General features: G+C 63.9%; 51 protein-coding genes (2 of these 51 cut by a window edge). 13 read left to right on the forward strand and 38 right to left on the reverse strand.

Annotation, left to right across the window (positions count from 1 at the left end):
- The 11 genes from SO180_RS14420 to SO180_RS14470 form a co-directional block, all read right to left on the reverse strand.
- Positions 1–383: the beginning of a DMT family transporter gene (locus SO180_RS14420; protein WP_449379542.1), read on the reverse strand. Its footprint begins 559 nt before the window's first position; the window shows 383 of its 942 coding nt (coding positions 1–383); the start codon lies at positions 381–383; the stop codon falls past the left edge of the window.
- A gap of 187 nt (positions 384–570) precedes the next feature.
- Positions 571–1,410 (reverse strand): aldo/keto reductase, encoded by an 840-nt coding sequence (locus SO180_RS14425; protein ID WP_449379491.1) that lies wholly within the window; start codon positions 1,408–1,410, stop codon positions 571–573.
- Positions 1,411–1,519: 109 nt separating this feature from the next.
- The gene (locus SO180_RS14430; RefSeq protein WP_449379492.1) at positions 1,520–3,352 is read right to left on the reverse strand and encodes a heavy metal translocating P-type ATPase; all 1,833 of its coding nucleotides are present in this window, start codon (positions 3,350–3,352) and stop codon (positions 1,520–1,522) included.
- A gap of 263 nt (positions 3,353–3,615) precedes the next feature.
- Positions 3,616–6,321 carry a molybdopterin-dependent oxidoreductase gene (locus SO180_RS14435; protein WP_449379493.1) on the reverse strand — a complete coding sequence of 902 codons (2,706 nt, stop codon included), beginning with the start codon at positions 6,319–6,321 and terminating at the stop codon, positions 3,616–3,618.
- Positions 6,322–6,335: 14 nt separating this feature from the next.
- A complete protein-coding gene (locus SO180_RS14440; RefSeq protein WP_449379494.1) occupies positions 6,336–7,553 on the reverse strand; it encodes an NAD(P)/FAD-dependent oxidoreductase in 1,218 nt (405 codons plus the stop codon).
- 9 nt (positions 7,554–7,562) lie between these two features.
- Positions 7,563–7,991, reverse strand: coding sequence for a globin family protein (locus tag SO180_RS14445; RefSeq protein WP_449379495.1), 429 nt, complete (start codon positions 7,989–7,991; stop codon positions 7,563–7,565).
- A gap of 204 nt (positions 7,992–8,195) precedes the next feature.
- On the reverse strand, positions 8,196–9,599 hold the full coding sequence (locus SO180_RS14450; RefSeq protein WP_449379496.1) for an MFS transporter: 1,404 nt from the start codon (positions 9,597–9,599) through the stop codon (positions 8,196–8,198).
- A gap of 339 nt (positions 9,600–9,938) precedes the next feature.
- Positions 9,939–10,733: an ABC transporter ATP-binding protein gene (locus tag SO180_RS14455; RefSeq protein ID WP_449379497.1), complete on the reverse strand. Its 795-nt coding sequence runs from the start codon at positions 10,731–10,733 to the stop codon at positions 9,939–9,941.
- 13 nt (positions 10,734–10,746) lie between these two features.
- Positions 10,747–11,646 carry a nitrate ABC transporter permease gene (ntrB, locus tag SO180_RS14460; protein WP_449379498.1) on the reverse strand — a complete coding sequence of 300 codons (900 nt, stop codon included), beginning with the start codon at positions 11,644–11,646 and terminating at the stop codon, positions 10,747–10,749.
- Between the two features lie 59 nt (positions 11,647–11,705).
- On the reverse strand, positions 11,706–13,022 hold the full coding sequence (locus tag SO180_RS14465; protein ID WP_449379499.1) for a CmpA/NrtA family ABC transporter substrate-binding protein: 1,317 nt from the start codon (positions 13,020–13,022) through the stop codon (positions 11,706–11,708).
- Positions 13,023–13,367: 345 nt separating this feature from the next.
- Complete coding sequence (locus tag SO180_RS14470; protein ID WP_449379500.1) at positions 13,368–14,285, reverse strand: intradiol ring-cleavage dioxygenase; 918 nt, start codon at positions 14,283–14,285, stop codon at positions 13,368–13,370.
- A gap of 162 nt (positions 14,286–14,447) precedes the next feature.
- Here SO180_RS14470 and SO180_RS14475 point away from each other — a divergent pair, with 162 nt between their 5' ends.
- Positions 14,448–15,722, forward strand: a complete 1,275-nt coding sequence (locus SO180_RS14475; RefSeq protein WP_449379501.1) for a serine hydrolase domain-containing protein — start codon at positions 14,448–14,450, stop codon at positions 15,720–15,722.
- Between the two features lie 27 nt (positions 15,723–15,749).
- Here the strand turns inward: SO180_RS14475 and SO180_RS14480 are convergent, their stop codons facing one another.
- Together SO180_RS14480 and SO180_RS14485 are read right to left on the reverse strand one after the other, a co-directional pair.
- Positions 15,750–17,492, reverse strand: a complete 1,743-nt coding sequence (locus tag SO180_RS14480) for a SulP family inorganic anion transporter (RefSeq protein ID WP_449379502.1) — start codon at positions 17,490–17,492, stop codon at positions 15,750–15,752.
- A 356-nt stretch (positions 17,493–17,848) separates the two neighbouring features.
- The gene (locus tag SO180_RS14485) at positions 17,849–18,082 is read right to left on the reverse strand and encodes a hypothetical protein (RefSeq protein ID WP_449379503.1); all 234 of its coding nucleotides are present in this window, start codon (positions 18,080–18,082) and stop codon (positions 17,849–17,851) included.
- A 327-nt stretch (positions 18,083–18,409) separates the two neighbouring features.
- Between SO180_RS14485 and SO180_RS14490 the strand changes: the two genes are divergently transcribed.
- Positions 18,410–19,867, forward strand: a complete 1,458-nt coding sequence (locus SO180_RS14490) for a sensor histidine kinase (RefSeq protein ID WP_449379543.1) — start codon at positions 18,410–18,412, stop codon at positions 19,865–19,867.
- A gap of 59 nt (positions 19,868–19,926) precedes the next feature.
- Here SO180_RS14490 and SO180_RS14495 read toward each other — a convergent pair whose 3' ends face one another.
- Positions 19,927–20,658 (reverse strand): cytochrome c biogenesis CcdA family protein, encoded by a 732-nt coding sequence (locus tag SO180_RS14495; protein WP_449379504.1) that lies wholly within the window; start codon positions 20,656–20,658, stop codon positions 19,927–19,929.
- Positions 20,659–20,864: 206 nt separating this feature from the next.
- Positions 20,865–21,101, reverse strand: coding sequence for a hypothetical protein (locus tag SO180_RS14500; RefSeq protein WP_449379544.1), 237 nt, complete (start codon positions 21,099–21,101; stop codon positions 20,865–20,867).
- Positions 21,102–21,623: 522 nt separating this feature from the next.
- Between SO180_RS14500 and SO180_RS14505 the strand changes: the two genes are divergently transcribed.
- The 5 genes from SO180_RS14505 to SO180_RS14525 all read left to right on the forward strand — a co-directional run bounded on the left by SO180_RS14505 (position 21,624) and on the right by SO180_RS14525 (position 26,588).
- The gene (locus tag SO180_RS14505) at positions 21,624–22,667 is read left to right on the forward strand and encodes a LysR family transcriptional regulator (protein WP_449379505.1); all 1,044 of its coding nucleotides are present in this window, start codon (positions 21,624–21,626) and stop codon (positions 22,665–22,667) included.
- 29 nt (positions 22,668–22,696) lie between these two features.
- Positions 22,697–23,068, forward strand: coding sequence for a helix-turn-helix domain-containing protein (locus SO180_RS14510; RefSeq protein WP_020608151.1), 372 nt, complete (start codon positions 22,697–22,699; stop codon positions 23,066–23,068).
- Between the two features lie 374 nt (positions 23,069–23,442).
- Positions 23,443–24,798: a L,D-transpeptidase family protein gene (locus SO180_RS14515; RefSeq protein ID WP_449379506.1), complete on the forward strand. Its 1,356-nt coding sequence runs from the start codon at positions 23,443–23,445 to the stop codon at positions 24,796–24,798.
- A gap of 241 nt (positions 24,799–25,039) precedes the next feature.
- Positions 25,040–25,858 (forward strand): enoyl-CoA hydratase, encoded by an 819-nt coding sequence (locus tag SO180_RS14520; protein ID WP_449379507.1) that lies wholly within the window; start codon positions 25,040–25,042, stop codon positions 25,856–25,858.
- 454 nt (positions 25,859–26,312) lie between these two features.
- Entirely contained in the window at positions 26,313–26,588 is a 276-nt protein-coding gene (locus SO180_RS14525; protein WP_449379508.1) for a hypothetical protein, read from the forward strand.
- A gap of 126 nt (positions 26,589–26,714) precedes the next feature.
- Here SO180_RS14525 and SO180_RS14530 read toward each other — a convergent pair whose 3' ends face one another.
- Positions 26,715–26,849: a hypothetical protein gene (locus tag SO180_RS14530; RefSeq protein ID WP_449379509.1), complete on the reverse strand. Its 135-nt coding sequence runs from the start codon at positions 26,847–26,849 to the stop codon at positions 26,715–26,717.
- 325 nt (positions 26,850–27,174) lie between these two features.
- On the opposite strand from SO180_RS14530, the gene SO180_RS14535 reads away from it, so the two are divergent.
- Entirely contained in the window at positions 27,175–28,368 is a 1,194-nt protein-coding gene (locus SO180_RS14535) for an aspartate kinase (protein WP_449379510.1), read from the forward strand.
- 533 nt (positions 28,369–28,901) lie between these two features.
- On the opposite strand, the gene SO180_RS14540 is transcribed toward SO180_RS14535, so the two are convergent.
- From SO180_RS14540 to SO180_RS14575, 8 genes are all read right to left on the reverse strand, one after another.
- Positions 28,902–29,981, reverse strand: coding sequence for an isocitrate/isopropylmalate dehydrogenase family protein (locus SO180_RS14540; RefSeq protein WP_449379511.1), 1,080 nt, complete (start codon positions 29,979–29,981; stop codon positions 28,902–28,904).
- A gap of 128 nt (positions 29,982–30,109) precedes the next feature.
- Positions 30,110–31,177 (reverse strand): alcohol dehydrogenase, encoded by a 1,068-nt coding sequence (locus SO180_RS14545; RefSeq protein WP_449379512.1) that lies wholly within the window; start codon positions 31,175–31,177, stop codon positions 30,110–30,112.
- An 81-nt stretch (positions 31,178–31,258) separates the two neighbouring features.
- A complete protein-coding gene (locus SO180_RS14550) occupies positions 31,259–32,239 on the reverse strand; it encodes an ABC transporter ATP-binding protein (protein ID WP_449379513.1) in 981 nt (326 codons plus the stop codon).
- Positions 32,236–33,228 carry an ABC transporter ATP-binding protein gene (locus SO180_RS14555; RefSeq protein ID WP_449379514.1) on the reverse strand — a complete coding sequence of 331 codons (993 nt, stop codon included), beginning with the start codon at positions 33,226–33,228 and terminating at the stop codon, positions 32,236–32,238. Before SO180_RS14555 ends, SO180_RS14550 begins: the two co-directional genes overlap by 4 nt.
- Positions 33,225–34,097 (reverse strand): ABC transporter permease, encoded by an 873-nt coding sequence (locus tag SO180_RS14560; RefSeq protein ID WP_449379515.1) that lies wholly within the window; start codon positions 34,095–34,097, stop codon positions 33,225–33,227. The genes SO180_RS14555 and SO180_RS14560 overlap by 4 nt, the downstream gene beginning before the upstream one ends.
- Positions 34,084–35,034 (reverse strand): ABC transporter permease, encoded by a 951-nt coding sequence (locus tag SO180_RS14565; protein WP_449379516.1) that lies wholly within the window; start codon positions 35,032–35,034, stop codon positions 34,084–34,086. The genes SO180_RS14560 and SO180_RS14565 overlap by 14 nt, the downstream gene beginning before the upstream one ends.
- Positions 35,035–35,040: 6 nt before the next feature.
- The gene (locus SO180_RS14570) at positions 35,041–36,585 is read right to left on the reverse strand and encodes an ABC transporter substrate-binding protein (RefSeq protein ID WP_449379517.1); all 1,545 of its coding nucleotides are present in this window, start codon (positions 36,583–36,585) and stop codon (positions 35,041–35,043) included.
- 169 nt (positions 36,586–36,754) lie between these two features.
- Positions 36,755–37,900: a CaiB/BaiF CoA transferase family protein gene (locus SO180_RS14575; protein ID WP_449379518.1), complete on the reverse strand. Its 1,146-nt coding sequence runs from the start codon at positions 37,898–37,900 to the stop codon at positions 36,755–36,757.
- Between the two features lie 185 nt (positions 37,901–38,085).
- Between SO180_RS14575 and glgA the strand changes: the two genes are divergently transcribed.
- Positions 38,086–39,501: a glycogen synthase GlgA gene (glgA, locus tag SO180_RS14580; RefSeq protein ID WP_449379519.1), complete on the forward strand. Its 1,416-nt coding sequence runs from the start codon at positions 38,086–38,088 to the stop codon at positions 39,499–39,501.
- A gap of 7 nt (positions 39,502–39,508) precedes the next feature.
- Here glgA and SO180_RS14585 read toward each other — a convergent pair whose 3' ends face one another.
- The 11 genes from SO180_RS14585 to SO180_RS14635 form a co-directional block, all read right to left on the reverse strand.
- Entirely contained in the window at positions 39,509–40,447 is a 939-nt protein-coding gene (locus tag SO180_RS14585; RefSeq protein WP_449379520.1) for an oxygenase MpaB family protein, read from the reverse strand.
- Between the two features lie 170 nt (positions 40,448–40,617).
- Positions 40,618–40,800 carry a cbb3-type cytochrome oxidase assembly protein CcoS gene (ccoS, locus tag SO180_RS14590; protein WP_449379521.1) on the reverse strand — a complete coding sequence of 61 codons (183 nt, stop codon included), beginning with the start codon at positions 40,798–40,800 and terminating at the stop codon, positions 40,618–40,620.
- Positions 40,788–42,992, reverse strand: a complete 2,205-nt coding sequence (locus SO180_RS14595) for a cation-translocating P-type ATPase (RefSeq protein ID WP_449379522.1) — start codon at positions 42,990–42,992, stop codon at positions 40,788–40,790. The genes ccoS and SO180_RS14595 overlap by 13 nt, the downstream gene beginning before the upstream one ends.
- An 11-nt stretch (positions 42,993–43,003) precedes the next feature.
- On the reverse strand, positions 43,004–43,498 hold the full coding sequence (locus tag SO180_RS14600) for a FixH family protein (RefSeq protein WP_449379523.1): 495 nt from the start codon (positions 43,496–43,498) through the stop codon (positions 43,004–43,006).
- 21 nt (positions 43,499–43,519) lie between these two features.
- Entirely contained in the window at positions 43,520–44,986 is a 1,467-nt protein-coding gene (gene ccoG, locus SO180_RS14605) for a cytochrome c oxidase accessory protein CcoG (protein WP_449379524.1), read from the reverse strand.
- Positions 44,987–45,098: 112 nt separating this feature from the next.
- Complete coding sequence (gene ccoP / locus SO180_RS14610) at positions 45,099–45,971, reverse strand: cytochrome-c oxidase, cbb3-type subunit III (RefSeq protein ID WP_449379525.1); 873 nt, start codon at positions 45,969–45,971, stop codon at positions 45,099–45,101.
- Positions 45,972–45,977: 6 nt separating this feature from the next.
- Positions 45,978–46,142, reverse strand: coding sequence for a cbb3-type cytochrome oxidase subunit 3 (locus SO180_RS14615; RefSeq protein ID WP_449379526.1), 165 nt, complete (start codon positions 46,140–46,142; stop codon positions 45,978–45,980).
- A 13-nt stretch (positions 46,143–46,155) separates the two neighbouring features.
- A complete protein-coding gene (gene ccoO / locus SO180_RS14620; protein WP_449379527.1) occupies positions 46,156–46,890 on the reverse strand; it encodes a cytochrome-c oxidase, cbb3-type subunit II in 735 nt (244 codons plus the stop codon).
- 11 nt (positions 46,891–46,901) lie between these two features.
- Positions 46,902–48,551 carry a cytochrome-c oxidase, cbb3-type subunit I gene (gene ccoN / locus SO180_RS14625; protein WP_449379528.1) on the reverse strand — a complete coding sequence of 550 codons (1,650 nt, stop codon included), beginning with the start codon at positions 48,549–48,551 and terminating at the stop codon, positions 46,902–46,904.
- A 215-nt stretch (positions 48,552–48,766) separates the two neighbouring features.
- On the reverse strand, positions 48,767–49,192 hold the full coding sequence (locus tag SO180_RS14630; protein WP_449379529.1) for a CBS domain-containing protein: 426 nt from the start codon (positions 49,190–49,192) through the stop codon (positions 48,767–48,769).
- A 33-nt stretch (positions 49,193–49,225) separates the two neighbouring features.
- Positions 49,226–50,059: a universal stress protein gene (locus SO180_RS14635; RefSeq protein ID WP_449379530.1), complete on the reverse strand. Its 834-nt coding sequence runs from the start codon at positions 50,057–50,059 to the stop codon at positions 49,226–49,228.
- A gap of 215 nt (positions 50,060–50,274) precedes the next feature.
- On the opposite strand from SO180_RS14635, the gene fixL reads away from it, so the two are divergent.
- The 4 genes from fixL to SO180_RS14655 all read left to right on the forward strand — a co-directional run bounded on the left by fixL (position 50,275) and on the right by SO180_RS14655 (position 53,699).
- Positions 50,275–51,789 (forward strand): sensor protein FixL, encoded by a 1,515-nt coding sequence (gene fixL, locus SO180_RS14640; protein WP_449379531.1) that lies wholly within the window; start codon positions 50,275–50,277, stop codon positions 51,787–51,789.
- A gap of 3 nt (positions 51,790–51,792) precedes the next feature.
- On the forward strand, positions 51,793–52,410 hold the full coding sequence (gene fixJ / locus SO180_RS14645) for a response regulator FixJ (RefSeq protein WP_449379532.1): 618 nt from the start codon (positions 51,793–51,795) through the stop codon (positions 52,408–52,410).
- A gap of 59 nt (positions 52,411–52,469) precedes the next feature.
- Entirely contained in the window at positions 52,470–52,892 is a 423-nt protein-coding gene (locus SO180_RS14650) for a response regulator (RefSeq protein ID WP_449379533.1), read from the forward strand.
- Positions 52,893–53,009: 117 nt separating this feature from the next.
- Positions 53,010–53,699 carry a helix-turn-helix domain-containing protein gene (locus SO180_RS14655; RefSeq protein WP_449379545.1) on the forward strand — a complete coding sequence of 230 codons (690 nt, stop codon included), beginning with the start codon at positions 53,010–53,012 and terminating at the stop codon, positions 53,697–53,699.
- A 67-nt stretch (positions 53,700–53,766) separates the two neighbouring features.
- On the opposite strand, the gene SO180_RS14660 is transcribed toward SO180_RS14655, so the two are convergent.
- The 3 genes from SO180_RS14660 to SO180_RS14670 all read right to left on the reverse strand — a co-directional run.
- Positions 53,767–55,056, reverse strand: coding sequence for an MFS transporter (locus tag SO180_RS14660; protein ID WP_449379534.1), 1,290 nt, complete (start codon positions 55,054–55,056; stop codon positions 53,767–53,769).
- Positions 55,057–55,079: 23 nt separating this feature from the next.
- Positions 55,080–55,592, reverse strand: a complete 513-nt coding sequence (locus tag SO180_RS14665) for a PRC-barrel domain-containing protein (RefSeq protein WP_449379535.1) — start codon at positions 55,590–55,592, stop codon at positions 55,080–55,082.
- A gap of 125 nt (positions 55,593–55,717) precedes the next feature.
- Positions 55,718–57,671 carry the 3' portion of an amylo-alpha-1,6-glucosidase gene (locus tag SO180_RS14670; protein WP_449379536.1) on the reverse strand. Its footprint extends 251 nt past the window's final position, so 1,954 of the gene's 2,205 nt are visible here — the last part of the coding sequence; its start codon lies off the right edge, out of view; its stop codon occupies positions 55,718–55,720.

The following is a 57,671-nucleotide window of genomic DNA, read 5'->3' on the forward strand; positions in this document are numbered from 1 at the left end:
ATCGAGAGCGCCGTGACGAACAGTGGCGAGACGAAGCCGGTGGCGGAGGCCTCCGCGATCGGGAGGAAACGCAGGCCGGTAATGAAGAACAGTGACGAGCCGAGCAGCGCCGCACCGCGCATCAACTGAAGGCCGAGCCGCTCGGTACGCATCGCATAGAGCGGCGAGGCCGGCAGCATCACCGGCGTGAACATCAGTGCGAAGGTCAGGAAGCGGATCCAGGTGATCTCGATCGACGGCAGGCTCGTCGAAAGATATTTCGCGGTGACGTCTGAGCAGCCGAGAAATACGGTCGACAACAGGACCAGCGCAATGCCCTTGAAGGGATGGTCGACGCGCGCGGGTGCGCGGCGTGCGGCCTGCTTCCTTTCTGGCACAGGCACGGAAATACTGTCGAGCCTTGCGGCTGCGGCTGGCGGCGGGGTCACGGCTGGAACTCGGGAAATGCGAATCGTATGAACCTATAAAAACGCCAATTGCGCGTGGTTCACAACGCCCGAAAACAGGATGCCGATATGCACTGGTGGGCACGTGCGTAAACGCTCCATTAACAAGGGGCGCTTTCTTGCATTACAGCATCGGCAGGCTGCGTGGCTTGCTGCCGCGCGGAAACGCCGCATCCAGCGCGGTAACATCGTCCATGGTCAACACGAGATCGCCGCTCGCCGCATTTTCGCCAGCATGCTCGGCGGATGACGCCTTCGGGATCGCGAACACCGTAGTTGCACGGGTGAGAAAGCTGAGCGCCACCTGACGCGGCGTCGCGCTGTGCGCCTCTGCGATGCGCGCGAGCACCGCACCTCCCTTGCTCGTCGCTGCGGGAAAATCGTCATGGCCGAATGGCGAATAGGCCACCACCGCAACACCGTGCCGCTCGCACCACGGGATCACCGCGTGCTCGATTGCACGCTCCTTGAGATGGTACAGCACCTGATTGCAGGCGATCTTGCCTTCGCCGGCAACGTCGAGGATGTCGTCGAGATCGTCGGCGTCGAAGTTGGACACGCCCCAGGATTTGATCTTGCCAGCCTTCACCAGCTCCTCGAAGGCAGCAACAGTGTCCTCCAGCGCATAGGAGCCACGCCAGTGCAGCAAATAGCAGTCGAGCCGATCCGTCTTCAGCCGCTTGAGCGAGCGCTCGCAAGCGGTGATGGTGCCGCGGCGCGAGGCGTTGCTCGGCAACACCTTCGAGACCAGGAAAACCTCGTCCCTGCGGCCAGCGATCGCATCGGCAATCACGAGTTCCGCCTCGCCGTACATCTCGGCGGTGTCGATATGCGTCATCCCTAGATCAAGCCCGCGCTGAAGCGCGGCAATCGCGCGCTTGCGGTCGCCATGATCGAGATACCAGGTGCCCTGTCCGATGACGGAGACGCTGGCGCCGGTGTGGCCGAAGGGTTTTGTGTTCATGTATTTCTCCACGGGCGAGATCTGAGTGCTTTCTCTCGCCGCGTGACAGCATAGGCGACAATGTTCGAAGCGTCGATTGGCCCGCGCCTCCGTCGGAGACGAGCATAGCTCACCGGTCGCGCAGCACGCGCAGCGCATTCAGGATCACGGCGACGTCGATCACCTCCTGCAGGATCGCGCCCTCGACTGGCGTCAGGTAGCCGAAGGCAGCCGCGATCATGCCGAGCGTCGACAGGCCGATGCCGGCAATAACGCTCTGAAGCGCGATGAAACGTGCGCGGCGCGCGATCTCGATCGCGGGCACGATGCGGTCGAGCGTGTCGACCAGCAGCACGGCGTCGGCTGCTTCCGCCGACGCGGCGGCACCCGTCGCACCCATGGCGACGCCGACATCGGCGGCCGCGAGTGCCGGGGCGTCGTTGACGCCATCGCCCACCATCATCACCGGACCGGCTTTGCGCTCTGACAGCACCACCATGACTTTTTGGTCCGGCGTCAGCTCGGCGCGAACCGCATCGAGGCCGAGACCGGCCGTGATGGCCTCGGCTACGTCGCGGCGGTCGCCGGTCGCGAGCACGATGCGTTCAACGCCGAGGCGCCGCACCTTGGCAAGGAGCTCGTCGATGCCGGCGCGCAGCTCGTCGGCGAGCACGATCCGTCCGGCAAGCCGGCCGTCAAGCGCCAGCCACACGGCGACCGCTCCCGGCGCTGTCAACGCGGGCTCAGTCGTGCCCTGGATCGGATCCGGCAGTTGCGATCGCACATAGCGACGACCGCCGACGGCGACGAAGCTGCCCTGCACGCGTCCCTTGACGCCTTCGCCGGGCGTCTCCGCGACATCGGCCGGAATCGACAGTGGAAGCCCGCGGCGCTGCGCCTCGGCCACCAGCGCCTGCGCGATGACATGCTTGGAGGCCTGATCGAGCGATGCGGCGATCCGCAGCACGTCATCCTCACGAAATGCTTCCGCGGCATGGACTGCAACCACCCTCGCCTTGCCATCGGTGAGCGTGCCGGTCTTGTCGACCACGAGGACGCGGATGCGAGCCATCGTCTCGAGCGCCTTGCCGCCCTTGATCAAGATGCCGTAATGGGCCGCGCGCGACAGGCCAGCGACGATGGCAACCGGCACCGCGAGGATCAGCGGGCAGGGCGTCGCCACCACCAGCACCGCCACCATGCGGATCGGATCCTGCGTCCAGGCCCAGGCCGCACCCGCGATCGTGAGCGTTGCGACCAAAAACACGATCGCATAGCGATCGGCGAGCCTCGCCATCGGCGCCCTGGCGCGCTGCGCCGCCTCGACCAGGCGGACGATACCCGGATAGGTGCTTTGCGCCGCCGGACGGGTGGCGATGATGTCGAAGGCTTCGCCGGCATTGGTGGCTCCGCTCATCACCGCTTCGCCGTCCCTGCACTGGACCGGCAGCGATTCCCCCGTCAGCGCAGACTGGTCGAGCACGGCGAGCGGGCTTGCGAGCGTGCCGTCGACCGGCACGATCTCGCCCTGGCGGATCAGCAGACGGTCGCCTGTCGCGACGAGCTCGACGTCGATCTCCTCGAGCCGATGGTCGCGATGACGCATCGCCTTGCGCGGGGCGCGCGCGAGCAGCGCCGTCATCTCGCGCCGCGCTTGGCCCTCGGCAAAGTCCTCGAGGTGTTGCCCGCCGGCATACATCAGCGCGACCACGGCGGCCGCAAGCTCCTCACCGACCACCAGCGCCGACGTCATCGAAAGTGCAGCCACGATATCGAGCCCGACATCGCCGCGCCACAGGCTCCGCACGATCTCGACCAGGAGCGCAAGCAATACCGGCAGCGTCGCAATCGCCCAGACCAGATCAACCCACGCCGAAGCGCCGGATGCGCGCAGCACAAAGCCGAGCACGAGTCCCGCGGCGGGAAAGCCGATCAGGAAGGGCCGAATGGGAACGTCGGACACGGAAAAAACGCCGGGCGAGTTGCGCGGCAGTGATGATGACAGCGAGTGCGCGAAGAGGCGATGATTTAGATCAACCCCACACTGTCATGCCCCGCGCAGGCGGGGCATCAACTATGCCGCGGCCTATCGATTTGTCTCGGACGTCTCGGAGTGCTGGATCGCCCGATCCCGTCTCCGCCAAGGCTTCGACGAGGCTCGCGGACTCGGCTCGCCGAAGCTTCAGCGAAGGCGGCAAGCCGGGCGATGATGCAGGAAGTGTGGCGCTAGCCCGCCGCGCCGGCGAACTTTGCCTCCTTCGCAGCCCCGCCCGTCTCCGCAATCAGCCGCTTGAGCTCGGGAATGCAGGAGCCGCAATTGGTGCCGGCCTTGAGTTTTGCGCCGATCTCGGCCGCGCTGCGCGCGCCGGCGGCGATGGTGTCACAGATGGTGGCGCGGCCGACGCCGAAGCAGGCGCAGACCACGGGACCGGTCGAGGCGACACCTTCGGTCGATTTGCCCGAGAGCAACATGCGGCGCTGTTCGTCACTGACACTGCCTGCCGCGAACAGGCTCTTCACCACCTCCCAATCGCCGGCATCATGGGCAGGGCCAATGAACAGGCAGGCCTCGATGCGATCGCCGACGAAAGACGCCGCGCGGTAGACGCCGCCGCCGAAATCGCGGTACTCGGCAATATCCTCGCCTCCAATATCGTGCAGCCAGATCGGCCAGCGGGACAGATCCGCATTGTCGGCGAAGAGATAGCCGTAGCCACCGCCGATCGCGACACGCGCCCACCACAGATGCGGCGGCAGCGCGAGTGCTTTTCGCGACAGAACAAAGCCGCGGAAGACGTATTCGTACGGCGCTATCGCGGCCGGGGTTGCCTTGGCTTCCGGCTGCCCCGAGAACGGATCGTTGAACGACTGCACCAGCGCGCCGATGCGGCCATGCGAGGCGTTCATCGCGCTCCAGTGGATCGGCGCGAACAGCGTGCCGCGCTGCTGGCGCTCGCTGACCACGACTTTGAGGATGCACTGCCCGTAATCGGTGGTGACGCGGGCAAAGCTGTCGTCGGTGACGCCGTATTTGCCGGCATCATCAGGATGAATCTCGACGAACGGCTCTGGCAGATGCGCCCCGAGCCGCTGGCTGAGGCCGGTACGGGTCATGGTGTGCCACTGGTCGCGGATGCGACCCGTGTTCAGCCGCAGTGGTCGCGCCGCATTGGTCTCGCTGCGCAGCGCCGGTACCTCCGGCGCAACGAAACGGCCCTTGCCGTCATTGGTGAAGAAGCCGCCGCCCGCAAAGAAGCGCGCGCCAGGTCCCTCCTGCCCCTCGCGCGCCGGCCATTGCAGCGGCACCAGCGCATCATAGGCCTCGTCGGATACCGATTGCAGCGCGCCGATGTCGAAATCCCGGCTGCCATTGTTCTCGAACGCCGAGAGCGCGGCATGCTCGCGGAAGATCTCGGCGGCCGATTTGTAGTTGAAGCCCGCACTGAAGCCGAGGCGCTTTGCGACCTCGCTCAGAATCCACCAGTCCGGCCGCGCCTCGCCCGGCGCCGGCAGGAACGAACGCTGCCGCGAGATACGGCGCTCGGAATTTGTCACCGTGCCCGACTTCTCGCCCCATGCGAGCGCGGGCAACAGCACATGCGGCCCCGCCTCCACCGTGTCGTTGGAAAGCACGTTCTCCGAGACCACGAACAGCTCGAGCTTCTTCAGCGCATCGCGCACGAGATCGGCATCCGGCAGCGACACCGCCGGATTGGTGCCCATCACCCACAGCGCCTTGACCTCGCCGCGGTTGATCGCCTCGAACAACTGCACCGCCTTGAGCCCCTCGTGGGTGGCGATGCGCGGCGCCTTCCAGAACCGCCGCACGCGGTCGATCTCGGGCGGAGTGAACATCATGTGCGCGGCGAGCTGGTTGGCGAGCCCACCGACCTCGCGGCCACCCATCGCATTGGGTTGTCCCGTGAGCGAGAACGGCGAAGCCCCTGGCTTGCCGATGCGGCCCGTGGCGAGATGGCAATTGAGGATGGCGTTGACCTTGTCGGTGCCCTGCGCCGACTGGTTGACGCCCTGCGAGTACAGCGTGACGACACGCTCGGTCTCGCGGAACATCGCATAGAACGCCGCGACGTCCTGCTCCGACAGTCCGGTCGCGAGCGCCGTCGCGGTCACGCTGCCGGCGATGCTGCGCGCACGGGCGAGCGCATCGTCGAAGCCCGACGTGTTGTTCGCGATGTAGTCCTTGTCGAGAGCGCCGTTGTCTGCGAGATGGACGAACAGGCCGGAGAACAGCGCGGTGTCGGTGCCTGGCTTCACGCCCAGGAACAGGTCTATGTCGCTTGCAGTATCGGTGCGGCGCGGATCGATCACGATGATGCGAGCGCCGCGCTCCTCCTTGTTCCTGCGCATGCGCTGGAACAGGATCGGATGGCACCAGGCCGCGTTGGAGCCGACCAGCACGAGCAAGTCAGCCTGGTCGAGATCCTCGTAGCAGCCGGGCACGGTGTCGGCGCCGAAGGCACGGCGATGGCCGGCGACCGAGGACGACATGCAGAGCCGCGAATTGGTGTCGACATTCGCCGTGCCGACGAACCCCTTCATCAGCTTGTTGGCGACGTAGTAGTCCTCCGTCAGCAACTGGCCCGAGAGATAGAAAGCGACAGCATCCGCGCCGTCACGCGCCACGATATGCTGCATGCGATGGGCGACATGGTCGAGCGCGTCGCTCCAGGCGACACGCTCCATCACGCCTTTGCAGCGGATCATCGGATAGAGCAGACGTCCCTCGAGTCCGACGGTCTCGCCGAGCGCCGAGCCCTTGGAGCAGAGCCGGCCGAAATTGGCGGGATGCTCGGGGTCGCCGGCGATCGCAGCGCCACCATTGCCGTCGGGCGTCGCCAGCACGCCGCAGCCGACGCCGCAATAGGGACAGGTCGTTCTGGTGGCGCGGAGCGTCGGATCGATCGCAGTCATTCAGGCGACATCCATCAAGCGGCTTTGGGCGGAAGCGCGAGTGCGCGGCCGAACATCATGTCGGTACGGATCGCGGCGACCTTCTCGCGATTGCGGATCAGTTCGAGATACCAGAGCGCGTCCACGGTATCGCCGATCAGCACGGCGCCGGTGAGTCTGCCGTCGGCGATGACCAGCTTCTTGTAGGTGCCGCGCCTGCGATCGGAGAGCACGAGGCTCTCGCTGCCCTCGCCGCCGACGAAATCGCCGGCCGAGAACACGCTGACGCCTGATACTTTCAGATTGGTCGAGACCACGCTGCCCTGATAGGTGGCACTCTTGCCGGCAAGATGCCGCGCCAGCACGCGTGCCTGCTCATAGGCCGGCTCGACCAGCCCGTAAGCCGTGCCGCGATGCTCGGCGCATTCACCGAGCGCGAAGATGTCGGACTCGCTGGTCTGGAGGCAATCGTTCACGACGATGCCGCGGTTGACGGCAAGCCCTGCCTCCTTCGCGATCGCGACGTTCGGCCGGATGCCCGCCGCAACGATCGCGGCATCGGCTTCGATGCGGCTGCCGTCGGCAAGCTCGACGGCCTCGACGTGGCCGTCGCCATGAATGCATTTGGTGCTCGCATTCAGAACGACATTGATGCCCTTGCGCTCGACCAGCGTCTTGAGCAACTCGGCCGCAGGCAGATCGAGCTGGCGCTCCATCAGGCGATCCATGAGATGCAGCAGCGTCACCGGTGCGCCGGCTTTCGCAAGACCATAGGCAGCTTCCAGTCCGAGCAAGCCGCCACCGACCACGACGACGCGCTTCTTGGCTGCTGCGAGCGTCAAGAGCAGATCGACGTCGCGGCTGTCGCGAAAAGTGTGGACGCCCGTGAGGTCGGCGCCCGGCACGTTCAACCGCAGCGGCGTCGAGCCGGTGGCGAGGACGAGCTTGGAATATTCCATGCTCTCCTCGCCCGCGATCTTCAGCTCGCGACGACCGACATCGATCTCGGTGACGCGATAGCCGTAGCGGACGGTCACGCCGCGCTGGCGCCACCAGTCGGCGGGCCTGAGCTCGATCTCGTGGGAGCCGGTCTCGCCCGCAAGCACGGACGAGAGCAGCACGCGGTTGTAGGCGAGCCGCGGCTCTTCGCCGATCACAGCGACTGCGTAACGGCCGAGCGCGGTCTTGGCGAGTTCATCGACCAGACGCGCGGCGGCCATACCGTTACCGACGATGACGAGTGGCTCACTCACTTTGCTCTCCTATTCTGCGGCCTGCGGCCGCGCGCCATAGGCCTCGGAAATCATGAAGTTCGACAGCACGCCGTAGGCCGCGGTCCAGGCGGCGGCGACATCTGGCGTCCAGGCGTCGCCCAGCCCCTTCGCCAGCGTCCACAACAGGGTCGAGCCCACGACCGGGTAATGTTCGGGCTTCGCGCCGTAAGCGACGTGACGTTGCGCCAGCGCGGATGCGGCCGGCAGGATCGAGTCGAGATTGGTCAGACCGTTCACGACGACGGCAAGCGTCGCCATCAGCTTCTTGCGCTGTTCGGTCATGTCAGCAGGAAACATCGCCTTCACCGATGGCGCGACCTCGAACAGGCGGTCGTAGAACAACATCGCAGCCGCGTCCGAAATCGGAGCGACCTTGGCGAAGCTCTGCTGGACGAGGTTGATCTGTTCGGGCGTCATCGTTGGTCTCCTTGCTGGTTTGAAGTCTGCCTTTGTCCGCGCCCTTGCGGATAAGGTTCATGGGTCAAACTCTCCGGCAAAGCTTCTCCCCGCGTACGGGGAGAAGCGAGATTCGTACCAAGTCTCTATCTCTTGAGCATGATCTTCGCGGAAAAACCGCTGCACACTTTGCGCTAACGCGGCCCTCCGGGTCCGGATCATGCTCTACACGCGCGCTTCGGCGAGGCTCGCCGCGCCTTCGGCCTGCGGGCCGCGACGCAGGTAGAACCACCAGGTCAGCCCGAGGCAGGAGGCGTAGAAGACAAGGTAGATCGCCAGCGCGAGCTGCGGCCCGCCAGTCAGCGCGATCGACTTGCCAAAACCGGTCGGGATCAGATAGCCGCCGACAGCGCCGATCGCGCCGATGAAGCCAACCGCCGCGCCGCTCTCGATGCTTGCCGTCTTCAGCGCCAGCGCGCGCGCTGCATCGCCCTTGCCGCGCACCTTGAACAGATTTTCCTCACGGAAGATCGAGGGGATCATCCGGTAGGTCGAGCCGTTGCCGATGCCCGTCGTGACGAACAGGATCAGGAACATCGCCAGGAAACCGATGAAGTCCTTCTGGCCAACGAAATAGAGGACGCCGATCGTGGCGGCCGCCATCGCGATGAAGTTCCAGAAGGTGATGATGGAGCCGCCGACCTTGTCGGCAAGCCACCCGCCGAGAGGCCGCGACAGCGAGCCGACCAACGGACCCAGGAAGGCGATCGCGATCGTGATTTGCGGGAACTGGGTCTTGATCAGCAGCGGAAACGCTGCCGAGTAGCCGATGAAGGAGCCGAAGGTCCCGATATAGAGGTAGGCCATGATCCAGGTGTGCTTGCGCTTGACGATCGCGAGCTGGTTCTTCACCGACGACTTGGCCGAGGCCAGGTTGTTCATGAAGAACACAGCGCCGAATACGGCGATCGCGATCGGCAGCACCCACATCAACCCGGCGTTCTGCAGGAAGATGCCGTCGACGGGCGTCGCCTGGAACAGGTTGATGACACCGAGCGTCATCAGGATGGGCGTCAGGAGCTGCACGCTGGAGACGCCGATATTGCCGCCGGCAGCGTTGAGACCGAGCGCGGATCCCTTCATCCGGTCTGGGAAGAAGAAAGAGATGTTGGTCATGCTGGAGGCGAAATTGCCGCCGCCGAGGCCTGCGGTCGACGCGACGAGCAGCATCAGCCAGAACGGCGTGTCGGGCTGGCTCACGAAATAAGCGAGCGACAGCGTCGGGATGAATAGGATCGCCGCGCTGAAGATGGTCCAGTTGCGGCCGCCAAAGGTCGTGACCGCAAAGGTGTAGGGGAAGCGCATCAAGGCGCCGATCAGGCCCGGCACGGCGACAAGCTGGAAGAGCTGGTCGGTCGTGAAGTGGAAGCCTGCCTGCGGCAGCTTGGTGGTGACGATGCTCCAGATCAGCCAGACCGAGAAGCCGATATGCTCGGCCACGATCGACCAGATCAGGTTGCGTCGCGCGATAGTCTTGCCAGTCGCATTCCAGAACGCCTCGTCCTCGGGGCGCCAGTCTGAAATCCAGGTCGGACTTGAAGCCGGATTTCCATTCGGATTCGTCGTCATTGATAATCCCTTCTAGGCTCACCGCTGCGTCGTTGCAGGCTTAGCCTCCAGGCATGGAGGCACGCTCCGAGGCTTCTCCCCGGTGGCGAGTTCACGATGCTGATTGATGATGTTGAGGGACGTCGTCGTTGGCGTCGCAAAATGACATTTCAAATTCCATGCCAACTGCGCGCGACCGGGAAATACAGGGATTTCAGTGACTTATTTGAACGGTCCGAAATTTTCGTAGGACTTTTTCGCACGCATATTTTGCGATTCGCTCAATCCTTGTGCGGCGCACAAGGATTGAGCGGGGTGTCGATTATTTAGGCGCGGCACATCCTCGCGTTAACCACCCGTCTACGCGGCTTCGACGAAGCGATGACGCTCGTAGAGGAATTCGAGCACGCGCTGGCGGCACTTCAAGTAAGCGGCATTCGACGCAAGCTCGAGCCGCTTGCGGGGACGGGAGAGCGGCACATCCAGCACTTCGCCGATGCGCGCACTCGGCCCGTTGGTCATCATCACGATGCGGTCGGACAACAGCACGGCCTCGTCGACGTCGTGGGTGATCATCAGAATGGTGTTGCCGAGCTTCTGGTGCAGCGCCATCACCGAGTCCTGCAAATGGGCCCGGGTCAGCGCGTCGAGCGCGCCGAAGGGTTCGTCGAGCAGAAGTACCTTCGGCTCCATCGCGAGCGCGCGGGCAATGCCGACGCGCTGCTTCATGCCACCTGAGATTTCCGACGGACGCTTGTCCTTGGCATGGGCCATCTGCACGAGGTTGAGATTGTGCATCACCCAGGCCTCGCGCTCGGCCCGCGTCTTGGTTCTGGCAAATACCTTGTCGACGCCAAGCTTGACGTTCTCGAACACGGTCAGCCAGGGCAGCAGACTGTGGTTCTGGAACACTACGGCGCGATCGGGGCCGGGCGAGTTGACCTCGCGGTTCTCAAGCAGCACGCCGCCCGTCGAGGCGCCCGTCAGACCTGCTACGATATTGAGCAGGGTCGACTTGCCGCAGCCGGAGTGGCCGATGATCGAGACGTATTCGCCCTTCTCGATGGTGAGGTTGATGTCCTTCAGCACCTCGGTCGTGGCCGCACCGCGGGTAAAGATCTTGTCGATGTGATCGAGCTTCAGATAGGCGGTCATGTGCCCCTCTCCTTCAGTTCTGCGCGGTGCCGTGGGTGACGAACCTGCCGAGGCCCGCGATCAGGCGATCGAGCACGAAGCCGATGATGCCGACATAGAACAGCGCCAGGATGATCTCGCTGATATGCGAGGAGTTCCAGGCGTCCCAGATGAAGAAGCCGACGCCGACGCCGCCGATCAGCATCTCGGCCGCGACGATGGCGAGCCAGGAGAGACCGATGCCGATGCGCAGGCCGGTGAAGATGTAGGGCGCGGCCGCCGGGATCATGATCTTGCCGAAGAACTCCAGCGGATTGAGCTGCACGACGGCCGCGACGTTGCGGTAGTCCTGCGGAATGTTGCGGATGCCGACAGCGGTGTTGATGATGATCGGCCATACCGAGGTGATGAAGATGACGAAGATCGCCGAAGGCTGGCCGTCGCGGAAGGCAGCGAGCGAAAGCGGCAGCCAAGCCAGCGGCGGGATGGTGCGAAGGACCTGGAACAGTGGGTCGAGCCCGCGCATCGCCCAGACCGATTGCCCGACGAGCGTGCCGAGCGCGATTCCGACGATGGCCGCGATCGAATAGCCATAGGCGACGCGCTGGAGACTGGCGGAGAGATGCCAGAACAGGCCCTTGTCGATGCCGCCATGATCGAAGAACGGATCGAGGATCAGCTCCTTCGTATCCTTGAACACTCTTGACGGTGGTGGCAGCGTCGAGCCGGCGCGGCGGCAGATGAGCTCCCAGACAAGCATCAACAGCGCCAGCACGACGAGCGGCGGGATAACGCGGACCGCAGTCTCCTTTGCCATCCGCGCATACGTCTCGGCCAGCGGCGGTCGCTTCGGTGTCATCGCGACGACCGGCGCGGTGGCGCCAGCGGAAGGCGCAACACCTTCAGCGCCGATCTTCTTCACAGGCATGTTCATCGAAATTCTTCTCCGGCTGCAATGACAATGCGGCCGCCCATGGGCGGCCGCGGGACCTATCAGACTTCGACGCGCTTGATCGCGAGCGACTTCAGATAGGCAGCCGGGTTTTCGGGATCGAACACCTTGCCGTCGAAGAAGGTCTCCTTACCGCGCGAGGCGGAAGCCGGGATGTCGGAACTGGCCACGCCGAGCGTCTTGGCCGCGTCTTTCCAGAGGTCCTCGCGGTTGACCTTGGCGATCAGCGCCTTGGTGTCGAAGCCAGGCTCGTACTTGCCCCAGCGGATATCCTCGGTAAGGAACCACAGATCGTGGCTCTGGAACGGATAGGAGGCATTGTCCTTCCAGAAGCGCATCTGCTGCGGCGAGTTCTCGACGATGCGGCCGGTGCCGTAGTCGAACTTGCCCTTCATGCGGTCGGTGACGTCCTCGACCGGGCAATTGATCCATTGGCGCTTGGCGCAGATCGTCGCTGCTTCCTCGCGGTTCTCGGCCTTTTCCGCCCATTGCTGGGCTTCCATCACCGCCATCAGCAGCGCTTTCGTCGCTCTCGGATATTTGTCGACGAAGGCCGCGCGCATGCCGAACGACTTTTCGGGATGCTTGTCCCAGAGTTCGCCGGTGGTGATCGCGGTGTAGCCGATCTCCTGATGGATGAGCTGGAGATTCCAGGGCTCGCAAACGCAGAAGCTATCCATGGTACCGACTTTCATGTTGGCGACCATCTGCGGGGGCGGCACGACGATGGTTTCGATGTCCTTGTCGGGATCGATGCCGCCGGCGGCGAGCCAATAGCGGATCCAGAGGTCATGCGTGCCGCCGGGGAAGGTCATCGCGGCCTTCACGGCCTTGCCCGAGGCCTTCTTCTTATCCAGCGCGACCTTGAACGGCGCAGTGTCGATTCCAACCTTGATGTCGGCATATTCCTTGGCGACCGAGATGCACTGACCATTCAGATTGAGCCGTGCCAGGATGTACATCGGCGTCGGCTGATTGTTCTGCGTCACCTTGCCGGCGGAGATCAGATACGGCATCGGAGTGAGAATGTGCGCGCCGTCGATGCCGTTGCCTTCGGAGCCGAGCACCAGGTTGTCACGCGTCGTGCCCCAGGAGGCCTGCTTCTGCACCTCGACGTCGGGCATGCCGTATTTGGCGAAGATGCCTTTCTCCTTGGCAACGAACAGCGGGGTCGCATCAGTCAGCGCGATGAAGCCGAGCTTGGCGCCTTTGACCTCGGGACCTGCATCTTGCGCGAACGCACCGGCAGGGAAATTCAGCTTGGCGGCGGCGAGAAGTGCGGCGGTGCTGCCGGTCGCCTTCAACAATTGACGGCGGCTGAGGCCGCTGTCGGAGGGGCGGCGGATGCGCTTGGTCATAGGTCGTGTCGTCCTTTGCGTCGTTGCAGAAGTGGTGCGTCAGTGCACACGAGCCCGTCGTCCGGTGGCGCCGCCATTGACGCATGCGAACGCATGGCGGGAGGGACCCCCGTCTGGTGGCGTCGGCAAATTCGGATGAATAGTCTCGCGGGACGGCATCAATGGCGTCGGCACTAACTATTCAAGCTTTATGCCAAGCCAGATGCGGCGAATCTTATTTATAAATCAGCATGTTAAAGGGCCGGAACAGATTGTCGCAGCCCGCTGTTCCGCACGCGGAATTTGCGACCTGCCCGGTTTTTGCGCGCCGCATATAAACTAGGCAGGCTCTGGATGAGGCCGTTCTCAAGCGTGCTCCGCGGCCTTCACCCCGAGCGGCTTGGGAGCCAGACCGTCGCCCGGCTTGAGGTGGAATTCATAAGTCATCAGGTGCCAGGGCCCGGCCGCCTTACCGCCATCGGGCATGGCCGGATCGGTGCGCTTCTCGACCTTGGCGATCAACTCGTCCTTGACCCCAAACACCACGTCGGAGTCGAGATATTTGTCGCCACCAATGAAGACGTGAGTGATCAGGGGCTCATAGCCCTTCGCATTAACGAGGAAGTGGACGTGCGCGGGACGCATCGGGTGGCGGTTGGTCTGAACGATCATCTCGCCCACAGGGCCGTCGGTCGGGATCGGATAGCTGCAGGGCAGAATGGTGCGGAAGAAGAAGCGGCCCTCGGAATCGGTGATGAAGCGCGCCCGCGCCGAGGCGCCGATCTCATCGTAGTTCGGCTTCTGGGAATCGTAGAAGCCGTCGTCGTCGGCGTGCCAGACGTCGACCGGAACGTTTGCAAGCGGCTTGCCGCTGAGATCCGTGACACGGCTCCGCACGAACATCTTCTCGCCGGTCAGGTTATGCGGCGAGATGTCGGTGCCGTGCGCGGCCACCTTGTGTTCGCCGACATAGAAGGGACCGAGCACGGTCGTCTCTGTGGCGCCGTCGCGGTCGCGGTGGTTCACCGCATCGACCAGCATGGAGACACCGAGCACGTCGGAAAGCAGGATGAACTCCTGGCGGGTATCTGTGCACTTCTGGCCGGTGCGGGTCAGGAAGTCGATCGCATAGTCCCATTCCTCGAAGGTGAGGCCGGTCTTGCTCACGTAATCGTGCAGCGACTTCACCAATTCCTGGAGCAGGAACCTTGCACGCGGATTGGGCGTGTTGTCGAAGCTCTTGATGACGGCCTCGGTAAGCTCGGTCTCGTTGAACTGGGTCATTTCTCTTTCCCGCTGTCCGATTTTCTCGTTGTTTGGCCTGACGGCGTTCCGCTGCGAAGCCTACACCAGCCGGGCATGCGGCGTTAAGCGCGACCGGCTTGGAATGGGGTCCTCATTTCGGCTATCACCTCCTCACAAGAACACTCCGGAGGAACATTCCCGATGCTCGCCCCTACCCCTGCCTCGCCCGAATCCGTCGGCATGTCCCAGGCCGCGCTCGACCGCGTCGATGCGCATCTGAAGAACCGGTATATCGATGCCGGCCGCTTCCCGGGAACGCAGCTCCTGGTCTATCGCCGCGGCAAGATCGCCCACCGCTCGGTGCTGGGCCTCGCCGACATCGAGCGCGAAGTGCCGGTCAAGGACGACACCATCTACCGCATCTATTCCATGACCAAGCCGCTCACCAGCGTCGCCTTCATGATGCTGGTCGAGGAAGGCCTCGTCGCGATCGACGAACCCGTCGCCAAATTCATTCCGGAGTGGAAGGACCTCGGCGTGTTCGTCGCCGGCACGAACCCTGCGTTCCTGACCCGGCCGCCGTCACGACCAATGCAGATCGTCGACCTCCTGCGGCACACCTCGGGCCTGACCTACGGCTTCCAGCAGCGCTCCAATGTCGATGCGGCCTATCGCGAGCAGAAGATCGGCGAGGTCGAGAAGGCCGGCACGCTGCAGACCATGATCGAGGGGCTGACCAAGATCCCGCTGGAGTTCTCGCCTGGAGACGCCTGGAACTACTCCGTCTCCACCGACGTGATCGGCTATCTCATTGGCAAGATCTCTGGTGTTCCCTTCGAGCAATTCCTGAAACAGCGCATCCTCGACCCGCTCGGCATGACCGACACCGATTTCCACGTGCCCGCCTCCAAAGCGCATCGCTTCGCAGCCTGCTATTCCGCCGATCCGCAGGGCGGCATGACCTTCCATGCCGGCCAGCGCCGCCAGGGCCTGACCCTCCAGGACGACCCGATGACGAGCTCGTTCCTGGCGCCGCCAGATTTCATCTCCGGCGGCGGCGGTCTGTGCTCAACCGTTGCCGACTATCTCACGTTCTGCCGCGCGCTGCTCAATGGCGGCGAACTCGGCGGTGTCAGATTGATCGGGCCGAAGACGCTGGCGCTCATGACGACCAACCACATTCCGGGCGGCCGCACTCTACCCGACGTTTCCCGCTCGCTGTTCTCTGAGGCGACCTACAATGGCATCGGCTTCGGCCTCGGCTTCGCCGTGACCATGCGGCCGGCAGAGACGCTGATCGCCGGCAGTTCCGGCGAGTACAATTGGGGCGGCGCTGCGACGACCTCGTTCTGGATCGATCCGGCCGAGGAGCTGATCACGATCTTCATGACGCAGGTGCTGCCGTCGAGCGCCTACCCGATCCGGCGTGAGCTGCGTAGCATGGTCTATGCCGCGATCACCGAGAGCAATCTATAAGCCCACCACGGGACGGGCCTCGACGCTTCAACGCGGAGGCCCGTTCGTGCCAACCTCGGCCTGGTCCTCCCAGTCGTCCCACGCCACATCATTGATCTCGAGATAACGAGAAACGGCAACTCCGATCGTTGGAAAGAAGTATTTCTCGCCTAGCTGCGCGAACAAGCCAAATCGCTTCAGCTTGTCCTTCACGGGGTCCTTGAGCTCGGCAAAGCACAGCTCAATCCCCTGCGCGTGCAGCGCTTCATCGAGTTCAGCGACCACATCGCAGGCCGTGACGTCGACGCTCGTGACCGGCTCTGCCGCAACCACCAGCCAGCGCACGGGCGTCGGCGATGTTGCTACGGCATCCCGAATGCGTTCCTTGAAGAATTCGGCGTTGGCAAAGAACAGAGGCGCGTCCCACCGAAACAGGACCAGCCCTGGGATTCGGCGTGCATCCGGATATCTTGTGATGTCGTGATAGCCTTTGACGCCGTGGGCGCGACCCAATACGGCGGAATGCGGGCGCCAACCGTCCCAGAGGAACTCGGCGATGGCGATGGCGATTGCCAGCCCTATTCCTGGAATCACTCCGAGCACTGCAACACCGACAAAGCAGACGATCGCCAACCAGAACTCCCACCGCTGAATGCGATAGATTCGTTTCAGGTCGGCGACCTCGATCAAGCCGATCGCCGAGGTGATGACCACGGCAGCCAATGCAGCGCTCGGCAAATGCTGAAGAAGGTTTGGCGCCGCTAGCAAGAGCGCAGCGATGGCAAGCGCGCCAACGACGCTGGTGAGTTGGGTGCGCGCGCCGGCCGCTTCCGCAACGGGTGTACGCGAACTGCTGCTGCTGATCGAGAATCCCTGAAAAAAGCCGGTCGCCAGATTGGCGACGCCGAGGCCGACCAACTCCTGGTTGGGATCGACCCGCGTCCCCAATCGTGCGGCATAGGCCCGTGAAAGCACGCTGGTATCCGCGAATGATATCAGCGCTATCGCACACCCGCCGACCAGCACGGGGACCATGTCGCCGTAGCTGATCCAGGGAACGACAAATCCAGGCAGCCCCTGAGGAAGGGGACCCAGGACCTTCACGTCATAAGGCGCCGGGAGGCCCAGCGCGCCGACGACAACCGTCGCGCCAAGGACCGCTATCAGAATGCCTGGGAGCCGCTTGTTGTTCTTGAGAAGCAGGATCACGATCAAGGTGCCGAGCCCGATCCCGAACGCGACCCAGTTTGTCCGCCCATCGCGGATTGCGCCGACGATCGCGAGCAAACTTCTAAGGGGTCCTTCGCTCTCAATCGAGAAGCCCATGAGCTTCGGCAGCTGGCTGATCAATACGGTCAACGCGATTCCATTCATGTAACCGTAGCGTATTGGCTTGGAGAGAAGCTCGGTCACAAAGCCCAGGCGCGCGACACCCGCCAGAATGCACACCACCCCCGAAACGATCGCCATCATGCCGGCGAGCGTCGCGGCCCGCAGCGGATCACCACCGGACAACGGAGCGACAACGCCGAGGATGACCCCTGCCAGAGCAGAGTCCGGACCGAGGACGAGAATACGGCTTGGGCCGAACAACGCATAGACCAACAGCGGCACGATCGTTGCGTACAGACCATAGATCCCAGGCAACCCCGATGCCGCCGCGTAGGCAATTCCGACCGGGACCAGCATTGTCGCCAGGACGATCCCGGCGAAGATATCGTGCGGAAGCCACGCAGCCTCATATCGACGAAGAGTGTCGAGCCCCGGCAACCAGTGGATCCAATGCTTCATCGACGATCACCCCCAAGCCCGGGCGGGCTCGTTGACCGCGCTTGATGCGCTGGCCGAGATCGGCGCGGCTGGAATCCAGCGTAGGCTAATACGCCGTTGGCAGGCTGAACAGTGGCGCGGTGTCACGCGAGCGACGCAGAATGCAGTGCAAAACCGACGCGCCGTCCACCGCGCCGCCAATGCCGAGAGCAACATGCAGAATTGTACGGTCACACGAAACGGGCCTCGGCGAATTCTCGCCGCGGCCCTGACGTGGCGGCCTCAGTGCATGTGACCAATCAGATAAATGCCGCCACCGATCACGAGAACAGCGGGCACGGCCCAGAGAATGAAGACTGGTGGCATGATGACCTCCCTCAGTTCGACGTGCAGACCTTGACGGTCTTCATGCCAGCCTCGGCCTCGGTGCGCGACTTGTAGATGGTGCCGGCCGGGCCGACGACGGTCATCGACGATTCCGTCGGCTTCCTGTCGACGACGGTGCATTTCTTCGTCTTGACGTCCTGGACGACGTAGAACTCGTCGACAGCGAACGCTGGCGTGGCGAAGGCGGCGATCATCACCGCCGCGGTTGCGATTCTCAGTTTCATTGTTCCTCTCCTCCAATTGTCGAACCTGCTGGTTTCGGCAATTCGACAACGGGAAAAAATGGCAGATCGTTCCTTCGCCGATGTTCCCGAGGGATCATTGCTCGCAGCGAGCGACAGCAGCGGCGCGAAACTCACCCCGATACGGACACGGAATGCAGCGCAAAATCGCTCGACCGGGATTTTCCGGCAAACCGGAAAACCCGTGGCGCAACGCGGAGGCTGCCCGTATGCTCTTGCTTGATCCGGCGGCGTCGCGCCGGAACCAGGGCGCCCGCGTTGTCAAAGTTCACTCTGCCCGTACGGCTCGCGCTCCTCGTCATGGGGACGATGCTGCCCTTGATCGTCTTCGCCGTCGGCATCGTTTTCTATAACTACGCTCAGGACCGTAGCGACGCGAACCGCCGCGTGCTGGAAACGGTACGCAGCATCCGCCTGGTGCTCGATGCCGAGGTGCAGCGGATGACCGGGGGTTTGCAGGTGCTGGCGCTGACCAACGCGCTGCGCGGCGGTGACTTCCTGAGCTTTCGCCGCATCGTCTCGGGTTTTCTCGAGCAGTACGGCAAGGACGGCGTCGTGCTGGTCTCCGACCGCAAGGGGCATCTGTTGTTCTCGTCGGTGACGGAGGACACGGCCGGCCTGCCGCCCCGCAACAACACCGAGATCGTGGAGAAGGTCTTCGCAACCAAGCTGCCGCAATATTCCGACCTGTTCCTCAGCGCGATCAAGCAGCGCCAGGTCGTGACCGTCGAGGTCCCCGTGTTGCGCGATGGCGAAGTGATCTACGCCCTCACCTTCAGCCCACCGCTCGATATCTTCCAGACGCTGGTCGAAAAGCAACGGCCCGATGAGCACTGGACGGTATCGCTGCTGGACAGCAAGGGCATCGTATTCGCACGCGCGCCCAACCCGGGCGACACGTTCGGCAAGCGCGCCACGTCCTCGCTCTATGACGAGATGTTCCGCAAGGGCGAGGCGTCCTTGTCCGCGGTCTCGCTCGACAATATTCCGCTCAGTGCTGCCTATACGCGGTCGCGGATGACAGGCTGGACGGTTGCTGCCGGCGTCGCCGAGAGCTCGCTGGTCGCGCCGCTCTGGCGCAACATCGCGATCACGAGCCTGATCGGCGGCGTGCTCCTCCTGACCGGGCTTGCCTTCGCCTTGCGGATGGCCGCCACCATCGCGCGCGGCGAGATGCTGCACGATCTGCTGATCGAAGAGCTCAACCATCGCGTCAAGAATACCCTCGCCTTGATGCAGGCGATCGCTGTGCAGTCGTTCCGCAGCGCAAGCCGCGACGAGCGCACCAAGTTCGAGGGGCGCCTCGGCGCGCTCGCGGAAGCGCACAATCTGCTCAGCCAGGAGAAGTGGCAGGGCTCGGACCTGAAGGACGTCGTTGCCCGCGCACTGGACCCGTTCCTGCTGAGCAATCCAGACCGGATCCGGATGAACGGACCAGCGGTGCCGCTGTCGCCGCGCCTCGCCGTCGTGCTGTCGATGATCGTGCATGAGATGGCAACCAACGCCGCCAAATACGGCGCGCTATCCAACGAGACCGGGATGGTGACACTGGACTGGGAGGTCACCGCGGCTGCGCCCAAGCCGCGGCTGCGGCTGATCTGGACCGAGAGCGGCGGACCGCCGGTGACCGCGCCTGTGCAACGTGGCTTCGGCTCCCGCCTGATCGAGCGCAGCGCGCGCGATCAGCTCGGCGGCGAAGCGACCGTGGATTTCCTGCCACCCGGCGTCGTCTACACAATCACCTGCGCGCTGGACGAGCCGCGGTAGCGAATGGGCCTGCTTTGCATCCGATATTCTTGTTGTCCGGCCTCAGGCCTTGACCGGTCCTAACCGATCGACTGGAGCACCGGAAAGGTCTCGAGCAGCCAGATGCTGATGTTGCTGATCGCGCCTGTGAGAAAGAAAACGCCGGTGATCACCATGAGCACGCCCATGGCCCGCTCGACATTGACGAGGTGGCCCTTCATGCGCGCGAACAGCGCCGAGAACTGCTCGATCAGGAGCGCTGCGATCAGGAAGGGAATGCCGAGCCCGGCGGAATAGACCGCGAGCAGGCCAGCCCCCTTGGTCACCGTCGCCTCCGCCGCGGCGATCGAGAGGATGGCCGCGAGGATCGGCCCGATGCACGGCGTCCAGCCGAAGGCGAAGGCGAGCCCCATGACGTAGGCGCCCCACAGACCGACCGGCTTGGGGATCGGTAGCCGCCCTTCCCGCATCAACAGGTTGATGCGCGTCAAACCGAGGAAGTGCAGGCCCATCACGATGATGACGACGCCGGCGAGGATCGAGAGCTCGGCCGACCAGGCGCGGATCACGCTGCCGATCAGCGAGGCGCTGGCACCCAGCGCAATGAAGATGGTCGAGAAGCCAAGCACGAACAGCAGCGCCGACATCATGACCGCGCGCCTGGAGGCGGACGGCCGCTCGTCGCTCTCGACGTGCTCGATCGTGGCACCGGTCAGATAGATCAGATAGGGCGGAACCAGGGGCAGGACGCAGGGCGAGAGGAAGCTGACGAGGCCGGCAAGCAGCGCCGCCGTGATAGAAACATTTTGCATGATGCAGTCGGGGCCATCTCAAGGCCCGCACCGTGCGCACGGGGAGCGCGCCGGAATTTGGGCCTAACTGGCCCTTGGTGTAGCCGATGCAGGGCAATGCGCAACAGAGGCGCTGGAAACCAGGGCTCCTCCCGATGCCGCCTGTGATCACAGATGCGGCATCGGGACGCTCACAAATCTCGCGGATGCGAGAGAGGGCGGCGCGGTTATTTCACCACGCGGAGCAGCGGACGCCGGGGCTGGTCCTGCGTCTGCTTGGAACGGGAGGCGGATTCGCTGGCAGCGCCCCGCAGCATTTCGTCGCACAACGCCCGAAGCTCGGCATTGTCGACGCCTTTGAGTTTCATGCGCAGATCGAGGATGGCGATCGAGAGCAACTCGACCGTCTCGCGGACCTGGTTCTCACCGAGAACCCGACGGCACTCCTCGAGCGTTTCGAGCACCGACTGCAATTGTTCATCTGAATGCGACACCGGAGTTCTTTCGTTAGGTCAACCTGTGAGAATGAATGGCAACGATCCCCGCGGCCCGTAGTTGCGCGCGAAGATAGCACGACGAATCCAAGCCTTCGAACACGATTTCAGCGCGTCCAGGCTCGAAAATCGCAGTTCCATTGCAAGAAAAGCGTTGCGTGATCGCCCGAGCACGGCGCGTCAGCATGATTGATTTTGTCGGCAATGATGATTCCGCAGTAGCCAGCCGGAAGATGGGCGCGAAGCCGGACCTGCGACCCGCGCCCTCCGATTTCGGAGAGCCCGATATCCGCGCAGTGCTCTCAAGGCTCGCAACTGAACGCACGCGATACCCCTCATCCGGACGATCGACCGTCCGATTCCCAGTCCCTGGCGCACTCTAATACCACCCACGACGCGGTAAGTATGGCCTCAAAACTAGCCACCCCCGCAACCCGCCGTGGTTGTGGTTTGCCCAAGATTCTGCCAGTTTAGCCAGCTGAAAGGACTTGTATGCACCTCACGGCGGAAAGGGGCGTTCCTCTGGAAGAACGCCAAAAAGCACTCCTCGGCGGCCTCTCGGATTGGGACGCGGCCAGGATATTCCTTGAGGTCGTGCGCTGTGGCAGCTTCCGCTCCGCTGCTGAGCGCCTTTCGCTCTCCATTAATGCCGTCCGTCGGAAGATCGACGATTTCGAGCGCCAGATCGGCGCCACCCTGTTCACCCGGGACGTGCATGGCACCCGGTTGACGGATGAAGGAGCGATGGTGGTCTCGGCCGTGGAGCGGATGGAGGCCGCGACCTTCGACGTGCTGCGCGCCAGCGATACGCTCGCCGGCACGTCCGGCGAGGTGCGGGTCGCCGTCACCGAGGGACTCGGCACTTTCTGGCTGGCGCCGCGGCTGGTCGAATTCCAGCAGAGCTATCCGAAAATCCTTGTCGACCTGCACTGCGCGATGCGCTCTGCCGATGTCTCCCGGCACGAGGCCGACGTCGCCATCCATCTGTCGCGTCCCTCAGCGCTCGACATCAAGCTGGTGCGGCTCGGCCGCATGCATCTGATGTTCTGGGCGGCCGAAAGATACATTGAGAAACATGGCGCGCCGCTTACAGCTCACGAATTGGTCAAGCACCGCCTGGTGCTGCAATTCGCCGACCAGATCGCCGCCAAGGAAACGTTCGAGAGCTTCTTCCCGGGCGTTGCGGAGCGTGACCTTCTGGTCATGAAGACCAACGTCTCAAGCGCCAACTACTGGGCTGTCGCGAACGGCGCCGGAATCGGCGTATTCCCGAGCTATGCCATCGCGCTTGGCGGGAAGTTGATGCCACTGGAGGTCGCGTTGAACCGACCGCTGGATATCTGGTTGTCCTACCATCCCGGTAGCGGCCGGATTCCAAGGGTGCGGCACATGATTGACTGGCTGATCGAAGCCTTCAATCCGGCTCGCTTCCCGTGGTTCAAGGATGAATTCGTGCATCCGCGCGAATTCAAGGAAGTGTACATGGGCGAACCCCTGACCCAACTCTTCGGGGGATTTTCAACCGAAGAACGGTGAGAAAAAGTATGAAAACAGCGGCGAAGAGAATGAAGCAGCGCAGTGCCGGCAAGCCGGACATTGAGCTTGGCAAACGGATCAGATTGCGGCGGGTCGAGATGAAAATCTCGCAGGCTGAGCTTGGCGAGAAGCTGGGCGTCAGCTTCCAGCAGGTCCAGAAGTACGAAAAGGGCGTCAATCGTGTCGGCGCGGCCCGTCTGCAGCAGATCGCTTCGGCGCTCGACGTGCCCGTGACCTTCTTCTACGACGGCGACAACAAGGCTCGCGAAGTCGAGAGCCTGCTTTTCCTGGACAGCGCCTTCAGCCTCCGGCTGCTGCGCGCCTACAGCAAGATCAAGGACCAGACGGTACAGCGTCAGCTCGTTTCGCTGATGGAATCGATCGCGGCCAACGAAAGCTGAGCGATCGACGGCCGGGCAGTCGGCCGTCCATCGGATTCGATGTTCGATCCGCCGCGTCGCGGGGGCGCGGCTGGATTGGACGGGACTTCGCCGCGCGCCTGACGCGCGGCTTTTGCTTTTTTGGGCCTCCCTCGGACGGGCCCTACGGATCTTCGTCACTTTCCGTCACTTTTCACGAACCGATCCGGGCCGTCGAACGACCAAATCGAGGGCGGATGGGCCGGGAAGCCTGCGTTTAATCCGACAGCAAGGCCCATGCCCTAGCCTGCCGCCGCCTCGCGAATCGCCGAAAGCCGCGCCCGCGGCACTGCTGCAAGAAGACCATCATGCGAGCGCCCGCCCGGGCCTCGTTTTTCCAAGGGAAGATCAGAAACATGTTGAAGCGCCAAGCCATCGTCGTTGCGGTTGGCCTGCTCGCGAGCGCCTCGGCCCTTGCGCAAACCGAAACCACCGGCCAGCCCGGCCCCGCCAAGCCTGCCACCGCAGCGCCGGCCGGCACGACGCCCGCGACGGCCAATCCGGCCCACACGGCAGCGTCGAAGCCAGCTACAACACCTGCCTCGACGGCGGAGTCACGCTCGGCCGCCGCGCTTGCGCTGTCGCATGAGCCGACCTTCGACGAAGGCTCGGCCCAGCGGATCAAGGACGCCGCACTGAGCTACTCCGACCTCGCCGTGCGCGGCGGCTGGCCCACACTCCCTGCGGACGCGAAATTCGCGGCTGGCACGCAGGGACCCAATGACGAGTTGCTGCGCAAGCGCCTGATCGCCTCCGGCGATCTCGCCGGCGACAAGGCAAGCGGCGCCTTCGACGAGACGCTGGCCGAAGCCGTCAAGCGCTTCCAGGCACGCCATGGTCTCGCCCCGACTGGAACGGTGACGCCGCGCACGATCGCTGCAATGAACGTCCCGGTGCAAAAGCGCATCCGGCAGCTCGAGGCCTCGCTGGAGCGGCTCCAGAACACCAACTTCGGCTTCGGGCAACGCTACGTCGTGGTCAACATCCCCGCGGCCTTTGCCGAGGCCGTCGAGAACGACGTCGTGGTGCGGCGCTATCGCGTGATCGTCGGAAAGACAGAGAAGCCGTCGCCGACACTGACGGCCGAGATCACCGGCGTCGTGCTCAACCCGACCTGGACCGTGCCATCCTCGATCGCCAAGACCGAAATCTCCGCGCATATGCGCAAGGATCCGACCTATTTGTCGCGCATGCACATGGAAGTGCTCGACGGCCACGACAATCCGATCGATCCGCATTCGGTCGACTGGTCGGGCACGCACACGCCGAACTTCACCGTGCGCCAGCAGAACGGCACGTTCAATGCGCTAGGCGCGGTCAAGATCGACATGCCGAACTCCTATTCGGTCTACATGCACGACACCAACCAGCGCAATCTGTTCAGTGACGACTACCGCTTCGATTCCCACGGCTGCTCGCGCGTCGACAATGTCCGCGATCTCGCGGCCTGGCTGCTGAAGGACCAGCCGAAGTGGAATCGCGCCGCGATCGACGCGGAAATTGCCACTGGACAGCATCTCGAGGTCGCCATGGCGAAGAAGGTCCCGGTGGCCTGGATCTATCTGACGGCGTGGATGACCAAGGACCAGACCATCCAGTTCCGCAACGACGTCTACAACCAGGACGAACAGCTCCTGGAGGCCACGGCCGAGGAGACCGCGTTCTTCAGCAATGCCGCCAATCATCCGCTGACCGCGCATATGGCGCAGTAGGCGCCGCACGGCCGCTCAACCAAAATCCGCAAAACAACCCCATGCAAAGTAGCGAGACGGTCGACGATTGATTACTGATTTAGCGAAATTCCCTTGACGCGTCGGGCAAATCAGGGGTAATAGTCGATCATCGCGCAACCTCAAAAAGACAACCGTGGTCCGCTCAGGAATGGGCGCGCCACGGTTGACCTCGCCGCAGCGCCTGCCGCACATTGCCATCCCCAACGCGAGCAGGTGCGCGATGCCAGACGTCTTCCAGACGGACACTTCCTTCGCCGACGGCAAGATCCTCAAATCGTCCGCCGACGGCGTCGGCGTGGTCACCTTCAACAATCCCGACAAGCGCAATGCGATGTCGCTGGAGATGTGGGAGGGATTTGGCCAGGCGCTGACGAGCTTGCGCGACGACGAGGCGGTGCGCATGGTGATCCTGCGCGGCGCCGGCGGCAAGGCTTTCGTATCGGGAGCCGATATCAGCCAGTTCGAGGAGCAGCGCCACAACGCGGCCGCCTCCGAGGACTACGCCAAGCGCAGCGCCGCGCAACGGGCGTTGCTCGCCGGCTACCCCAAGCCGACGATCGCCTGCATCCAGGGATTCTGCCTCGGCGGCGGCATGCAGGTCGCAATGCTCGCCGATATCCGCATCGCCGCGGCAAGCAGCCAGTTCGGAATCCCCGCGGCAAGGCTCGGCATCGCCTATGGCTATGACGGCTTGCGCCACCTCGTCTCGCTGGTCGGTCCGTCCTGGGCGCGACTGCTGATGTACACGGGCATGCGGATCGACGCGGCGGAAGCGCTGCGGATCGGGCTCGTGGAGCGCGTGATCCCCGACGATGAGCTCTGGGGCGAGACCATGGCGATCGCCAAGACGATTTCCGAGAATGCGCCGCTCGCAATCAAGGCCGCCAAGGTCACTATCGCAGAGGTGCTGAAGGACGAAAGTCAGCGCGACATGGACGCGATCAAGCAGGTCGGTACCGCCTGCATGGACAGCGAAGATTTTCGCGAGGGCCGCCGGGCCTTCATGGAAAAGCGCAAGCCGCAGTTCCGGGGGCGGTGACGACTGCCTCTTTGATCGGATTGAGCCGCCGCTAGCGCAGGGCGAATTGGACTCGCGCTCGCTCTACATCCTCCGTCGTTGCGAGCACAGCGAAGCATCCAGTCTGATTTCGCGGGAAGATTCTGGATTGCTTCGCTGCGCTCGCAACAGCAATGACGTCGTGGATACCAGTGAGCGTCACAATCACGGCGTCATCGCCCGACTCGATCGGGCGATCCAGTACGCCGCAGCAGTGTGATGATTCTCGACGTCTCTGGAATACTCGATTCCCCGCATTCGCGGGGAATGACCGCGCGCGTATGAGACGTAGGGCTAAGTCTAGCCGCAATTTGGAACCGCTCGCACATCAGAGTGAACCGATATTCAGGAAGATTAAATTCCTGTCGAGCCCGCTCGCATATTGCAACCAACTGATGGCACGACGGTTCTCTCGGCACCAACGAGGGAGATTGTGATGAAACTCAGGTTTGCTGTACTTGGCCTGGCGGCCATGGGCGGTGTCGCGCTCGCGTCAGGGCAGGCTCTGGCGGCAATGCCAAACGGCATTCCGCAGGCCGATCGTATCGCCAGCGGCCCGGCCGCCAATGTCGATCAGGTGCGCATGGTGTGTAACGCCTGGGGTCGCTGTTGGTGGCGCCCGAACTATTATCACGCCTACGGCTTTTATGGTCCGCGCCGCTTCGGACCTCGCCCATGGGGCTGGGGTCACCGTCACTGGCGCCGCTGGTGAATGATGAAGGGGCCAATGGCCCCTTTTTCTTGTCAAAGCGCCCTGATTAGGACGATTAGAGCGGAGCCTGGCCTAATCGAAGCGAGTTGGACGGAGGCCAGGTCGACAATCTCCTGAAAGCTCACATCAGTTCATCTTCTTGCGGAGCCTTTCCGCGATCTGACGTTGCGATTCAGCGTATTCTTCCACGATCTTTCGCGCTACTTCCGTGAGCTCTGTATTCTCTTGCTCGCTCGGCGGCTTCTTGTCGTCATCATCCATTGGCACTCCTCCTCGCCGCCGTAACGGCACAGGAAGAAAGTCGTTCCTATTGGGCACGAGAGGGATCAGATGCCGCCGTCATGAACGTTCTCCATGTTGCCCCGGGGGCCGACGCAGGAAGACGGTTGCGTTTGATCCAACTCTTGAAATTAATCGCAGGCGATGCGGCGCCTGTGCGCCCGCAGCAGTCCAGCGGCCTATCCGAACCGCGCATTTGACTACGTCGCCCCGGAGCAGTGCTCTCCTGCCAATCGGGATGTGCTATGATCCGGTGAGGGCCTAGGGGACCCGTCGGCATCCTGCTTCGTCATTGTGTGCAACCGGCATGCTCAACAATCCCATCATCGTGCAAAAATTCGGCGGCGTTTGTCTTGAAACACCGGCAAAGATCCGTGCGGTTGCAGGTAGTTTGGCCGATTTGCGCAGCCGTGGTTATCGCGTCGTGGCGATCGTTTCAGCGATGGGTAAGGCCACCGACGACTTGATCAGGATGGCTTATCAGGTAAGCCCGCATCCCAACCGCCGTGAACTGGATATGTTGCTAACGACCGGCGAGCGCATCAGCATGTCCTTAATGAGCATGGCACTGTCCGACCTCGGCGTGCCGGCCATTAGCTTCACCGGCAGTCAGGCCGGAGTGATGACCGACGAATCCCATTCCTCCGCGCGCATTTTAGATGTGCGGCCCAATCGCGTGCTCGAGGAACTCGGTCGCGGACGTATCGTGGTTCTGGCGGGCTTTCAGGGCGTGAATCCGGTGACAAAAGAGATCACCACGCTAGGTCGCGGCGGCAGTGACACCACTGCGGTCGCCATGGCCGCGGCGCTAAAGGCCGAGTGTTGCGAAATTATCAAGGAGGTCGATGGAGTTTGCTCAGCCGATCCACGCATCGTGCCGAATGCAGCGCCATTGCGTCAGCTGGATTTCGGGTGTCTATCCGAAATGTGCTTTTGGGGCGCCAAAGTTCTGCATTTTCGTAGCGTAGAGCTGGCACAAAGCCAAAACGTGGTATTGAGTCTGAAAAAATGGGGCGGCGCCGAATACAGCACGCAAGTGATCAAAGAGGTTGTCGGAATGGAAACGGGAAAAGCCCTGGCAGTCAACTCGATGGCACGCATCGAACATGTAGAGATCGACTCGATGGATCTCAATCAGGGCTTTGAGAAATTCGCCCAACATCTCAAAGAACACGACTTGTCTTGGCCACAACTCCTCGCCTCGGCTTTCGCCGCCGGAAAAACGCGCATTATGCTGTCTAGCGATTCGGAATCGCTCGACACTTTGCTGCGCACGCTCGAGCAGAGCAACGAATTACGTAAACATCGTGAGACCTTAAGCTCGGTGAGCCTCACTTGCTTCGGCGCCGTTTCTTCAGCTTTGCCATTCAAGGCGATTCAGATTCTGCAACAGCACGGAATCATCGTCGACAAGTATGTTCTTTCCCCCCATTCGGTAAATTTGTTCGTTCCTGTGGAGAGCCGGGAGGCCGCAGTCAAGGCTTTGCATTCGCTGATCTAAACAAGCGTCCGCGATGCCACCACTGAGACAGCCCTACGCACATCGCCGAAGGAGGCTTCCCTACGAAGGTGCCCACATCACCGGGCCCCACGGCTGAGCGTCCGCCCAGGCCTTCGCGTCGTCAAGAGTGAGACCTTCTCCGCCGCCCGGTCGGCAACTATAGTCGCAGCCATCCGAAGTTTTCGGGATGGGGGCATTCTCGTCCAATCGATCGTCTTCATCGTATCGCGAAGATGCAAAGCGGGCTGGCTTGGCAACAATTTCTATTCGTCGCGGGACTGCCCCATCATAGAGCCAAGTCCCTGTCGCGACTACTTTGTACGCCTCATCGACCATGTTACGCTCGGAGGAGAACTAGGACATGGACACAATAGAACTTGATGCTCAATTAGGACACATGAAACTTGCGGCCCATCCTTCGAGACGCCCGCTTCGCGGGCTCCTCAGGATGAGGTCTTGTTTCGCGGCGAGTTTAGACCCTCATGGTGAGGAGCCCGCCAAAGCGGGCGTCTCGAACCATGAAGGCCGAGCACTCACAACGCCGCAAGCACCGCTTTCGCGATGGCGGCGGTACCGTTATTGCCGCCGAACTCGATCGGCTTGATGCCGCTCGCATAGACCTTGTCGACCGCGCGCTCGATCTGTTCGCCGGCCTCCGTGGCGCTTTCCAAACCGTGCTTGTCGGCGAGCCAGTCGAGCATCATCGCCGCCGACAGGATCATGCCCGTGGGATTGGCCTTGCCCTGCCCCATGATGTCCGGCGCTGTGCCGTGGCAGGGCTGGAATACGGCATACTTGTCGCCGATGTCGGCCGACGGCGCCATTCCCATGCCGCCGATCAGGCCGGCGGTGAGGTCGGAGAGGATGTCGCCGAACATGTTCTCCATCACCATGACGTCGAAATCCCAGGGTCGCTTCACCAGCATCGCCGAGCAGGCATCGACATAGAGGCGGTCCGCCTTCACTGCGGGGTGGCGCTTGGCCGCCTCGTCGAACATGTCGCGGAAGAAGGCAAACGCCTTGAACACGTTCGCCTTGTCGACGCACGTCAGCCCGCCCGGCTTGCCCCGCGCCTTGCGTCGTTCGGCGAGCCGGAAGGAGAATTCGAACAGACGCTCTGACGTCTTGCGCGTGATGACCAGCGTCTCGCGTGCGTCCTCATGCGTGACGATGCCCTTTCCCATCGACGCAAACAGACCCTCGGTGGACTCACGGATGACGACGAGATCGATGCCGCGCGCATCTGCGCCGACAATCGGGCTCGGCACGCCCGGGATGAGGCGCGCCGGCCGCACGCCGGCATAGAGATCGAAGTGAAAGCGCAACTCGACCTGCGGCATGATCTCGGTGTTATCGGGATAGCGCACCGACGGCAGGCCGCAGGCCCCGAGCAGGATGGCGTCCGCCTCCTCGCACAGCCGGACCGTCGAATCCGGCATCGACTTGCCGGTGGCGAGATAATTGTTGGCGCCGGCCGGCGCCTCGGTCAAGCGGAAGCCGAGCCCTGCCTTCTCGCCGACCTTGCGCAGCACCTCCAGGGCCGGCGCCATGACTTCGGGACCGATGCCGTCACCGGCGAGCACGGCAATGTGGAAGGCGTTGTTTGCGGACATGGGACGTTCCTACTCTCTCATCGTCATGCCCGGGCTTGTCCCGGGCATCCACGTTTCTATGCCGTTTCCTTGGCCGGACGTGGATGGCCAGGTCAAGCCCGGCCATGACGAGCAACAAACAGCGGGCGTCAAGGCGTCAGCACCGTGCGTCCAACCACCGCACCCTGCTGCAATTGCACGAGCGCGTCGTTGGCCTTGTCGAGCGGCAATGGCGTCACCGGGATCGGCGGCACTTTCCTTGACCGAACAAGGTCGAGCAATTCCTGCGTCTCGCGCAAATTGCCGACATAGCTGCCCTGGATCGTCACCGCCTTGATCGGGATCAGCGGCAGCGCCCAGGTGGCGCCGCCGCCGAACAGGCCGACGATGACGAGCTTGCCGCCCTTGGTCAGGCAGTCGAAGCCGAGCTGCGTAGTGGCGGCGTTGCCGACGAGATCGATCACCGCCCGGATCGGGCCGCCAGCCTTCCTGGCGAGCTGCTCCAACGCGTCCGGCGCCTTGGGATCGACGGTGGCGAGCGCGCCGACCTTCTCGGCCGCCTCGCGCTTCTTCGCATCGATATCGACCATGATCGCGCCCTTGCCGCCCATCGCCTTGAGCAGCGACAGCGCCATCAGGCCGAGGCCGCCGGCGCCGAACATCACGATCGGCGTGTCGAAATACTGCTCGACCTTCTTCAGCGCGCTGTAGGTGGTAACGCCCGAGCAGGCGTAGGGCGCGGTGGTCGCTGGATCGAGTCCCCTGAGATCGAGAAGGTAACGCGGATGCGGAACCAGCATGTGATCGGCATAGCCGCCGTCGCAATAGACGCCGATCGAGCGCGGCGTCAGGCACATGTTCTCGTCACCGGAAAGACACGCCGCGCATTTGCCGCAGCCGATCCAGGGATAGACGAGACCAACATCGCCCTTGTTCAGGTCCCCCTGATCTGACGGCTTCACGTCGGGACCAAAGGCCAGGATCTCTCCGACGGTCTCATGGCCCATCGTCAAGGGCAGCGCGATGCCGCGGTCCTTCAACGACAACGGCTTGCGGCCATGACCGAGATCATAGCCGCCTTCCCAGATGTGCAGGTCGCTATGGCAGACGCCGGCCGCCTTTACCTTGATCAGCACCTGCGTGCCCGAGGGCTGCGGCGTCGGCTCATCGAATTCCTTCAACGGCGCTTTGAAATCGGCGACCTTGAAGCTCTTCATGGCGTATCTCCCGCCCACTTCTTGTTTCGAGCGTCACCATGCCATGTCCGGCGTTGCAAAACAAACGGCGCCGTCGCGAGGTTACGTCAACGGATGATGGCAAGCCGCGAGCTGGCCCGGCGCGACCTCGCGCAGCTCCGGCATCTCCGCTGCGCATCGCTGATCCGCGCGCGGACAGCGGGTGCGGAAGCGGCAACCGGACGGCGGCGCGATCGGCGATGGCGGCTCACCCGCGGCGACGCTTTCCGCTGGCCGCATGTCGGGATCGGGAACCGGAATGGCCGCAAGCAGCAGTGCTGTGTAGGGATGCGCGGGCTTTGCGAACAATTGCTCTGATGGTCCGACCTCGCAGAGGCGTCCGAGATACATCACGGCGACCCGGTCGCTGACGGCTTTGACCACCGCCAGATCGTGCGCGATGAACAGCAGCGTGAGGCCGAACCGCGCCTTCATCTCCTCCAGCAGATTGAGGATCTGCGCGCGGATCGAGACGTCGAGCGCCGAGACAGGTTCGTCGCAAACGATGAATTCGGGATTGAGCACCAGCGACCGCGCAATCGAGATGCGCTGGCACTGCCCGCCGGAGAATTCATGCGGCAGGCGGCCGACCACGAGATCGGGATCGAGGCCGACCGCGGCCAGGACCTCGTGGACGAGCTGCCTGCGCTTCTCCGCATCCTTGATGCCGGCTATGATCAGCGGCTCTGCGACGATGTCGCCGATGCGCCGGCGCGGATTGAGCGAGGCGATCGGATCCTGGAAGATGAGCTGGACGCGACGCCGCATCTTGCGCAGCGGCTCGCCCTGCATGGCCGTCAGGTCCTCGCCGTCGAACAGCACGCGGCCGGACGTTGCGCGGCGCAGTTGCAGCACCGCGCGCCCAAGCGTCGACTTGCCGCAGCCGGATTCGCCGACCAGCCCCACCGTCTCGCCGCGCGCGACCTCGAGGCTGACGCCGGAGACCGCATGCACGGTCTTGTTGCCGAGGCCATATTCGACGACCAGATTGTCCACTTTCAGCAGCGGCTCGTCGGACTGCGCGTCGTTGGCGACCTGCATCATGCGTCAAGACCTTCGGCCATCTGGATCGGATGGAAGCAGGCGTAGAGGTGTCCAGGCATTTCGGCGCCTGTCAGTTCCGGCTTCGCCTGGTGGCAGCGGCCGGCGGCATAGCGGCAGCGCGGCGCGAAGGAGCAGCCCGGCAACGGCCGGGTCGGATCGGGCGGGCGGCCGGAGATCGCCGGCAGCGGCGTATGCGGCGCGGTTTCGAGCTTCGGGATCGCGGCCAGCAGCGCCTCGGTATAGGGCATGTGCATCCGCTTGAAGAGCGCAGGCGTCGGCGCGCGCTCGACAACCCTGCCCGCATACATCACTGCAACCTCGTCGGCACGGCCTGCGACGACACCGAGATCATGGGTGATCAGAATCATCGCCATGTGGCGGCGGCGCTGCTCGCGCGCCAGGAGATCGAGGATCTGCGCCTGGATGGTCACGTCCAGCGCCGTCGTCGGCTCGTCAGCGATCAGGAGTTTTGGCTCGCAGGACAGCGCGATGGCAATCGCGATGCGCTGGCGCATGCCACCGGAGCATTGATGCGGATATTGCGCGAGCCGCTGCTCCGGCGCCGGGATGCCGACGGCCGCGAGCAGCTCGATGCTGCGCTTTCGCGCAGCCGGCGAATCGAACTCGAGGTGCTCCTGGATCGTCTCCATCAGTTGCGTGCCGATGGTCAGTACAGGGTTGAGCGAGGTCATCGGATCCTGGAACACGACCGCGACATCGCGCCCGCGCAGCCGCCGCAAGCTCTCCGCATCGAGCCGCACCAGATCCTGGCCGTCGAACATGACGCGCCCGGTGAGCTTCGCCTTCTTCGGCAGGAGCTGGAGGATGGCGCGCGACAGCATGGTCTTGCCGCAGCCGGACTCGCCGACAATACCAAGAGTGCGGCCCGCCTCCAGCGCAAGATCGACATGATCCACCGCACGCAGATTGCCGCGTGGTGTCGGCAGCTCGACCGCAACGTCCTCGATCGACAATAGCGGCACGCTCACAGCGCCCCCTGACGCGGGTCCGTGAGTGCCCGCAGGGTGTCGCCGACCAGGTTGAAGGCCAGGACGGTGAGGAACAGCGCGGTTGCCGGCAGGAAGGCGAGCCGCGGCGCGATATCGAGACTTTCGCGCCCCTCCCCGATCATGCTGCCCCAGCTCGCCATTGGCGGCGGCACGCCTAATCCCAGGAACGACAGCGCGCCCTCGACCACGATGGTCACGGCGACGGCGAGCAGGAAGAACGCGAGCAGTGGCAAGATGACGTTGGGCAACAGCTCCCGCAGCAGGATGCGCGCATGCGTGGCGCCGAGCGCCTCGGCCGCGATCACGAATTCGCGGCGCGCCAGCGTCAGCGTGGAGGCACGCGCCACCCGCATGAAGGCGGGAATGCCGAGCACACCCAGAATGAAGGTGAGATTGGGGATCGACTGGCCGAGATAGGCGGTCACCGCGAGCGCAAAGACCAGCGGCGGAAAGGCGAGCAGCACGTCCATGCTGCCGACCACCAGCGTCTCGAAGCGGCCGCGGAAGTAACCGGCGAGCAGGCCGAGCGCGCCGCCGACGGTGAGGCCGATCATCGGCGCAAACAGCCCGACCGTCAGCGAGACGCGTGCGCCGAAGACCAGACGCGCGAGCTCGTCGCGGCCGAGGCCGTCGGTTCCGAGCCAGTGCTCGGCCGAGAACGCGGCTCTGCGTTCCAGCATGTCCATGTCCACGGGGCTTTGCAGCGGCAACAGCGGCGCCAGGATCGCGAGCGCAAAGACCAGGGCAAGCCAGGCGACCGCCAGCCAGAACAACAGGCCGAGTCGTCGCTTGCGGCGCACCGGCTCGGACGCTGCCTCATCCCGGAGCGAGAGCTCAAGCGTAGCCATGGCGGATCCTGGGATCGAGGACGGCGTAGAGCATGTCGACGATGAAGTTCACGATGACGAAGCCGGATGCGACCAGCAGCACCACGCCCTGGAGGATTATGAGGTCCCGGGTGTAGATCGCGCCGACCAGGAGCCGACCCAAGCCCGGCAGTGCAAAGATCGATTCCACGATCAGCGTGCCGCCGATCAGGCGGCCGATATTGATGCCGGTCACGGTCACCAGCGTCAGCGACGAGGGCTTTAGCGCATGCACGAACAGGATACGCGACGGCTTCAGGCCTTTGGCCTTGGCGAGCGCGATGTAGTCCTCCTGCAATGTGGCGATCATGTCTGAGCGCAGCACGCGCATGATGCCCGGCCATTCGGCGAGCGCCAGCGTCAGCGCCGGCAGAACGAAGAAACGCAGATTGGCGAGCGGGTCCTCGGTGAACGGCACGTAGCCGGTCGCCGGCAGCCAGTGCAGCTCCACCGCGAACAGGTAGATCAGGAGGATCGCCGACAGGAACGACGGCAACGACAGCATGGCGAACGCGCCGCCGGTCATGAAGCGGTCGAACGGGCCGCCGGCGCGCGCGGCGCAGACGATCGCAAGCGGCACACCGATCAACAGTCCCAGAAATTCGGCGAGCAGCATCAGCTCGATCGAGACCGGCACCCGCTCGGCGACCGCCTGGAGCACCGTCTGCCCGGTGCGGAAGGAGCGGCCAAGATCGCCCTGAAGCACGTGGCCGAGCCAGCTCAGATATCGCCACCACAGCGGCTGATCGAGCCCCATGTCATGGCGAAGCGCTGCGACCTTCTCCGGCGTCGCCTGGTCACCAAGGATGACGTAAGCGAGATCGCCAGGCAGAAGCGAGGCGATCAGGAAAGTGAGCAGCGAGACGGCAGCCAGGACCGGCAGGAGATGAACGAGGCGCCGAATGACGAAGGCGAGCATTTGCGCTCAGTCCAGCCAGGTGTCCGAAACGTCGATCACGCCGTTATAGATTTTCGGAAAGCCTTTCAGCTTTGCGCTCGAGAGCGCGTAATAGGTGTTCTGGAAGGTCCAGAACCAGATCGCCTCCTTGTTGATCAGACGGCTGATCGCGCAATAGTCCTCGATGCGCTTATCGGTATCTGCGGTGACGCGCGCATGGTCGAGCAGCCGGTCCAGCTCCGGATCGGAAAAATTGGCGAGCGCGAGCGGGCTGCCGCTGTGGAAGTTTGCGTACATCTGCGGATCGGGATCGGCGAGGTCGACGATGCGCCACGGCGTCAACTGGAATTGACGCATGAAGGCGCGCGGTGGGATGGTCGCCTGGTCGACCTGTTCGATCTCCATATTGGCGCCGACCCGTTTCCAGAATTGCTGGAGCACCTGGCCGATCATGCGGCCGCGCGGCGTCGCAGTGGCCAACATCTTGAAGTCGACCGGCTTGCCGTAGTCCTTGAGCAGCGCCTTGGCCTTCTCGACGTCGAAAGGCAGCGCGCCGTCATCCTTGCATTTCACCCAGGAGCCGTCGCCGTAAGGGTTACTCGCCGGCCGGCTCAGGCCGTTGCTGATCGCCTGCGACATCTTCGGCCGGTCGATCGCCATCACCAGCGCCTGCCGCACGCGGACGTCGTCGAAGGGAGCGGCCTTGGTATTGAAGGCGGAGACCTGCGCGCCCGACCCCTTGTAGGTGTGCACGGTCAGCTTGGGGTCCTTCTGCGCCTTCATGATGTTGTCGGCGTCGTACTCGTCGTCCCAGATGATGTCGGCTTCGCCCGATTGCAGCGAGGCGAACCGCGACTGCGCATCCGGCAGCGGCTTCAGGATAATGCGATCGAGATAGGGATGGCCCTTGTTCCAGTAGTCCGGGTTCTTCTCCAGCACCATGCGATCGCCCGCAGTCCATGATTTCAGGATGTAGGGACCGGTGCCGACGGGATTGCGGTTATAGTCGTCGCCCTTGGTTTTCCACGCGGTCGGCGAATGCACGACGTTGTTCTGACTCTGGATGCTGATCACCGCCGGCAGATTCACGGAAGGATCGGTGAGGTTATAGACGATGGTGTATTCGTCAGGCGCCAGCACCTCCTTGACGTTGGTGATGTAGAAGGCGCAGCGGCACTTGTTGGCGGGATTCTTCTGCCGGTCGAAGTTTTCCTTGAAGGCCTGCGCGTTGAACGGCGTGCCGTCGTGGAACTTCACGCCCTGGCGCAGCTTGAAGGTCCAGCTCTTGTAGTCTTCGGAATGGGTCCAGGACACAGCGAGCTTTGGCGCGGCCTCGCCCTTGTCGTCGAGCGTTGTCAGCGTGTCGAAGATCGCCGCCGCTGCGGTGAAGGTCGAGGTGTCGTAGACGCCGACCTTGAGCGGATCGAAGCCTGGAATATCCAGCTCCTGGCCCATCGTGATGCTACCGCCGGATTTTTGCGCGAGCGCGGGCTGCACCAGCGGAACAATGGCGAATGCCGTGACAAGGAAAATCGGCGCGAGGCTGCGCGCCGCGGCAACTGCGTACGTCATTGTTCCCTCCCGAGATCTTCGTCCGATGTTTCGGATCGCTCGTGACGTCAGGCGAGATTGGCGAGAATCGCTGCCCTCGGCAAGAGGAACGCGTGCAAGCTGCTACGACGCAGACTTCACTTGACGATGCGAAAGTGCGCGGCCTTCGCTCACGTTTTGCCTGACGGAATTAACTCTTCGCGCGAGCGATTGCCTCCAGCAGAGCGTCCGTGTGCTCGCCCAGCGCTGCGATGCGCTTGCCGGGCGTCGTGTCCGCGCCCGACATCCGGAACGGCAGATTGAGCACCTGGAAGGAGCCACCCTCGTCTTCCACGTCCGACAGCGCCTGGCGATGCATGAGCTGCGGATCGCACAACGCCTCGGCGACGGTGCGATAGGCCGAGGCCGGCACGCCCTCGGCGCCGAGCTCTGTGAGACATTGCTCCGTCGTGATCTGCCGCGACCAGGCTTCGACGCCGTCCATCAGGTCAGCCCAGTTGTCGCGCCGCACGCCATAGGTGCAGAAGCGGGAATCGGAAATCCAGTCCCGCCGGCCGATCACCTTCATCAAAGACTGAAAGGTCTTCTCGCTCGCGATGGTGATCATGACGTAGCCATCGGCCGTCTCGGTCGGACCGAACATCGGACGCGGCGGCGGCTTCACCTCGAATTGCGAGCTCTGCAGCTCTATCACCGTGAGCGTCAGCATCGACTCCAGCATCGAGACGTCGATGTGCTGGCCAACGCCCGTGAGGATGCGCTGGTATAGCGCCGACGCAATCGCGCCGAAGCCATAGGTTCCGGTGACGACGTCGGCATGATAGATTCCGCAATAATCGGGGCGGTTGCGGCCGGGCTGGTAGGCGAGATGCGCCATGTCGTAGCCGGATGCTGCGTGGATCACCGGCGCATAGGCTGGCAACTCCGCCGACGGGCCGGTCTGCCCGTAGCCCGAGATGGAGCAGTAGATCAGCCTCGGATTGAACGGGCGGAGCGTATCGTAATCGAGCCTCAGGCGGCGCATCACGCCGGGTCGGAAATTCTCGACCAGGATGTCGGCGGTGGCGACGAGGCGCCGCTCCTCCGACTTCAGGTCGAGCACCACACTTTTCTTGCCGACATTGAGCTGGCCGAACACGGTGCTACAGCCGTTGCGCACCGGCGGGCGCGTCCGCATCGTCTCGCCGCCGTCGGGCTCGATCTTGATGACTTCGGCGCCCATGTCGGCGAGCATCCGCGCGCAATGGGGACCGGCGATGGTGGTCGAAAAATCCAGCACCCGCAGGCCGGCAAAGGCCTTTGTCGTCGTCCCCTCATGCTTGTCTGCTAGCTGCATCCCCGGAGTCCCCCTTTAGGAACCACGCGCGTTCTTGCCTGTTGATGCGCCGACCCTAGATGGCAGCGGCCCGGTAGGAAAGTCTTTACCCGAACGGCAGCTTCCAGGGGCGGGCTTGGAATTCCGAGGGCAACTGGACCCGATCTTGCATAGCAGCAAACGGGCTCGGAAGAGGGCAGCTGTTCTTGAGGGTCTTATTCGTCACGACAGAGATGGACGATTTTGTCCGCGTCGGCGGACTCGGCGCCGTTTCTGCTGCACTCCCGAGAGCGCTGCGCCCCTTCGCCGATATCCGGATCATGCTGCCCGGCTATCGCGACATCATCGAACAACTCACGCATATTCAGATCGTTGGCCGCTGTCCGGCGTTGGCGGAGATGCCGGCCTGCACGCTGGGCCGGGCCGCGACGCGCGACGGCCTACCGGTCTATGTGCTGCTCTGCTCGCAGCTCTACGACCGTCCCGGCAATCCCTATGGCGACGAAACCGGGCGCGACTGGCCCGACAACGACATCCGTTTTGCGCGCTTGGCGTCGGCAGCCGCTGAACTTGCGACGGGCAACCTGGACAAGAATTGGGCAGCAGACCTGATCCATGCCAATGACTGGCAGGCTTCGCTCGTGCCGGCCTATCTGGCCTGGCGCGGCTCGAAGCTGCCGTCGATCCTGACCATCCACAATCTCGCTTATCAGGGACTCTTTCCGAAAGACGCGCTGCGGCGGATCGGCGCACCCGAGAGCTCCTTCCACATTGACGGCATCGAGTTCTACGATCAATTGTCCTTCCTGAAGGCGGGCCTCGTCTACGCCTCGCACCTGACGACCGTGAGCGCGACCTATGCGCGCGAGATCACCACGTCGGAATTCGGCTGTGGCCTGGAAGGCCTGTTGCGCATCCGCGCCGAGGCAGCCGAGCTCACCGGCATCCTGAACGGAATAGATGAGAGCTGGGACCCCCGTTACTGCGCGCAGCTCGCCCAGCAATTCGGTGCCGGCGACTGGGCCGGCAAACGGGCCAACGCGGACTATGTGCGCAAGCAATTCGGCCTCGCGGTGTCGCGCGGGCCGATGTTCGGCATCGTGGCGCGGCTCGTCCATCAGAAGGGCATCGATCTCGTGCTATCCGCGGCCGACGAGATCATCGATGCCGGCGGGCAGATCGTCGTCACCGGTTCCGGCGAGCCGGCGCTCGAGCAAGCCCTGATCAACGCCCATCGCAGGCGGCCAGATGCGATCGGCGTCGCGATCGGCTTCAACGACGCGCAGGCGCGGCGCATCTTTGCCGGCAGCGATTTCACGCTGATGCCATCGCGGTTCGAGCCCTGCGGGCTCAGCCAGATGTACGCCCAGCGCTTCGGCTCGCTGCCGATCGGCCATCAGACCGGAGGGCTTGCCGAAACCATCACCGACGGCGAGACCGGCTTCCTGTTCGCGCAGCCCTCTTACGAATCCTTCCTCGGCGGCGTTCGTCGGGCTTTCTCGACCTTCATGGCCCAGGAGCGTCTCGACTCCATGCGCCCCACCGCCATGTCGCGGTCGTTTAGCTGGAACATCTCGGCTGCATGTTACAGCGCGCTGTATCGCAAGATCGCGTCGGCCTGAGGCGGCTTCATCCGATCGAAGACCGTCCGATCCAGGCCCTGTTGAGGCATCGCGTCATCCAACCGGGTTTTGGCCTCCCGCGCAGCCGCGCTTGGGCTTCCTGATACGGACCGACATAGCGCAGGCGGGCCGGCAGCCGGGGGTAGATGTGTCGTATCCACTTGAGCGCGCGGTCCGCCGCCCTGTCGTCGGCTTCGTCACAAGCCAACCCAAAACCCGCGACCAGTTGTTCGGGCAACATCCGGACTGTCAGTGCCCGGTACCATTTGGGTGGCCGTAGCCAGGATCGTCCGACGCCCCCGAGAATTTGACCGGCCACCTCGCGCGCCGCGGTGCCGACGGTCAAAACCTCCGAGCGGGTCATGGCTTCAATGTAGGCGCGAAAGGATTGCCAATCCGCCGGCAGGTCGCTCGGGGTCAGCCCGAACATCGCTGCGAACAGCCGGCATTCGGCCCAGTATCGCTCGCGCTCGTCGGCCGAGAACGGCGGGAAGACAAGGTCGTGCGCCATGACCGCGCTCTCGACGAGCGTGGCGTGAACCCAGCGCAGCGCCGCGACTTCATTGGCACAGTAGTGCGAATTCGCTTCAAACGACCCGATGGCATCCGGCAAGCGGCCGACGATCATGGCGTGACGGCGATGCAGCTTGCGGGAAGCCGTCAGCGCCTGATCGAGCGAGCCGAATACCATCGTAAACATGACATCGAAGGTTCGATGGAAGCGACCGATCGGATCGGCGAGCGTCCTGGAGTGCTCGGCAATGGCGGCAGCGACCCATGGATGGGCCAGTTGAAGCAGCAGCGCACGGCCGGCTCCGAGAAAGATCACGGCCTCTCGGTCAATTCGCCAGGTCAGTGAGGCCGGTCCAAAAATACCCGCCGTCGATCCAGCTGCCTTGCTCCTGATATGATCGAGCGCAGACTCCAGGTCGTTCTCGGAAATCACTTTGCAACATCCGCTTGGGGCCAATTGCGAAGGTCACGCGGATGAGCTGAATGGACTGCCCCGCGCTACTCCGCTGCGACCGGCAGGATATCAGGATTATCGTGCAACACCACTGCGCACGATGCCGCCGCGCGATCTGCGATCCTGACGTTTGCGCTCCGAAGCGATGCCTAGCGCTTCACTTCTGCCAAATCAGGCTGCGTCTCCTGCGGCGGTTCGTCATCTGCGATGGCGCGCCAGGCTGCGCCGTCGAGATCATCATACTGGCCGCTCTTGAGCGACCAGAGAAAGGCGACGAGGCCGGCAAGTCCGAGCCCCAGCGCCAGAGGGACGAGGATGATCAGGACTTCCATGATGCAATCCCCCGTGAGGCGCTGCGCGCGCGCAGCGCGTTCAGCATGACCAGGATGGACGATCCGCTCATCGCGGCCGCCGCGATCAACGGCGTCACGACGCCGCTGATGGCAATCGGCACCGCCAGGATGTTGTAGCCGATCGCGAGCCAGAGATTCTGCCGCATCAGATGCAGCGCCTTTCGCGCGTGGTCGACGGCGGTCACGACCGGCGCGAGCGGCTTGCCGAGGAAGACGAGGTCCGCGGTCGCCTGGCTGAGATGCGCGGCCGAGATCGGCGACATCGAGACATGGGCTGCCGCCAGCGAGGGCGCATCGTTCATGCCGTCGCCGACCATCAGCACGCGGGTGCCACGTCGCTTGAGCTCCTCGATCCGCGCGATCTTGTCGGCCGGCGTGACACCGGCGCGCCACTCGGGAATCCCGAGCGCATCTGCCGCCGCCTTCACCGCCCGCTCACGGTCGCCAGAGAGGATCTCGACACCGAGATTGCGGGCCTTCAGCGCCCCAATCACCGTGACCGCATCCGGACGCAGGGCCTGCCGCACCATGAAAATGAACTTTTCCGCCCCCCTGCTGAAGGCGACGATGGACGCTTCCGGGTCGAGATCGGCGCCGCTCTTCACGAGTTCCTCGGCACCGCAAAAAGACGGCCGGCCAAGGCGGATCTCGATGCCGTTGATGCTTGCGCGCACCCCCTGCCCGGCTTCCTCGACCGCGCCGACGATCGGCGATTTGGCGCGGGCAGCCTGCACCACCGCGGCCGCGACGGGATGATGGCTCGACAGCGCGAGCTGCCCGGCGAGCGCCAGGATATCGGCAGGGATCGCCGCCGCATTGACCACGTCGAGATCCGGCAATGTCAGGGTGCCGGTCTTGTCGAAGATGATGTGATCGGCCTCCGCCAGCCGCTCGATCGCGTCACCTGCGTTGAGCAGCACACCGGATTTGAACATCGCGCCCGAGGCCACCGTCTGCACCGTCGGGATCGCAAGTCCGAGCGCGCAAGGGCAGGTGATGATCAGCACGGCGACGCCGGTGACGATCGCGTCGTGCCAGCCTGCACCGGCCAGCACCCAGCCGAGGATGGTGAGGAGCGCGGTCGCATGCACCACGGGCGCATAGAGGCGCGAGGCACGGTCGGCGAGCCGCCGATAGCGCGAGCGCGCCTGGAGCGCGTTGTCGAGCAGGCGCGTGATCTCCGCGAGCAACGTCGCTTCCGACGCGGCCGAAACCCGCACCCGCAAGGCGCCGGAGACATTCATCGAGCCGGCATAGACCGGCGTGCCTCTGTCAGCCGTGACGTAAAGCGTCTCGCCGGTGATCAGACTCTGGTCGATCTCCGAACGACCCTCGATTACGGTGCCGTCGACAGCGCAGCGTTCGCCGGGTCGCAGCAGCACGATGTCGCCTGGATTGATCGCGGCGACCGGCACCTGCGAGATCTCGTCAGGGCCGACGAACTTTGCCGCAGTCTCGGCCTTCAGCGCCGCCAGATTGCCGGCGACCGCACGCGTCCGCCGGCGCATGTTCTGGTCGAGAAAGCGGCCGACCAGGAGAAAAGTCAGCAGCATGATCGCAGCGTCGAAATAGGCGTGCTCGGCATGATGGATGGTCTCGACCACGGACATGCCGAGTGCGAGGATCACCCCGATCGAGATCGGGACGTCCATGTTGGTGGTCTTCGCCGACACCGCGCGCCAGGCCGAGCGGAAGAACGGCTGGCCGGCATAGGCCGCGGCCGGCAGCGCGATCAGTGCCGACAGCCAGTGGAAGAAATCGCGCTGCTCGGGCAGCATATCGCTGACATTGCCGGACCACACCGGGATCGACAGCATCATCACGTTCATGGTCGCGAACGCTGCAACGCCGAGGCAACGAAGCAGGAAGCGCGACTCCGCGACCTCGGTCGCCTCCGCGCTTGCCGTCTCGTAAGGATAGGCCCTGTAGCCGAGTTCTTCGAGCCGATCGATGAAGCGCGCAGGATCGAGCGTGCCCTCCTTCCATTCCAGCGCGACGCGGCGGTCGGTGAGGTTCACCCGCGCCAGCGTCACGTCGGGAATGGCGGAGAGACCGCGCTCGATCTTCGCCATGCAGCCGGCGCAGTGCACGCCCTCGACCGCGAGATCGATGTGCTGGAGCCCGTCACCCGCAGCACGAACATAATGGGAGAAATCGCGCGAGAGCTGCATGAGAACTTCCTTCAGTTCAGGATCACGCGATTGCGCGACGTGAACATTCGCTCGCCGCGCGCATCGCCCTCGAGCACGAGATCCCACTGGCCGGGTGCGACGGCGGTCGCGTTGCCGCCATAGACTCCGATGCCGATCTCGGCGAGCTCCACGGACAGGTCGGCGCGCTTGTCGGTCGGCCGCTCCAGTCGCCCTGAGAATTTCAGACCGGTGACCGGGCGGCCGGTGGCATCCCGGGCCTCGATCCGCACCGTCGCGCCGCCATCGGCGCTGCGCTGGATCTTCGCGTCGACCTGCCATTTCCGCTCCGCCTGGCCCCGCGCCGCCGCGATCTCCCTCTCGTAGGTGAGACCGGCAGCATAGGGACTGTCGACGTCGGTGCCGGGGAGCGTCGCGATCGCAAGCTTCATCATGGTGGCGTTGACGCCGATTACGACGCCGAAAAACGCAACCAGAATGATGAGGACCGTGGTCCCGGTCAGTGGCTTCGGTGCGGCGGATGCCATGGCGAACTCCAAACGATGTTCTCAGGGCGCGACGAAATTGTCGGTGGCGGAGGCGACCTCGCCGAGCCCGATATCGGTGACGTGGAAATGGACCGGGATCGATTTCTCCGGATTGCTCTCGGCCGGCGCCGTCACCAGCAGCCGCAATTCCGCGGTCTGGTCGCGACCGATCACGACCATCGGCCGGTCCGGCGTGACGGAATCGACGCCGACGACATGGACCTTCGCATTCACCGGCCCGTCGACGTCAATCGCGATGACGCGGTCGAAGCCGCGCTTGTTGAGCAGCCGGACCGTGTAGGCGTTGCGAATCGAGCCGTCGCTCAGCTTGACGGCGATCGGGTTGCGGTCGTGCAGTACGTTGACGTCGAGCAGGCTGCGGGTCAGCAGCGCATAGAGCATGATGCCGCCGATGACCGCGATGATCGCGCTGTAGACGGTGGTGCGGGGCCGCACGATGCGATAGATCGGTGGCTTGCCTTCCTGGCGGCGCTGGATGTTGATGTCGTTGTCATAGGCGATCAGTCGGGTTGGCCGGCCGATCTTGGTCATCACGGCATCGCAGGCATCGATGCACAGGCCGCACTGGATGCATTCCATCTGCGGCCCGTTGCGGATGTCGATGCCGGTCGGGCAAACCGCGACGCACTGGTAGCAATCGACGCAGTCGCCGACTTGCTCGCCGAGCGCACGCAGCTCGGCGGCCTTCTTGACCGACGTGCGCTTCTCGCCGCGGTCGTAGCGGTAGGTGACGTTGAGCGCCCATTCATCGGTGAGCGCGGCCTGGATGCGCGGCCAGGGGCACATATAGGTGCAGACCTGCTCGCGCATGTAGCCGGCGAGCAGATAAGTCGTCGCGGTGAGGATGCAGATCCAGATATAGGCGATCATCGGCGCCTGAAACGTGACGAGCTGCTTCACCAGCGTTGGCGCATCGTTGAAATAGAGCACCCAGGCGCCGCCGGTCCACCAGGCGATCAGCAGCCAGATCGAATGCTTGAGCACGATCTCTGAAATGCGCTCGAGCTTCATCGGATCGGACGAGGCGTCCTTCTTCATGCGCTCGCGCCGATCGCCCTCGATCAGCCGCTCGACGGCGTAAAACAGGTCGGTCCAGACGGTCTGCGGACATAGGTAGCCGCACCAGATGCGGCCGCCGATGGAGTTCATCAGGAACAGCGCCACCGCGGCGACGATCAGCAGGCCGGTAAAGTAGTAGACTTCCTGCGGCCACAGCTCGATGAAGAAGAAGTAGAAGCGGCTGTTGGGCAGATCGATCAGCACGGCCTGGCTCGGGGCGCCCAGGCCGCGGTTCCAGCGCACGAACGGCAGGAAATAGTAGACGCCGAGGCAGAATGCCATCAGCCCCCATTTGGTCCGGCGGAACGTGCCCGAGACGCTTTGGGGGTAGACTTTCTTGCGGGAGGCGTAGAGCGGCCCGTAATCATCTTCCTGTGCGAGCTCGTTCGGGTTCACGGCCATGCTCATCGCTGAATCCGTTTGCAGGTACGATTGAACCTAGATCGAACTCCGACCGTGCAGTTGATCCAGCTCAAACGGGGGCGGGTTTCCCCGCCCCGTCTTTGCCTTCGCCGCGACGTTACTTGCCGCCGCCGAGCGAGTGGACGTAGACCGCCATCGCCTTGAGGGTAGCGGGATCGAGCCGTCCGTCCCACGCCGGCATGACACCGGAGCGGCCCTGGCTGATGGTCTCGATCAGGGTCGCCTCGTCCGAGCCGTAGAGCCAGATCTTGTCGGTCAGGTTGGGCGCGCCCATCTCCTGATTGCCCTTGCCTCCGTCGCCATGACAGGCGACGCAATTCTCAGTGAAGATCTTTTCGCCCTTGGCGGCGTCATAGCCCGGCCGGGTCGACAGGCCCGACAGCGAGCGGACGTAGTTGGCGACCGTGACGATCTCGTCGGGCTTCAGCACGCCATCCTTGCCGAAGGCGAGCATCTGCCCCTCATGGGTCTTGGCGTGACCGGACCGCGCGCCGAACTGGATGGTCTGCATGATCTGGTCGAGCGTGCCGCCCCACAGCCAGTCGTCGTCGTTGAGATTCGGGAAGCCCTTTGCGCCGGCTGCGCCGCTGCCGTGGCATGGCGCGCAATTGTCGCCGAATACGACCCTGCCCTTGGCACGCGCCAGTGCCAGCAGCGCCGGATCCTTCTCGATGTCAGCGAGGGGAGCGGCCGCCAGCGCCGCCATCTTCTCGCCGCGGGCGGCCTCGAGATTGGCGAGCTCCACCGCGAGGCTGGCGCGCGTCGAATAGCCGAGCAGGCCGGTGGTATTGCTCGAAATCAATGGCCAGGCCGGATAGACGATCCAGTAGCCGATCGCCCAGACGATGGTGAGGTAGAACGTCACCAGCCACCAGCGCGGCAGCGGCGTGTTCAGCTCCTTGATGCCATCCCATTGGTGTCCGGTCGTGGTCTTGCCGGAGACGCTGTCGAATTCACCGTGGTCGGTCATGATCCCTCACTCCTCGCGCAACGGCAGTCGCGCCGCCTCGTCGAAGGCGGCCTTGTTGCGCGGCCAGAATGCGTAGGCGACGATCGCGAGGAAGATCGCGACGAAGGCCGGCGTCCAGATCGTCGTCACGAGATCGGATGCAAAGTTATGGACTGTCAGAATTGCTTTCATCGTTCATGCCTTCTCAGCGGAGATTGGCTTTCTCGTTGTAGAGCTTGAAGTCGACGAGCGTGCCGAGCATCTGCAGGTAGGCGATCAGCGCGTCCATCTCGGTCGGGGTGCCCGGCTTGCCGTCGAAGTTGCGCACCACCGCCTTGGCGTAGCGCTTGGTGAAGGCATCGCTGCCGGCATTATCCGGATCGGCCTGCGCCTTCAGGTCGTTGGCCGCATTGGCGATCTGGTCGTCGCTGTAGGGCACGCCGACGGCCTTGAGCGTTCGCATGTGATCGGCAATCGTGGCGAGATCGACTTCGTTCTCGGCCAGGAACGGATAACCCGGCATCACCGACTGCGGCACGATGGCGCGCGGGTTGGTCAGATGGGTCACGTGCCAGTCGTCGGAATATTTGGCGCCGACGCGGGCAAGATCCGGTCCTGTGCGCTTGGAGCCCCACTGGAACGGGTGGTCGTACATGCTCTCGGCGGCGAGCGAGAAGTGACCGTAGCGCTCGACCTCGTCGCGCAAGGGACGGATCATCTGCGAGTGGCAGAGATAGCAGCCCTCGCGGACGTAGATGTTGCGGCCGGCGAGCTCGAGCGGCGTATAGGGCCGCACGCCGTCGACCACCTCGATCGTGCTCTTGAGGTAGAACAGCGGCGCGATCTCGACGAGACCGCCGATCGAGATCACCAGCAGGATGCCGACGACCAGGACGATCGAGTTCTTTTCGAAGATTTGGTGGCGTGTCCAGAATGACATTGCTGAGCTCCTCATTCCGCCGGCTGAAGAGCGACGGGCATCTGCACTTCCGCCTCGCCGACGCGCACGGTCATCCAGAGATTGTAGGCCATGATCAGCGCGCCGATCAGGAACAACCCTCCGCCGGCCGCGCGGATGATGTAGAAGGGATGCATCGCTTCCACGGTTTCGATGAAGGAATATTCGAGGAAGCCGAGCGAGGTGTAGGCGCGCCACATCAGGCCCTGGAGGATGCCGGACACCCACATCGCCGAGATGTAGAGGACGATGCCAAGCGTCGCGATCCAGAAGTGCCAGTTGACGAGCTTGAGGCTGTAGAGACCCTTACGATTCCAGGCCCACGGCACCAGGCAATACAGCGCGCCGAAGGAGACGAAACCGACCCAGCCGAGCGCACCGGAATGCACGTGGCCGATGGTCCAGTCGGTGTAGTGGCTGAGCGAGTTGACGACCTTGATCGACATCATCGGGCCTTCGAAGGTCGACATGCCGTAGAAGGCGACGGAGACCACGAGCATGCGCAGCACGGGGTCGGTGCGCAGCTTGTCCCAGGCGCCAGACAGCGTCATCAGGCCGTTGATCATGCCGCCCCAGGACGGCATCCACAGCATCACCGAGAAGGTCATGCCGAGCGTCTGTGTCCAGTCCGGCAGCGCGGTGTAGTGCAGATGGTGCGGGCCGGCCCAGATGTAGAGGAAGATCAGCGACCAGAAGTGGATGATCGACAGCCGGTAGGAATAGATCGGCCGCTCCGCGCGCTTGGGGATGAAGTAGTACATGATGGCGAGGAAGCCGGCGGTCAGGAAGAAGCCGACCGCGTTGTGGCCGTACCACCACTGGAACATCGCGTCCTGAACGCCGGCCCAGGCGACGTAGGATTTGGAGCCGAACACCGACACCGGCAGCGCGGGATTATTGCCGAGATGCAGGACGGCGATCGTCACGATGAAGGCGAGATAGAACCAGTTCGCGACGAAGATGTGCGGTTCCTTGCGCTTGATCACCGTGACGAGGAAGACCAGCAGATAGGTCACCCAAACGATGGTCAGCCAGAGGTCCGCATACCATTCCGGCTCCGCATATTCCTTGGACTGCGTAACGCCGAGCAGATAGCCGGTGCCGGCGACGAGGATGAAGAAGTTGTAGCCGACGACGACGAACCAGGGCGCAAGATCGCCGGCAAGCCGGACACGGCAAGACTTCTGCACGACGTAGAACGAGGATGCGATCAGCACGTTGCCGCCGAACGCGAATATCACGGCCGAGGTGTGCAGCGGACGCAGGCGGCCAAAGCTCGTCCAGGGCAGGTCGAAGTTGAGCGCGGGCCAGGCGAGCTGCGAGGCGATGATCAGGCCGACCAGGAAGCCGGCGATGCCCCAGAACATCGACATGAAGGCGGAGAACTTGATCGGCCCCATATTGTAGTTGGGCCGGCCGTTGATCTCCGCGGGCGGCAGCGCCGCCGCGCGCTCGAAGTAGCGGTTGAGAATGACGAAGACCGCCGCGATGCTCGCCGCAGCGCTCAGCGAGGCATGGAAGGCGAAGGGCGCATCGAGCGCCTTGGCTGCCGCGACCACACAGAGGAAGGCGGTGACTGCGAACACTGCCGCCAGGCCGCTTTCACCGATGGTCATGGATTTGGAAATGGAGGGCTGGCTCATGCGGATTCTCTCTGAAAGAACACGCAGCCAGAAACCATATCCATGCTCGCGGGGAATTGATTGAAATCAAGATAGTCGGATTTCCGGCAGCCCCGACCCAGGGGACATCGGGAAGCAATATCAGCCGCTTACGTACGGTTCCGCGCGAATGACTGGACCCGGCCTCCGGCAAATTCACGGAGCCCGGATGTCGCAGAAATGAGCCAGCCGACAGGCTAGTCGCGCGCGGTCGCCTTGAGCGCGGTGATGACGTCCTCCCGCGCGATGATGCCGACGAGCTTCTGCGTTCCGTCGAGCACGATGATGCTCCGAATCCGGTGCTCGACCATGAGCTGGAGCACGCGGGTCAACCGCGTATCTGGATGAACGTAGATGAATTCCGGCGTCATGACGTCGCCGACCTTGCGATTCATCAGGTCGAGATAGCGCGGCACCATCTGGCTTGGCGTGAACGCAAAGCATTTCAGGATATCGAACTTGGTGACGATACCGACGACCTGCCCATCCTCCTCGACCGGATAGCCGTTGAAGTCGTCGCGCTCGAACATCTCGCTGAGCTCGAGCACGTTGAGATCGCGCACCACGGTCTTGACGTTGCGCGTCATGTAGCCGTCGGTGGTCTGTTCAAGGAATCTGTACACGGCGCGTCCTCTGATTGTCTTTCGGTCAAGGAGTCAGTGCGACAGCAGCACGCAGCAAGCTGACTGGGTGAGCAGATATTGCGTGACGCCGCCGAGGACCAATTCGCGGAACCGCGAATGGCCGTAGGCGCCGGCAACGATCAGGCCGGCTCCGACGTCGGCAGCCAACTTACCCAAATGGTCAGCCACGCTTTCGTTCCGGCCCGCTTCCGACACCCTGGCAGTGGCCGTGACGCCATGGCGGGCGAGCCAGGAAACGACGTCGGTGACAGAGGCCAGCACCGCCGGACGATCGTCATCCGGCTCCGGAATCGCGACGATCGTGATCTCCCTCGCCTTGCGCAGCAGCGGCAGTGAATCGACGAGCGCACGCCGCGCCTCCGGCGTATCCTTCCAGGCCGCCAGCACGCTGCGCAGATCGAGCCAGTTGAAGCTGTCAGGCACGACCAGCAGCGGACGGCCGGCCTGCATCACCAGGTCCTTGGGGCTCGCAAGCGAGAAGGCATCCGCGAAAGCCGGGCTTTGCCCCCCGCTGACGATGATGTCGGCGCAACGCGCCTGCTGCAGCGCGTAACGCGCCGGGAAATCGACCGCGCCGCGCCACTCGACGCGCCCGCCGCGATTCCTGGTTGCAGTACGGAATTGTCCCTCCAGATCGGCAAGGCGCTGCCGGACCGAGGCCTCGCCCTGGTCGATCAGACGCTGCGCCTCGGCGCTGTCAGTGAAATAGAGTGGCGGCGCGAATTGCGCCGCGGCAACTCCGACGATCGCCGCCTCGAATCGCTCCGCGAGCTCGCCCGCGGCCTGAAGCCTCGCCTCATTGGGCTGACCAAGCGCCAGGCTGACCATGACGGTCGCGTATGTCATTCCAAGTCTCCCGAGCTTGCAGATCGCAGCCATGCTAGGCGCACCGCGGCGGGCGCGGGATGAGATAGATCAAGCCGGCAAACGGTTCGGGCCGCCGCTGGACTGGTCAACCGGTCGCGAGGTAACCGATCGCCGAACTTGCCTCCGGGGCGGCCATGCGCGAAATTGCGGTCGCGGAACCGCGCCCCGGACCACAACGCAAGGATGGAAGCAAATTGAGCCCGACCCGCGTAACTCATCCGGCAGATGACGGTCGGGGCGAACATTTCCGGGTGCGGATCGAGGGATTCGGCGTCGGCACCTGGGACCTCGACCTCAAGACGCAGGAATTCGAGTGGTCGGATGCGGCCGGGGCGATGTTCGGCGTCGCCCGCAGCCAGCCGATTACCTATGAGCTTTTTCTGTCACGCCTCGAGCCGAGAGACCGCGAGCGCGTCGAAGCCGCGATCGGGCGCGTCGCCGAGCGCGGCGGCGGATTCGACGTGTCTTTCCGGATCGCCGATTCCGGCAGAGGACAATGGATCAGGGCCCGCGCCGGCCTGATCCGGGACGAGGCCGGTAGCGCGCGGCATCTGAGTGGGATCTTTCTCGACATCGACGAGGAGAAGCAGGTCGAGGAAGCGCTGCGCACCCGCGAGACCCATCTCCGCTCGATCCTGCACACGATCCCCGATGCCATGATCGTCATCGACGGCCATGGCATCATCCAGCTGTTCAGCACGGCCGCCGAGCGCCTGTTCGGCTATTTGGAGCATGAGGCGATCGGCCAGAACGTCAACATCCTGATGCCCGACCCCGACCGCTCCCGCCACGACAGCTATATCGCCCGCTACCGCACCACGCGCGATCCCCACATCATCGGCATCGGCCGCATCGTCACCGGCAAGCGGCGCGACGGCACGACGTTTCCGATGCACCTGTCGATCGGCGAGATGCAATCCGGCGGCGAGCCTTATTTCACCGGCTTCGTCCGCGACATGACCGAGCACCAGCACACCCAGGCGCGGCTCCAGGAGCTGCAGTCCGAGCTCGTCCATGTCTCGCGCCTGAGCGCCATGGGGGAGATGGCCTCGGCGCTCGCTCACGAGCTCAACCAGCCGCTGGCGGCCATCAGCAACTATATGAAGGGCTCGCGCCGGCTGCTGGCAGGCAGCAGGGATCCGAATATCGAAAAGATCGAGAGCGCGATGGACCGCGCCGCCGAGCAGGCGCTGCGCGCCGGCCAGATCATCCGCCGCCTGCGCGACTTCGTCTCGCGCGGCGAATCCGAGAAGCGGGTCGAGAGCCTCTCCAAGCTGATCGAGGAAGCCGGCGCCCTCGGCCTTGCCGGCGCGCGCGAGCAGAACGTTCAGCTCCGCTTCAATCTTGATCCAGAGGCCGACCTGGTGCTGGCCGACCGCGTCCAGATCCAGCAGGTGCTGGTCAACCTGTTCCGCAACGCGCTGGAGGCCATGGCGCAATCGCCACGGCGCGAGCTCGTCGTGACCAACACCGAGGGGGTCGACGACATGATCGAAGTGGAAGTCGCCGACACCGGATCCGGCTTCCACGACGACGTGATACCGAACCTGTTCCAGACCTTCTTCACGACGAAGGAGACCGGCATGGGCGTGGGACTTTCCATCAGCCGCTCGATCATCGAGGCTCACGGCGGCCGCATGTGGGCCGAGAGCAACGCATCGGGCGGCGCGACGTTTCGCTTCACCTTGCCGGCAGCCGACGAGAACTGATCAATGACCACCAAAGGACATGTCTACGTCATCGACGACGACGAGGCGATGCGGGATTCGCTGAAGTTCCTGCTGGATTCGTCCAGCTTCAGTGTCCGATTGTTCGAGGCGGCGCAAGGCTTTCTCGATGCGCTGCCGGGTCTCCCCTTCGGCTGCGTGGTGTCCGACGTGCGCATGCCCGGGCTTGACGGGATCGAGCTCCTGAAGCGCATGAAGGCCACGCAAAGCCCATTCCCGATCCTGATCATGACCGGTCATGGCGACGTTCCACTGGCGGTCGAAGCCATGAAGCTTGGCGCCGTCGACTTCCTCGAAAAGCCGTTCGATGACGATCGCCTGATCGCGATGATCGAAACCGCGATCCACCGGGCCGAGCCTGCTGCCAAGAGCGAGGCAATCACGCAGAACGTCGCCGCGCGTCTGGCCTCGCTCAGCCCGCGTGAGCGCCAGGTCATGGAGGGGTTGATCGCGGGCCTCTCCAACAAGCTGATTGCCCGCGAATACGACATCAGCCCGCGCACCATCGAGGTCTACCGGGCGAACGTCATGACCAAGATGCAGGCTGGCAGCCTGTCGGAGCTGGTGCGGCTGGCGATGCGCGCCGGCATGCTCAAGGATTGAGCCGGCTTCGACTTGAGGCATGTCAAGTCCGTCTCCCCGTCGCGTGTTAGCAAAGTCGCATGACTGAGATCAGCTTACACCATAGGCGGGATCCAATGTCGTCCCCCCTCAAGCCCACCGTCTACGTGGTCGACGACGACGATGCCGTCCTGGGATCACTGCGATTCCTGCTCGAAACGGACGGCTTCGCCGTGCGGACCTTCAGGAATGCCACGGCATTGCTGAATACCCCGCACTCCCCTGGCGCGGACTGCTACGTGATCGATTACAAGATGCCCGATATCAACGGCGTCGAGCTCGCCAGGCGCCTGCGCAAGTCGGAGGGCGACACGCCCGTGATCCTGATCACGGGCTATCCGGACGAGAATATTTCGACCCGCGCCGCCGCGGTCGGGATCAAGGACGTGATCTTGAAGCCGCTTCTCGACGAGAATCTCATCAAGCGCATCCGCGGCGCCATCCAGCGCAAGCCCAACGGCTGACCTCGAGGACCGACCTACGGGAATCTACGTAGGTACACCCCCTTAAGATATCGCTCGAAATTTTCACGCCCCGAAACCCGCGGTAACCATCTGCCATCTGAAATGGAGATGGCCAAGATGCTCACCCAGTTGCTCAATACCCAGATTCACGGCAGCAAGATCGCCCCCGCCGCTCATCCAGTCTCCGATCAGTTCGGCGCCATCACCGGCCATGTCGGTCTTGTCGCCACCGAGTTCTCCTACCGCAAGGACGAGGAGATCTACGGCGAGGACGAGCCTGCTGAATACGTCTACCAGGTCGTCTCCGGCGCGGTGCGCAGCTACAAGCTCCTTTCCGACGGCCGCCGCCAGATCGGCGCCTTCCACCTTCCCGGCGACGTGTTCGGTCTCGAATCCGGCGCCACCCATCGCCTCGCCGCCGAGGCCATCATCGACACCACCGTGCGCCTCGTGAAGCGCTCCAGCCTCGAGAAAGCCGCCGGCACCGACGTGCAGGTTGCCCGCAAGCTCTGGGCGATGACCGCGGGCGAACTGCGCCACGCCGAGGACCACATGCTGCTGCTCGGCCGCAAGACCGCCATGGAGCGCGTTGCGACCTTCCTGCTCGAAATGGACCGCCGGCTCGCCGTCGCCGGCATGATGGCGCTGCCGATGTGCCGTCGCGACATCGGCGACTATCTCGGCCTGACGCTGGAAACGGTGTCGCGCGCGCTGTCGCAGCTTCATTCCCAGGGCATCCTGGGCTTTTCCGGCGCCCGTCAGATCGTGCTGCGCAACCGCCAGCGCCTGCACAATCTCGACGCCTGATTTCTTCCTCCCTGCCATCTTCCCAACTGGCCGGCCGAATCCGTTTCGGCCGGCCATTTTCTCATTCTCAACCTGCGCTGCGCCGCGTCTCCGGCATGACCAGGAGAATCAGGACGAGCCCAGCCGCGGCGACACAGGCTAGGCCGACGAAGGCGGTGCTGCTGCCGAACCTGTCGCTGATGAAGCCGCCGAGCACGGTGCTCAGCGACGCGCCGATGCCGGTCGCGGTTCCCACGACTCCCTGCGCAAGATTGAAATGGCCGCTGCCAAAGGCGACGTCGGCGACGATTAGTGGAATCATCACCGCGAACACCGCAGCCGTGATGCCGTCGAACACCTGCACCAGCACCAAGAGATAGGGGTCGCGGACGGTTGCGAACAAAAGCCCGCGAATCGCAAGCGCGCCGAACCCTAGCAGCAGCAGCGGCCGCCGGCCCCAGGCCTGCGCCTTGCGCCCGACCGACGGCGACATCAGCGCAACGATCGCCTGCGGCACGATGATACAGCCCGCGATCAGGACAGTCGCCCACTGGCTGGACCGCGTCGTCACCACGCTCGCCATCAAGGGCAGCATCGCCGCGTTCGCAAGCTGCAACAGCATCACACTGCAGGCGAAGATCAACAGCGGCCGCTGCCTCAGCAGATGCCACACATTCGTGTCCGCGCCTTCGGCGGCTTCGCGCGGCATTTCGCCATGCGCGCGCGCCACGTCGACCTCCTCCTCGCGGATCCGCGACAGGGCGATCAGGGTCGGGATAGCGAGCAGGAAGGTGACCAGGAACACCGAGCGGCTCGACAGCAGATAGCCGGCGGTGCCCATCACCGCGGCGGCGACGCCGTTGCCAAGCGATGCGAAGCGCGCGTTGCGGCCGAGCCGTTCGCCGATCGCGAACGGCCCGACAAGGCCGAGGCTGATCGCGGCGATCGCCGGCCCCAGCACGCAGCTCGCGGCCGCATGCAGGGTCGCCGCCGTCACCACGACCGGAAAGATCGGCATCGCCGCATACGCAAGCGCGCAGCAGCCGATGGTCGCGATGGCCAGCCCCGCGACCAGCCGCTCGGATTTCGCGGCGTCGATGATCGCGCCACCCGGCATCTGACCGATCAGGGCGACGATGCCGCCGATCGACAGCACGAGGCCGATCTCGACCTGCGTCCATTTCTGCGTCGTCAGATACACCGCGATGAACGGGCCAAAGCCGGTCTGCACGTCGGCCAGAAAGAAGATGAACCAGTCCAGCGCCCGCAGGCTTTGCTTTGACGGCACAGGTTGCGGAAGCGCAGGGACAGCGTTGCGGCTCTCAGGTGGGCCACGTTGATCGTTGCTCGGATGGCTCGGCTTCCTGGACAAGCGCACCGACAGTCTGCCCTCCCCTTTCCTTACGGAATGAACTGCAGCGGTTGCAGGGTGCCGGACGCACCCAGCACGACGATCGGTGTGTCCTCCTTGTACTCCGGCGCAGCCGCGACCTGGGCCTTGGTCAGCTCCAGGCTGATGCTGTCCTTCTTGTTGGCGATCTTGCCGAAGTGCAGCGCGTTCCAGTCGACCACGATCTTGCGGCTGCCGACGCCGAGGAAGCCGCCGAAATCGATCACCGCCGCGCGCACCTTGCCGGTGCGATCGACGACGACGTCGACGATGCGCCCCATGTCCTCATCGGCGGCGCTGCGCACGTCGCGCCCGAGCACGCCGTGCGCGTCGCTGGCACCGATGATGGTAACCGACGGCGGCGGCGGCGCATCCTTCGGCACCACAGGCGCGGCCGGGGCCGGCGATGGCGGAGCGTTCGGCTCGGTTTGCACCGCAGGCGGCTCCTCCGCCGCGTACGACATCGCAGGCGCGATGCTTCCCAGGATCACTGCGACCAGCATCAACCGCGTCATGGCGGGCATGCGACCTCCTCCGGCTGGCGATGCTAAAGCGCGATGAGATTGTGACGAATCGTCATCGCGCTTTAGGTTGTTGTTTGAGCATGATCTTTTCGGAAAACCGCTCCACACTTTTCCGGATCATGCCACTAGTGCGCCAGCACGATCGATACCTGGATCTGTCCGCGCGTGCGCAGCACCTCGAGCGCGACATCGGTGCCGTGGCGGCGGATCCGCAAATCGACGCTGGACGGGCCCAGTTGCAGGTCGTGCAGCACCACCTCGTTCAAAAACGCCGGCAGATGCGGATTGCGCAGGCGGATCTCGCTGCGCGCGACGTCGAACTCGATGCCGAGCGCAGCTTCCAGCAGCGTGAACGGCGTCGCGCTGGCCCAGGCCTGCGGCGCGCAGGCGACCGGATAGAGCGTCGGGCCGCGGCGCTTCTCGCGCCGGAAGCCGCAGAACAATTCCGGCAGCCGCCGGAGGTCCATATAGGTCGCGGCCTCGAACAGGCCCTTGAAGACGTGCGCCACCGAATGCTTCAGGCCGTAGCGCGCGAGCCCGAGCGCGATCAGCGCATTGTCGTGTGGCCAGACCGAACCGTCATGATAGGACATCGGATTGTATCTGATTTCGCCGAGCGCCACGGTGCGAATGCCCCAGCCGGAGAAGAAATACGGCCGCATCAGGTCGGCAGCGACCTTGCGCGCGCGGTCCTCCCTGATCATGCCGCTGAACAGGAGCTGGCCGGCATTCGACGTCCGCACCTTGCAGGGCCGCTTGGCGCCGTCGAGCGCGAGCGCATAGGTGCCGAGCTCCTCGCACCAGAACGCGTCCTCAAAGCGTGCGGCGAGCGCCTTTGTCTCGGCCTCCAGCTTCCTCACCTTGTCCGGCTTGCCCAGCCGCAGGGCGCAGCGCGCGGCGAGCTGCTTGGCGGCAAACACATAGCCCTGCACTTCGGCGAGAGCGATGTAGCCTTCGGCGAGCGTGCCGTCGGCATGGAAGATCGCATCATAGGAGTCTTTCCAGCCCTGGTTGGCAAGGCCCTGCTCCGAGGCACGCTGATATTCGACGAAGCCGTCCTGGTCGGGATCGCCGGGTCCGTCGATCCAGGCCAGCGCGGCTTCGATCGCAGGCCACAATTCCAGCAGCGTCTCAACATCGCCGGTGCGCTCGAAATAGTGGCCGGCGAGCAGCACGAACAGCGCGGTCGAATCGACGCTGCCGTAATATTGCGCGAACGGCACCTCGCGCAGCGCCGCCATCTCGCCGCCGCGCATCTCGTGCAGGATCTTGCCGGGCTCGGCGTCGGCGAGCGGGTCAGTGGCCTTTGCCTGGAAGTGCGCGAGTCGCCGCAGCACGCCCCTGGCGACCCGCGGATCGATCCACAGCATCTGCAAGGCCGTGATCAGGCCGTCGCGACCGAAGGTCGTCGAGTACCAGGGAATGCCGGCATAGGGATAGCGGCCCTGCGGCGTATCCGTCATCAGCATGTTGAGGTCGGCCATCGCCTGGCACAACACCTCGTTGAAGATGTTGTTGGAGGTCTCGATGCTGGTTGCCCCCGCCGTACAGGAGCGCATTTCGCGGCGATGCGCCAGCATGGCCGGAAAGAACCGCACTGGCTTGAGTGTTTGCGGCCGGTTGCAGGACACCGCCACGAACAACGACTTCGTATGATGCGGCTCGAGCTCGAGCTGCCAGGTGGCGGCATTGACCGAGAGCCGGGTTGGCCTTGGATCGAAATGCAGCCCCGTCGTGCGATGCGCGTCATCGAGGCCCCGATATTCGAACAGGACGTCGGTCGGGCCAACCAATTTGCTCGCGCCGGTCCCCCGACGCAGCCGCTTCTCGCCGCGCACCTCGAACAGATCCGCGAAATCGCTGTCGAACAGCAGCGTCAGCTCGAAGCTCGCCGGCCGGTCGCCATGGTTCTGCAGGCCGATGCGCTGATAGGCCGTGCCGCGCCACAGGAACACCGTGCGCACGATGTGCAGCAGGTCCTTCTGGAGGACGATGCGGCCATTGCGGTAGATATCGGGATTGGTGAGATCGACGGTCAGAGCCGAGTTGTCGTCACGCAGGTTCGAGCCGAGCAGCAAC

Source organism: Bradyrhizobium sp. UFLA05-112 (assembly GCF_053572325.1).

Coding starts and splice junctions, on each gene's coding strand:
- SO180_RS14425 (WP_449379491.1), bottom strand. CDS start 1,410: ATGAACACAAAACCCTTCGGCCACACCGGCGCCAGCGTCTCCGTCATC.
- SO180_RS14435 (WP_449379493.1), bottom strand. CDS start 6,321: ATGACTGCGATCGATCCGACGCTCCGCGCCACCAGAACGACCTGTCCC.
- SO180_RS14445 (WP_449379495.1), bottom strand. CDS start 7,991: ATGACGCCCGAACAGATCAACCTCGTCCAGCAGAGCTTCGCCAAGGTC.
- SO180_RS14450 (WP_449379496.1), bottom strand. CDS start 9,599: ATGACGACGAATCCGAATGGAAATCCGGCTTCAAGTCCGACCTGGATT.
- SO180_RS14455 (WP_449379497.1), bottom strand. CDS start 10,733: ATGACCGCCTATCTGAAGCTCGATCACATCGACAAGATCTTTACCCGC.
- ntrB (WP_449379498.1), bottom strand. CDS start 11,646: ATGAACATGCCTGTGAAGAAGATCGGCGCTGAAGGTGTTGCGCCTTCC.
- SO180_RS14465 (WP_449379499.1), bottom strand. CDS start 13,022: ATGACCAAGCGCATCCGCCGCCCCTCCGACAGCGGCCTCAGCCGCCGT.
- SO180_RS14470 (WP_449379500.1), bottom strand. CDS start 14,285: ATGACCCAGTTCAACGAGACCGAGCTTACCGAGGCCGTCATCAAGAGC.
- SO180_RS14475 (WP_449379501.1), top strand. CDS start 14,448: ATGCTCGCCCCTACCCCTGCCTCGCCCGAATCCGTCGGCATGTCCCAG.
- SO180_RS14480 (WP_449379502.1), bottom strand. CDS start 17,492: ATGAAGCATTGGATCCACTGGTTGCCGGGGCTCGACACTCTTCGTCGA.
- SO180_RS14485 (WP_449379503.1), bottom strand. CDS start 18,082: ATGAAACTGAGAATCGCAACCGCGGCGGTGATGATCGCCGCCTTCGCC.
- SO180_RS14490 (WP_449379543.1), top strand. CDS start 18,410: ATGCTGCCCTTGATCGTCTTCGCCGTCGGCATCGTTTTCTATAACTAC.
- SO180_RS14495 (WP_449379504.1), bottom strand. CDS start 20,658: ATGCAAAATGTTTCTATCACGGCGGCGCTGCTTGCCGGCCTCGTCAGC.
- SO180_RS14505 (WP_449379505.1), top strand. CDS start 21,624: ATGCACCTCACGGCGGAAAGGGGCGTTCCTCTGGAAGAACGCCAAAAA.
- SO180_RS14510 (WP_020608151.1), top strand. CDS start 22,697: ATGAAGCAGCGCAGTGCCGGCAAGCCGGACATTGAGCTTGGCAAACGG.
- SO180_RS14515 (WP_449379506.1), top strand. CDS start 23,443: ATGTTGAAGCGCCAAGCCATCGTCGTTGCGGTTGGCCTGCTCGCGAGC.
- SO180_RS14520 (WP_449379507.1), top strand. CDS start 25,040: ATGCCAGACGTCTTCCAGACGGACACTTCCTTCGCCGACGGCAAGATC.
- SO180_RS14525 (WP_449379508.1), top strand. CDS start 26,313: ATGAAACTCAGGTTTGCTGTACTTGGCCTGGCGGCCATGGGCGGTGTC.
- SO180_RS14530 (WP_449379509.1), bottom strand. CDS start 26,849: ATGGATGATGACGACAAGAAGCCGCCGAGCGAGCAAGAGAATACAGAG.
- SO180_RS14535 (WP_449379510.1), top strand. CDS start 27,175: ATGCTCAACAATCCCATCATCGTGCAAAAATTCGGCGGCGTTTGTCTT.
- SO180_RS14540 (WP_449379511.1), bottom strand. CDS start 29,981: ATGTCCGCAAACAACGCCTTCCACATTGCCGTGCTCGCCGGTGACGGC.
- SO180_RS14545 (WP_449379512.1), bottom strand. CDS start 31,177: ATGAAGAGCTTCAAGGTCGCCGATTTCAAAGCGCCGTTGAAGGAATTC.
- SO180_RS14550 (WP_449379513.1), bottom strand. CDS start 32,239: ATGATGCAGGTCGCCAACGACGCGCAGTCCGACGAGCCGCTGCTGAAA.
- SO180_RS14560 (WP_449379515.1), bottom strand. CDS start 34,097: ATGGCTACGCTTGAGCTCTCGCTCCGGGATGAGGCAGCGTCCGAGCCG.
- SO180_RS14565 (WP_449379516.1), bottom strand. CDS start 35,034: ATGCTCGCCTTCGTCATTCGGCGCCTCGTTCATCTCCTGCCGGTCCTG.
- SO180_RS14570 (WP_449379517.1), bottom strand. CDS start 36,585: ATGACGTACGCAGTTGCCGCGGCGCGCAGCCTCGCGCCGATTTTCCTT.
- SO180_RS14575 (WP_449379518.1), bottom strand. CDS start 37,900: ATGCAGCTAGCAGACAAGCATGAGGGGACGACGACAAAGGCCTTTGCC.
- ccoS (WP_449379521.1), bottom strand. CDS start 40,800: ATGGAAGTCCTGATCATCCTCGTCCCTCTGGCGCTGGGGCTCGGACTT.
- SO180_RS14595 (WP_449379522.1), bottom strand. CDS start 42,992: ATGCAGCTCTCGCGCGATTTCTCCCATTATGTTCGTGCTGCGGGTGAC.
- SO180_RS14600 (WP_449379523.1), bottom strand. CDS start 43,498: ATGGCATCCGCCGCACCGAAGCCACTGACCGGGACCACGGTCCTCATC.
- ccoG (WP_449379524.1), bottom strand. CDS start 44,986: ATGAGCATGGCCGTGAACCCGAACGAGCTCGCACAGGAAGATGATTAC.
- ccoP (WP_449379525.1), bottom strand. CDS start 45,971: ATGACCGACCACGGTGAATTCGACAGCGTCTCCGGCAAGACCACGACC.
- SO180_RS14615 (WP_449379526.1), bottom strand. CDS start 46,142: ATGAAAGCAATTCTGACAGTCCATAACTTTGCATCCGATCTCGTGACG.
- ccoO (WP_449379527.1), bottom strand. CDS start 46,890: ATGTCATTCTGGACACGCCACCAAATCTTCGAAAAGAACTCGATCGTC.
- ccoN (WP_449379528.1), bottom strand. CDS start 48,551: ATGAGCCAGCCCTCCATTTCCAAATCCATGACCATCGGTGAAAGCGGC.
- SO180_RS14635 (WP_449379530.1), bottom strand. CDS start 50,059: ATGACATACGCGACCGTCATGGTCAGCCTGGCGCTTGGTCAGCCCAAT.
- fixJ (WP_449379532.1), top strand. CDS start 51,793: ATGACCACCAAAGGACATGTCTACGTCATCGACGACGACGAGGCGATG.
- SO180_RS14650 (WP_449379533.1), top strand. CDS start 52,470: ATGACTGAGATCAGCTTACACCATAGGCGGGATCCAATGTCGTCCCCC.
- SO180_RS14655 (WP_449379545.1), top strand. CDS start 53,010: ATGCTCACCCAGTTGCTCAATACCCAGATTCACGGCAGCAAGATCGCC.
- SO180_RS14665 (WP_449379535.1), bottom strand. CDS start 55,592: ATGCCCGCCATGACGCGGTTGATGCTGGTCGCAGTGATCCTGGGAAGC.